42 protein-coding genes are annotated in these 43556 nt (G+C 37.8%); 22 read left to right on the forward strand and 20 right to left on the reverse strand.

The window, feature by feature from the left end; all coding sequences use genetic code 11:
* Positions 1 to 93: 93 nt before the first annotated feature.
* From I6751_RS08000 to I6751_RS08025, 6 genes are all read right to left on the reverse strand, one after another.
* Positions 94 to 798: an L-ribulose-5-phosphate 4-epimerase gene (locus I6751_RS08000; RefSeq protein ID WP_196592080.1), complete on the reverse strand. Its 705-nt coding sequence runs from the start codon at positions 796 to 798 to the stop codon at positions 94 to 96.
* A gap of 63 nt (positions 799 to 861) precedes the next feature.
* Positions 862 to 2211: a sn-glycerol-1-phosphate dehydrogenase gene (locus I6751_RS08005; protein ID WP_196592125.1), complete on the reverse strand. Its 1350-nt coding sequence runs from the start codon at positions 2209 to 2211 to the stop codon at positions 862 to 864.
* Between the two features lie 197 nt (positions 2212 to 2408).
* Positions 2409 to 3830 (reverse strand): PTS galactitol transporter subunit IIC, encoded by a 1422-nt coding sequence (locus I6751_RS08010; RefSeq protein ID WP_196592082.1) that lies wholly within the window; start codon positions 3828 to 3830, stop codon positions 2409 to 2411.
* An 80-nt stretch (positions 3831 to 3910) separates the two neighbouring features.
* Positions 3911 to 4219 (reverse strand): PTS sugar transporter subunit IIB, encoded by a 309-nt coding sequence (locus I6751_RS08015; protein ID WP_196592084.1) that lies wholly within the window; start codon positions 4217 to 4219, stop codon positions 3911 to 3913.
* 97 nt (positions 4220 to 4316) lie between these two features.
* Positions 4317 to 4763: a PTS sugar transporter subunit IIA gene (locus I6751_RS08020; RefSeq protein ID WP_196592085.1), complete on the reverse strand. Its 447-nt coding sequence runs from the start codon at positions 4761 to 4763 to the stop codon at positions 4317 to 4319.
* 35 nt (positions 4764 to 4798) lie between these two features.
* Positions 4799 to 6718, reverse strand: coding sequence for a BglG family transcription antiterminator (locus tag I6751_RS08025; RefSeq protein ID WP_196592087.1), 1920 nt, complete (start codon positions 6716 to 6718; stop codon positions 4799 to 4801).
* Positions 6719 to 7117: 399 nt separating this feature from the next.
* On the opposite strand from I6751_RS08025, the gene I6751_RS08030 reads away from it, so the two are divergent.
* The 3 genes from I6751_RS08030 to I6751_RS08040 are packed head-to-tail and all read left to right on the forward strand — an operon-like array spanning position 7118 to position 9823.
* Positions 7118 to 8125: an ABC transporter substrate-binding protein gene (locus I6751_RS08030; protein WP_196592089.1), complete on the forward strand. Its 1008-nt coding sequence runs from the start codon at positions 7118 to 7120 to the stop codon at positions 8123 to 8125.
* Between the two features lie 22 nt (positions 8126 to 8147).
* Positions 8148 to 9029, forward strand: a complete 882-nt coding sequence (locus I6751_RS08035) for an ABC transporter permease (protein WP_182187556.1) — start codon at positions 8148 to 8150, stop codon at positions 9027 to 9029.
* Positions 9029 to 9823, forward strand: a complete 795-nt coding sequence (locus tag I6751_RS08040) for an ABC transporter ATP-binding protein (RefSeq protein ID WP_196592090.1) — start codon at positions 9029 to 9031, stop codon at positions 9821 to 9823. The genes I6751_RS08035 and I6751_RS08040 overlap by 1 nt, the downstream gene beginning before the upstream one ends.
* A 68-nt stretch (positions 9824 to 9891) precedes the next feature.
* On the opposite strand, the gene I6751_RS08045 is transcribed toward I6751_RS08040, so the two are convergent.
* From I6751_RS08045 to I6751_RS08065, 5 genes are all read right to left on the reverse strand, one after another.
* On the reverse strand, positions 9892 to 11028 hold the full coding sequence (locus I6751_RS08045) for a DNA polymerase IV (protein WP_231037987.1): 1137 nt from the start codon (positions 11026 to 11028) through the stop codon (positions 9892 to 9894).
* Positions 11029 to 11068: 40 nt separating this feature from the next.
* On the reverse strand, positions 11069 to 13462 hold the full coding sequence (locus I6751_RS08050) for a transglutaminase-like domain-containing protein (protein WP_196599070.1): 2394 nt from the start codon (positions 13460 to 13462) through the stop codon (positions 11069 to 11071).
* A complete protein-coding gene (locus tag I6751_RS08055) occupies positions 13459 to 14421 on the reverse strand; it encodes a DUF58 domain-containing protein (RefSeq protein ID WP_330998645.1) in 963 nt (320 codons plus the stop codon). The genes I6751_RS08050 and I6751_RS08055 overlap by 4 nt, the downstream gene beginning before the upstream one ends.
* Before the next feature lie 160 nt (positions 14422 to 14581).
* Positions 14582 to 15526: an AAA family ATPase gene (locus tag I6751_RS08060; RefSeq protein WP_196592094.1), complete on the reverse strand. Its 945-nt coding sequence runs from the start codon at positions 15524 to 15526 to the stop codon at positions 14582 to 14584.
* Positions 15527 to 15773: 247 nt separating this feature from the next.
* Complete coding sequence (locus tag I6751_RS08065; RefSeq protein WP_196592096.1) at positions 15774 to 16940, reverse strand: hypothetical protein; 1167 nt, start codon at positions 16938 to 16940, stop codon at positions 15774 to 15776.
* A 187-nt stretch (positions 16941 to 17127) separates the two neighbouring features.
* On the opposite strand from I6751_RS08065, the gene I6751_RS08070 reads away from it, so the two are divergent.
* Together I6751_RS08070 and I6751_RS08075 are read left to right on the forward strand one after the other, a co-directional pair.
* Complete coding sequence (locus I6751_RS08070; RefSeq protein ID WP_196592098.1) at positions 17128 to 17433, forward strand: hypothetical protein; 306 nt, start codon at positions 17128 to 17130, stop codon at positions 17431 to 17433.
* Positions 17434 to 17471: 38 nt separating this feature from the next.
* Positions 17472 to 17960, forward strand: a complete 489-nt coding sequence (locus tag I6751_RS08075; protein WP_182187537.1) for a hypothetical protein — start codon at positions 17472 to 17474, stop codon at positions 17958 to 17960.
* A 173-nt stretch (positions 17961 to 18133) separates the two neighbouring features.
* On the opposite strand, the gene I6751_RS08080 is transcribed toward I6751_RS08075, so the two are convergent.
* The 6 genes from I6751_RS08080 to I6751_RS08105 all read right to left on the reverse strand — a co-directional run bounded on the left by I6751_RS08080 (position 18134) and on the right by I6751_RS08105 (position 22149).
* Positions 18134 to 18424 (reverse strand): hypothetical protein, encoded by a 291-nt coding sequence (locus I6751_RS08080; protein ID WP_182187536.1) that lies wholly within the window; start codon positions 18422 to 18424, stop codon positions 18134 to 18136.
* A 38-nt stretch (positions 18425 to 18462) separates the two neighbouring features.
* A complete protein-coding gene (locus I6751_RS08085; RefSeq protein ID WP_196592100.1) occupies positions 18463 to 19302 on the reverse strand; it encodes a menaquinone biosynthetic enzyme MqnA/MqnD family protein in 840 nt (279 codons plus the stop codon).
* A 32-nt stretch (positions 19303 to 19334) separates the two neighbouring features.
* The gene (locus I6751_RS08090) at positions 19335 to 19913 is read right to left on the reverse strand and encodes a hypothetical protein (RefSeq protein WP_196592101.1); all 579 of its coding nucleotides are present in this window, start codon (positions 19911 to 19913) and stop codon (positions 19335 to 19337) included.
* A gap of 20 nt (positions 19914 to 19933) precedes the next feature.
* The gene (locus I6751_RS08095; protein ID WP_196592103.1) at positions 19934 to 20209 is read right to left on the reverse strand and encodes a hypothetical protein; all 276 of its coding nucleotides are present in this window, start codon (positions 20207 to 20209) and stop codon (positions 19934 to 19936) included.
* A 12-nt stretch (positions 20210 to 20221) separates the two neighbouring features.
* On the reverse strand, positions 20222 to 20416 hold the full coding sequence (locus I6751_RS08100) for an aminoglycoside phosphotransferase (protein ID WP_229711378.1): 195 nt from the start codon (positions 20414 to 20416) through the stop codon (positions 20222 to 20224).
* 446 nt (positions 20417 to 20862) lie between these two features.
* Entirely contained in the window at positions 20863 to 22149 is a 1287-nt protein-coding gene (locus I6751_RS08105) for a DAK2 domain-containing protein (protein ID WP_196592105.1), read from the reverse strand.
* A gap of 182 nt (positions 22150 to 22331) precedes the next feature.
* Here I6751_RS08105 and I6751_RS08110 point away from each other — a divergent pair, with 182 nt between their 5' ends.
* The 17 genes from I6751_RS08110 (at position 22332) to I6751_RS08190 (ending at position 40348) form a co-directional block, all read left to right on the forward strand.
* On the forward strand, positions 22332 to 22973 hold the full coding sequence (locus tag I6751_RS08110; protein WP_330998644.1) for a precorrin-2 dehydrogenase/sirohydrochlorin ferrochelatase family protein: 642 nt from the start codon (positions 22332 to 22334) through the stop codon (positions 22971 to 22973).
* A complete protein-coding gene (gene hemA / locus I6751_RS08115) occupies positions 22948 to 24264 on the forward strand; it encodes a glutamyl-tRNA reductase (RefSeq protein ID WP_196592107.1) in 1317 nt (438 codons plus the stop codon). The genes I6751_RS08110 and hemA overlap by 26 nt, the downstream gene beginning before the upstream one ends.
* Entirely contained in the window at positions 24227 to 25162 is a 936-nt protein-coding gene (gene hemC / locus I6751_RS08120) for a hydroxymethylbilane synthase (RefSeq protein WP_196592108.1), read from the forward strand. The genes hemA and hemC overlap by 38 nt, the downstream gene beginning before the upstream one ends.
* A gap of 49 nt (positions 25163 to 25211) precedes the next feature.
* Positions 25212 to 26732 carry a uroporphyrinogen-III C-methyltransferase gene (gene cobA / locus I6751_RS08125; RefSeq protein WP_196592109.1) on the forward strand — a complete coding sequence of 507 codons (1521 nt, stop codon included), beginning with the start codon at positions 25212 to 25214 and terminating at the stop codon, positions 26730 to 26732.
* 90 nt (positions 26733 to 26822) lie between these two features.
* Positions 26823 to 27665, forward strand: coding sequence for a transporter substrate-binding domain-containing protein (locus I6751_RS08130; protein WP_196592110.1), 843 nt, complete (start codon positions 26823 to 26825; stop codon positions 27663 to 27665).
* A gap of 146 nt (positions 27666 to 27811) precedes the next feature.
* On the forward strand, positions 27812 to 28612 hold the full coding sequence (locus I6751_RS08135; RefSeq protein ID WP_196592111.1) for an amino acid ABC transporter permease: 801 nt from the start codon (positions 27812 to 27814) through the stop codon (positions 28610 to 28612).
* A 20-nt stretch (positions 28613 to 28632) separates the two neighbouring features.
* Complete coding sequence (locus I6751_RS08140; RefSeq protein ID WP_330998136.1) at positions 28633 to 29364, forward strand: amino acid ABC transporter ATP-binding protein; 732 nt, start codon at positions 28633 to 28635, stop codon at positions 29362 to 29364.
* A 221-nt stretch (positions 29365 to 29585) separates the two neighbouring features.
* Entirely contained in the window at positions 29586 to 30578 is a 993-nt protein-coding gene (hemB, locus tag I6751_RS08145) for a porphobilinogen synthase (RefSeq protein WP_182187524.1), read from the forward strand.
* 35 nt (positions 30579 to 30613) lie between these two features.
* Positions 30614 to 31927, forward strand: a complete 1314-nt coding sequence (gene hemL / locus I6751_RS08150; RefSeq protein WP_196592129.1) for a glutamate-1-semialdehyde 2,1-aminomutase — start codon at positions 30614 to 30616, stop codon at positions 31925 to 31927.
* 298 nt (positions 31928 to 32225) lie between these two features.
* A complete protein-coding gene (locus tag I6751_RS08155) occupies positions 32226 to 32891 on the forward strand; it encodes an N-acetylmannosamine-6-phosphate 2-epimerase (RefSeq protein WP_196592113.1) in 666 nt (221 codons plus the stop codon).
* A gap of 35 nt (positions 32892 to 32926) precedes the next feature.
* Positions 32927 to 34510, forward strand: a complete 1584-nt coding sequence (locus I6751_RS08160) for a PTS transporter subunit EIIC (protein WP_196592114.1) — start codon at positions 32927 to 32929, stop codon at positions 34508 to 34510.
* A 37-nt stretch (positions 34511 to 34547) separates the two neighbouring features.
* Entirely contained in the window at positions 34548 to 35393 is an 846-nt protein-coding gene (locus tag I6751_RS08165; RefSeq protein ID WP_196592116.1) for a MurR/RpiR family transcriptional regulator, read from the forward strand.
* A 17-nt stretch (positions 35394 to 35410) separates the two neighbouring features.
* Positions 35411 to 36151 carry a glucosamine-6-phosphate deaminase gene (gene nagB / locus I6751_RS08170; protein ID WP_196592118.1) on the forward strand — a complete coding sequence of 247 codons (741 nt, stop codon included), beginning with the start codon at positions 35411 to 35413 and terminating at the stop codon, positions 36149 to 36151.
* Between the two features lie 137 nt (positions 36152 to 36288).
* The gene (gene nagE / locus I6751_RS08175) at positions 36289 to 37671 is read left to right on the forward strand and encodes an N-acetylglucosamine-specific PTS transporter subunit IIBC (protein ID WP_182187519.1); all 1383 of its coding nucleotides are present in this window, start codon (positions 36289 to 36291) and stop codon (positions 37669 to 37671) included.
* Positions 37672 to 37697: 26 nt separating this feature from the next.
* On the forward strand, positions 37698 to 38870 hold the full coding sequence (gene nagA, locus I6751_RS08180; RefSeq protein WP_196592120.1) for an N-acetylglucosamine-6-phosphate deacetylase: 1173 nt from the start codon (positions 37698 to 37700) through the stop codon (positions 38868 to 38870).
* A 32-nt stretch (positions 38871 to 38902) separates the two neighbouring features.
* On the forward strand, positions 38903 to 39391 hold the full coding sequence (locus I6751_RS08185; RefSeq protein ID WP_231038034.1) for a PTS sugar transporter subunit IIA: 489 nt from the start codon (positions 38903 to 38905) through the stop codon (positions 39389 to 39391).
* A 33-nt stretch (positions 39392 to 39424) separates the two neighbouring features.
* On the forward strand, positions 39425 to 40348 hold the full coding sequence (locus I6751_RS08190) for a DUF7916 family protein (RefSeq protein ID WP_196592122.1): 924 nt from the start codon (positions 39425 to 39427) through the stop codon (positions 40346 to 40348).
* A 275-nt stretch (positions 40349 to 40623) separates the two neighbouring features.
* Here the strand turns inward: I6751_RS08190 and I6751_RS08195 are convergent, their stop codons facing one another.
* From I6751_RS08195 to I6751_RS08205, 3 genes are all read right to left on the reverse strand, one after another.
* A complete protein-coding gene (locus I6751_RS08195) occupies positions 40624 to 41280 on the reverse strand; it encodes an MgtC/SapB family protein (protein WP_229711377.1) in 657 nt (218 codons plus the stop codon).
* A 152-nt stretch (positions 41281 to 41432) separates the two neighbouring features.
* Positions 41433 to 42278 (reverse strand): hypothetical protein, encoded by an 846-nt coding sequence (locus I6751_RS08200; RefSeq protein ID WP_196592123.1) that lies wholly within the window; start codon positions 42276 to 42278, stop codon positions 41433 to 41435.
* Between the two features lie 20 nt (positions 42279 to 42298).
* Positions 42299 to 43525 carry an MFS transporter gene (locus I6751_RS08205; protein ID WP_196592124.1) on the reverse strand — a complete coding sequence of 409 codons (1227 nt, stop codon included), beginning with the start codon at positions 43523 to 43525 and terminating at the stop codon, positions 42299 to 42301.
* Positions 43526 to 43556 lie beyond the last annotated feature (31 nt).

Genomic DNA, 43556 nt, shown 5'->3' on the forward strand with positions numbered 1-43556 from the left:
TATAAACATTCTGCCCATTCCCACCTTGTTTACAAAAATCATCATATTATCTGTAATCAGGTTGAATCCATAAGGATAAATAAAACTAACTTATTATACATTACTTCTTTGCCCGTAATAGGCATGTGCACCGTGTTTGCGTAAAAAATGCTTATCTAAAAGCTCTTGCTGCATTTTTGTTTGTTTATTATTGAGAGTAACCGAATGATATGCCATAAAAGCTATTTCTTCAAGAATTACAGCCTTTTTTACAGCTGTCTTCGGGTCTTTTCCCCATGCAAAAGGTCCATGGGAATGAACTAATACCCCAGGTACTGCCATCATATCAATATCTCTGTCATGAAATGTTTCTACTATAACTTTTCCTGTTTCTTTTTCATATTTTCCCTCAATTTCAACATGTGTCATTGCCCTGGTGCAGGGAATAGCTCCATGAAAATCATCGGCATGTGTTGTTCCCAGTGCCGGAATATCTTCGCAGGCCTGTGCCCAAGAGGTTGCATAACGCGAATGGGTATGCACTATACCTCCTATATAGGGGCAGGCCTTATAAAGTTCAATATGTGTATCTGTATCAGAAGACGGCGCATAATTTCCTTCCACAACATTGCCATTCATATCAACAACCACCATGTCTTCCACTCGCATTGTCCTATATTCTATACCTGATGGTTTTATTACAATCAAGTTTCTTTTTTTATCAATACCTGATACATTTCCCCATGTGAATGTGACCATTTTATATTTAGGCAATAATTCATTTGCCTCAAAAACTGTTTTCTTCAATTCTTCCAGCATATCATTATTCTCCTATAACATCCGTCTTTCTTATCTTCATGCCATTAATTCAACAGCTAACTTCTACTTCAGGTTCATGACCTGTTCACCCACTATATCCGCAGCTTCTTCTAATTGACCAAAATCATATAATAATTGCAACAATCCATATCTGTTTCGTAACTCCTTAGCATATACAATAGCTATTTTCAGCATATCGATCGTTATTCCGACTTGATCAGGCCGATACGGTTCATCAATCTTTTTCATCCGGTGTACAGTTTCTTCTATTGTCGGCAGTTTACTAATCAGTTCTTGAATCTTGCTGCTATTTTTAATTACAGCCTTTCTTCGTCTTTGTACATTAATATCACTATTTTTATTTACCTTTTCCTCCAATGCTATTACACTTGGACCAGCCGGACCATATATTTCAAGCATCTTATTATTCCATGCGGTTTTATCAAATAACGGTGATGGCAACATTTCCAAATCATCCTTGGACAGCATTTGAGCCGCATATTTATACAGATGCAATGCCACAACTGTCCCTATACCTACTTTAGTTCCATGCAATACCCCATGTTTTCCCTGCTGGAGAAATTTCATTTCCCAATAATGCGACATATGGTGCTCACTCCCAGAAGCCGGACGTGAATTACCACTGTAACTCATACCCACACCAGCCAATATCAAAGCTTCCATCACTGCTCCTATAGCATTACCATTACGTTGTGCAATACCTGAATCGGCAGCTTTTGCGACTTCACTGACAGCATCTTTCATAATCTGCGCAATAAAATTACAATAATATTCACCCGTAACTATATGTGCCAGCTGCCAATCAGTCAAACATATATACTTACCAAAAATATCACCGGCACCAGAAGTTATCATATGAAGCGGTGCATCTTTCAATATGTCCGTATCCCCAATAATAGCTGCCGGGCGGCCAACTTTCTCATAAGTAGTTTTTAGATTATTTATTATAAGCGGTGCCACGTCAGAAGCATATCCATCCATAGAAGGAGCAGTTGCTATTATAAAGTAATTATTTTTTAATTTGTGAGAACAAAATCTGCATAAATCATTAATCGTACCTGAGCCAATACCGACTATCAAATCACAATCATCAGGAATATGCGTCATTATCCGCCCTATTGCCTTTTCGTCAGGTATAAGATCAACATCATCAAATATAAACTTACTATATTCGATATTTGCATTATTTAATGCCTTATATACCGGTGCTCCGGCTATCTTTTCCGTATTCACGTCCGCAACTATACATATATGCTTATAATTATCCGTTTTAATATAGTCCGGCAGCCTGTCAATCACATTTTTTCCAACATCAATATGTCGTATATCACATTCATGTTCACGACCACATGTACAAGAAATTTTTTTGTTTAAATATTTATTCCAATCCATCATTTTCCCCCATGCATAAATCATTTACCAAACATGTTTTTGGGGTTGTCGTATGTCCCTATTTTCATCTATAAATGTGCAACATTTCACCATCTTTATTCCTTTAAAAGAACAAGAAATCGTGCCGTATTGGTATAACTTACACCTTTATGAGTTCAATACTGTCAATACAACAACCCCGATCAAATCAAAACTTATCAAGCTGCCATTTCATCATTTTCAGCGCCTGCATTTTTCATAGCCTGTTTTTGTAAGTAATCATTTATCTTACTATTATTCTTTCTAAATAATAGCCACAAAACAAAATATACGCCTGTTGCTATTCCGATAAACAAAGGATTAGCTGTAAGAAAAGCTAAAAATACTAATCCAATTAACGGTTTACCCAAAATATTAAAACTTGTTATAAGTAAAGCTCCGGCAGGAATAGCAACTCCCACCCCCACTGCCATGTCAGTAAATAATGGTGCTGTATAAGTACATACATAAAGTCCTAACCCAAACCAAATAGTTCCTGATATCAATATTTTAGCAATATTTCCATTATGCACAGCAACAAGTCCCTGAACCATATATGGCAGTGCCAATAAATCCACCACAGGCAGAACACTATTTCCCGGCAGGATCATCGCTACTACAAGCATTATCGGTATAAGAAGCAAACCGGAAATAAGTGTTGCCGGTTCACCATAACCAACAGCATCATTCACAGCAATATACCACTCCCTATTGCCGCTTTTTTTCATAAATACACGTGCTGCTTCCGTAATCGGAGCAAATGCCTGTGCAAACATACTGGCAATTTTAGGGAAAATGGCCATAATTGCACTTGTTGCAATAGCAACTTTTAAAATCTGTCCCCATGCAGCCATAGTAAAAATATCATGTATATTCCCTAGTATTCCAATGAAAGCTCCCAAAAAAAGCCCTAATGTCATTGGTTCACCTAAAAACCCAAATTTTTGCTGTAAATACGCCGGATTTAACTTCACTTTGTTCAATCCCAGCATATTATATATAGGATCTGCCACTACTGCAAAGATTGATGCTTCGACATTGTGCATCGCAATAATAGTACAATTAGGATATTTATAATAAGTGGACCATCTTTTCGCCACTAGTTCAGAAATAAGTAATGAATATAAATTCAAAAGAACCATACATGCTATTCCCAATACAAAATTACCGGTAACACCTATCACCATTGCGCCCCAAACCATATAAGAATAGTTATTCCATAAGTCTGATGGTTGAAAAATATTTGTCCATTTGACAAGGAACAATATCGTCTGAAGTGCTATGCCCAATCCTAAATAAATCATTCCGGCAGTAGTAGAAAAGCCTACCAATGCCGTTGCCTGCCAGCCAACATCAAATACCGGAAGATGTATTCCCGATGAATTAACCATTTGATTTATCACCGGAGTGATAATTGGTGTAAAGGAATTTAATATAAGTGTAAATCCTTGTAAACCTACACCAGCATAAACAGCTGATAAAAATGATTTCTGTGTTGTAACTTTAAATATTCTGGCAATGACAAAAATAATTATTGGCACAATAATGGCAGGACCAAAATTATCAATAATAGTTTTCATCATAATCAATATTGAATCCATAATAAATTACTGCCTCCTTTTTAGTTGCTCATAATAATCTTCAATCTTTAATATATCCTTTGCCGATTCAATTACTGGTATCATTTATCAGCAGATATTTTTTCAATGGTTTTTAATACATTATCTAAAAATTCTTCTTCCCCAATACCTGTAAGACAAGCAAACGCATTAAGTGTAGGGATTCCATAATCACCGGGAACTAGCGGACTTGTATAGGTAATTAAATCAAATCGTCCCGATTTTGCCAAATTCAATGCTTCAGTAGGTCTTGATTCAGTAGTAAAAACATCATAGCCTTTTTCCCTTAATTTTTCCTTCAGCTTTCCTGCCACCATAGATGATGTAACTGTTCCAGAACCGCAAACTGATAAGATGCTTACTTTTTTCATTGTGTTGCCTCCAAATCATAATATATTAATCCTGCAAGATTAAAAACATAATAATAATTTAACCAAATCTGTCAAACGAACTATAATTAATCGTCTCTTAACAAATTACCCTGTCAATTATTGCTGCAATGGTTTCCTTATTTGCAGCAATCTCAATTTGTTTTAAAACGCTGATATTCTGAAATAATGCCATTAATTTAGTCAAAAGATCAACTTGTTCTTTTGGATTTTTAACTGCTAATAGAAAAACTAATTTCACATCTAATTCCTGTATAGGATCTATCATGCTATGAAATTTTACCGGTGTATTTAAACGGGCAACAGCAATAGCCGCATCATTAACATGAACAGGATCCGTATGCGGAATAGCAACACATGTTCCTCCTATGTTCAATCCGGTAGGTAATTTTTCCTCTCGCTTAAGTACAGCTTCCACATAACTTTTTTTTACATAATTTTTCTTTTCCATTAGTGTGCCAAGTTCTTTTATTACAGCCCTATCCGTAAATAAATTTAAATCTATTTTTATCAAGTCCAAGTCCATATTTCATATTTCTCCTTTTGCGTATATTCCAATCATTAAAACATATCACTGAATTCATGTAGAAAAATATCGTACGACTTATTTTTAAGCATTGATTCCACACCTTTTTTATATCTGATATAATCGTTTAATTTTAAAAAAATTGTTTCCCATAATTCGTTATCTCCCCTTTTTATACTTAATAAAAATACTACCTGCACCAAAAAAGTTCCCCACATAATCGGTTTATTTAAAATGAGTACAGATATAAAAGAAATATCACCATCATTGTATATGGGGTGTGGTACAGCTACCATATTACCTATTGCTGTTGAAGATACCCTTTCCCGTTCAAAAACCGACTCTTTAGTTCTATGGCTAATTAAATTCTTTTTTACGGCATTTTCTGTCAAAAATTCCATGCATTCTTCTTTATTTATAAAATCTTTATCAACAAAAAAATCTTCTTTATTTAAAAATTCCTTTAAATAAGATAAACTTATATTTTTATCGTTGAAGACAATCTTGTTTATTTTTTCTATATCTTCATTTTTTAATATGCTGTTTATCATAATAATTTTATTTGAATCCATATGTTGTATAGGCACTGTTGTAAATACATAGTCAACCTTAGCTAAAATTTTTTCATCGATATCATAAGCCGGAAGAACTTTTAAAACTTCTATACGTTTTTGAAACTGCTCCTCAATCTTTGCCTTAAGCAAAACAGCAATACTTAATCCGGCAGCACATGCAATCACAACCTTTTTAATTGAACTGCTCTTTTCCGTCATTCCTTTCCTGCTTAATGCCGCACCAAAATGTAATGCAATATAGCCTATTTCATTTTCATTAACATTTATTTTAGCGATATTTTCCACTACTTTTCCAGCAATCACTCCCATCTGAAAGGCCAATGGATAGTCATTTTTTATTGTTTCCAAAAGTTCATTGCGTATATTCATATGAAATTGTATTCGATTTATGGCAATATTCAGATGTAAAACCAACCCGTCTATAAGATACTCATCATCTGCAAAATTTATTAATAATTCCTTTTTAATCTTTTCAAAAATTGCATATACAATTTTTTTTGCTTCCATATTTTCATGAGAATTAGCAGTGTTGAAAAATTTCCTACTTGTTAAAAGGCACTGCGTAATATAATATACTTCACTATAGGCTATATCTATTCCCAAAACAGCATACATATATTCCAGAATATCTTTTGCCACATTATATTCAAATGTTTTATCTATCCTTTTAACAAGGCTCACAGAACAGCAAATACTTTTGCCATGCTTCGCCCGCGAAACAGCAACCGCAGTATGATGGCACAAACTTATCTTGTCTGTATCAGGAATTTGCAGTTTCTTTTCCCGCAAGACTTTACTTATCACTTCATCTATGGAAATCACATTCAATCCGGTGAATACTTTTTGCCGAAAATTTTCACTTTTATCAATAAAATCGCATATGCAATTACGTATCTGATACTCACTACCAATCAATTTCAATCCATTTTTCTTATAATGAACTATTTTCATATTATATTTTTCAAAAATTTTTTTACATTTATTGAAATACATTTTTAATGTAGAAATACTCACATACAATTCATCTGCCAGACGTGTCTGCGTCACTGTCACATCAAAATAATCATCACTGAGCAACCGACAAATTATATATTCTACCGGTGCTATAGCAACGTCAGCTTTATCATCTTTTTTATTGAAATATTCTCTGATGAACTTATCCGGTGAAATAAATTTCCCGTATTTCAATGTATACCCCTTGCGGGGAGCTGATTCTACTGTCATTTCATATTTTACAATTATCTTTTGCAATCTTTTTATATCTGAGCGAACAGTTCTGGACGAGACACCAATCTGTCTCGAAATAGATTCTCCACTTATACCATCCGGGTAAGTTTTTAATATTTCAAATATTTTTTTTATCCGTTTCTGATTATCCATTCTGTTTCCCCTTCTACCTTTTTCATTTTAACAAACCATTTTTTCCCAACATAGATTAACTTTTTTCCTCATATTATCCAATACTGTTTTTAATACTTTCTTATTTAATAAACTTTCCGTAAAATATTTTAAATTACGGAAAGTTTATATAGTTATCATTCAATATCGACAATTTATTTGATATTATTATTTGTGCCTTAATGGTATCATACAAAAGTCATATTATATTTTGCTTCTTCTATATATAACTTTTATTTAACAAATATCAGAATTATGCAAAAATACTCCATAATATACCGTACACTACAATTTAAAGTAGATTTTTACTTTGTAATCTTGTATAATTAAGAATATTAATTCATATACTACCAATCAAATTTAGGAAGGTGCGGCTATCATATGTTCATAACAAGAAAATGGAAGAATACGGCTTTAACTTTCACAGCCCTTTTGGCAATAGGTCTTATTGCCGGCTGTGGTTCCCAAAAAGCCAACAACGACACCAGTGACAAAAAAACTTTTAAAATAGGCGTTGTACAGCTAGTCGAACACAATGCATTAGATGCTGCCAATAAGGGATTTATTGACGGATTAAAAGAACGTGGCTATGTAGAAGGCCAAAACATTACCGTAGATCAGCAAAATGCCCAGGCTGACCAATCCAATCTCAAAAACATTGCCGAACGATTTGTATCTGATAAAGATGATCTGATCTGTGCTATTGCCACTCCGGCAGCACAAACTGTTGCCAACGCTACTAAAAATATCCCCATTGTTGGAACAGCCATTACAGATTACAAAAGTGCAAAACTCGTTGCTTCCAACGAAAAACCGGGGGGAAACATAACCGGGACCAGCGATATGAGTCCTATTAAAGAACAGATAGATCTACTCATCAAATTATTTCCTAATGCCAAAACAATCGGCACAGTTTATTCCTCAAGTGAAATAAATTCTGAAATACAAGTAAATCTCATGAAAGAATATGCCGAATCAAAGGGTCTCAAAGTTGAAACAGCAACCGTATCAACCGTCAATGATATTCAGCAGGCAGTTCAAAGTCTGACCGGAAAAGTTGATGTTTTCTATGAACCCACCGACAATGTGATAGCCTCGGCAATGCCGACACTCACTTCAATAACTGACCCTGCCAAAATCCCAGTTATCTGTGGCGAACCAAATATGGTTAAACAGGGCGGTCTCATTACGTATGGCATAGATTACTATAAACTAGGGATCCAAACCGGCCACATGGCAGCAGATATATTAGACGGTAAAACGAAACCTGCTGACATGCCCATCGAAACAGCCAAAGATCTTAAAATAACAGTAAATAAAAAAGATGCAGCAACACTAGGTATTACCATTCCTGATGATATTCTCAAAGGTGCTGACATCATAGAATAAAAATGAACTAGGAGAATCTAATTTGGATCTTATTATTCCTACTATATCCCAGGGCCTTTTATGGGCAGTAATGGCCATCGGTGTCTATATCACATTCAGAGTTCTTGATATTGCTGACCTCACAGTAGAAGGTAGTTTCCCATTGGGAGCCGCTACCGCGGCGGCACTTCTGACAGGTGGTCACAATCCTATCACAGCTATAGTTGCCGCCTGCTTCGCTGGTATGATCAGTGGTACAATCACAGGTTTTTTACACACAAAATTAAAAATACCGGCTCTATTAGCCGGCATCTTGACTATGATTGCTCTTTATTCAATAAATTTGCGGATTATGGGTAAAGCTAATATTTCATTATTACAGGTCGATACTATTTTTACAATATTCCCTGTTTCATTTGATGTCCAATCCATAGTATTGATTGTCGGGTTGATTGCCGTATCGATTGTCGGACTGGTTAGTTATTGGTTTTTTGGTACAGAAATAGGCGCCGCTATTCGTGCTACCGGATTCAATCAACATATGATTCGTGCTAATGGAATCAACACCGATATCACAATAATGCTTGGCCTTTTATTGAGCAACGGTCTTGTTGCCATATCCGGTGCACTTGTGGCACAAAACAATGGTTTTGCCGATGTCGGAATGGGAGTGGGTACAATCGTCATTGGTCTGGCTTCCGTCATCATTGGTGAAGTATTATTTGGCACCAAGAGTTTTAAGAACTGTCTTATATCAGTAGTATTAGGTTCCATTGTTTATCGTGTAGTCATTGCTGTCGTTCTGCAAATGGGTATGCCACCCAATGACTTAAAGTTATTTACAGCCGTACTGGTGGCTCTTGCACTTTCTCTGCCGTTATTTCAGGCAAAATTAAATAACAGAAAGCGGAGGATGGCAAAATAATGCTCAAAGTGGAAAATGTATCTAAAACCTTCAACCCTGGGACCATAACTGAAAAAATTGCTCTCAGTGATGTTTCGCTGCATTTGCTGCCCGGTGAATTTGTCACTGTAATCGGTGGAAACGGCGCCGGTAAATCAACACTTATGAATTCCATCGCAGGAACGTTTTTCGTTGATACGGGAAAAATAGTCATTGATAACTATGACATCACAAAATGGCCTGAGCATAAGCGTGCCAAATTCATTGGCCGCGTATTTCAGGATCCGATGATGGGTACGGCTGCCGGCATGATGATCGAAGAAAATCTGGCAATTGCTGCCCGCCGTGGTAAAGCTCCTTCTTTACGCTGGAGTGCCCCAAAAAGCGACCGGGAGCATTTTCGTCAATTGTTATCTACATTAAATCTGGGACTTGAAAACCGTTTAGAAAGCAAGGTAGGCCTTTTATCCGGCGGACAACGCCAAGCACTGACACTACTCATGGCAACAATGGCCAATCCTAAACTCCTTCTACTTGATGAACACACAGCGGCTTTAGATCCCAAAACAGCCGAAAAAGTATTGACTATTACTAATAGTATCATCAATAACCGCCGCCTCACAACATTAATGATCACACACAACATGCGTGATGCCTTGCGATTTGGCAATCGTTTGGTAATGATGTTTAACGGTAGAATCATCATCGACGTAAAAGACGCAACAAAACAAAACCTTACCGTAAAAGATTTATTAGCGATGTTTGAAGAAGCTTCCGGCAGCGAAATTGACAACGATCGCATGCTACTGAGTTAATGATTTAAATAAAATAACAGCACGATTTAAAATGAGACTATATCATCTGTGATGCAGACAATATAGCCTCATTTCTTTTCAATAAGCTGTGCCTTTGTTATCGACTGACTGCCGAATTTCATTTTTATAGCATCAATCGTCTTATATAATTTTATTTGTTTTTCGTCATTAACAAACAATGACATCTCTTCGATATGAACAAGCCCGCTGCCAGTGAGCCCCAGCAAGCGCACTTTACCAACAAAATGCAAATCTTTAAATAACTTTTTGGCCGTATCATACAAAACAGCATCAAAATTTGTTGCTTCCGTCAAGGTAACGCTTCTTGTATAAGTTACGAAATTATTGGTGCGAACTTTTATACTTACAGTTCGCGCTTTCAATGCTTTACTGCGAAGCCGCCAGCCGACTTTACCGGCCAATGCCAGAAACTTTCGTTCAATTACTGCTTTTCCCTCTATATCCTCATCATAAGTTTCCTCGTTACCAATAGATTTTATACTGCGTTCCGATTCTACTTGACGCTCATCGATACCATTTGACAACTGCCATAAGTGTGTTGCTGTTTTTATACCAAAATATTTTTTAAGCACGGCAATGGTGGTTTTTGCTATATCACCAATCTCACGGTATCCCAAAGCATTGAGTTTCTCTGCTGTCTTAGTACCCACACCCCATAACCTGCTAATCGGTAAATGCTCCAACAGTTGCCTTTCCCTGCCATATTCCACAATAACCAAACCATCAGGTTTTTGTAGATCAGATGCCAATTTTGCCAAAAATTTATTAGGTGCTATACCTACAGATGCATGGATACCAGTCTGCTGCAAAATACGTTTTTTTAATCTACAGGCATAATCCGGCAGTGTTTTATAAATTTTTTCCATGCCGGTTATATCAAGAAAAGCCTCATCTATAGACAATGGTTCTACTATCGGTGAAAATTCTGCAAAAATAGTAAAAATTTTTTTTGATACTGCCCTGTACCGTTCATGCCTTACTGGTAAAAATATTCCCTGTGGGCAAAGCTTATGAGCCTGCAGTGCTGGCATTGCTGAATGAACACCATATTTTCTAGCCGCATAAGAAGCCGTACAAACTACGCCACGATTTTTTATTCCGCCGACAATAACAGGTTTACCTGCTAATGCGGGATTATCGACCTGTTCTACTGAAGCAAAAAAAGCATCCATATCAACGTGCATTATATAGCGTCTCAGTCAATTCACCCCCTTGACTCAAAACCTATAATTTATAAATATATGTGAATAATAATTTTTGCAATAAATTTAACTTGATATAAATATTATTACGCATTTTTTGAACTGTTGTCAACATATCCATAACAGCTTTCCTGTTTAATCCAATGTTCTCGCCAAATCGCACGGCAAGGACTATTTCAACAAAATGTCTGATATCTATATCGTGCCAATTTTTTTCATTTTGCTGCAAATAATCAGCATAAACCAGATAGTCCATATGGACCGGTCTCATTAAACCGTTGTAATTTGCCAATCTTTCCATATAACCATATATTTCTTTTGTTCTTGCTGCCTGATTGGCCGCATTGATATCACAGGCAAAACATTGCTGCAAATCATTACGGCATTTACGCTGCCAGACAACGGCTGCTGTGATACCGCTTATAACGACTAGTACCACAATTGTCCATCCTATTGGGGTATGTGTCAAAGCACTATTATGCTGTTCACTTTTTCCATTATCCTGATGCTGCGTCGTCCGCGGTTTATCAATATTCTTATTGGGGTTTTGTTGCTGCTGTTTATCAGACTGCTGCTTTGTTTGGCCTCCCATTTCCTTATCCTGAATTGGTGAAATAAATCCTGGCGTAAATTCCACTGGCCGCCAACCCCAGCCATTTTCATAAATTTCAACCCATGCATGCGCTTGTTTGTCTACTACAGTAAAATCATGAATTGGTTTACCGGCATCACTGCCAATAACCGCTCCATTATTTATCGTTTCTACCGGAATGGCATACCCTACAACATAACGTGCCGGTATTCCCGCCTGCCGTAAAATCAAAGTAGCTGCCGAAGCAAAATATGTGCAATATCCTTCATGAGAATCATCCAGGAAATACTCTACAAAATCTCTACCCTGTGGTACTTTGCCTGGTGCAGTAGTATAGTGATAATTTTTCTGGAAATATTGCTGCAGCTGTGCAATAAGCTCGTCCCGTTCCTGATCAGTCCTAACCTGTCGTATTGGAAAATGTTCTGAAAATTCATCCAGATCACCTTTAGGTACCTGCAAATAATTATTATATACGAATGCACGATAATCTTTTTCTTCATAAGCATAATACAATAAATATTTATTATACTGACCATATTCTTCAATGAATGCATCTATCCCACCATAATTTGCCGGCATATTATACGCTGATGCCTTATACAGTTTCGTACCGGTTTCTTGCGCTGCCCTGTCATATTTAAAGGCCGGACTTGATATATCCATATTATAGGGAAAAAAATACTGTTCCTTTTCTGAAAACATTTTTTCTATCTTAAACTGTCTTGCAGTAAAAAAATCAGCATAGCCGGTATTGCCCGCCATATATTTCATAAGTTCGTTTTGTCCTTTGCGATCTTCTTTCAGAGCCTCAAAAATAATAACACTTTGATCATACCATGCGCCCGGTGAATAGGCTGCAAATAATTTATTATATTGTCTATAAGCTTCTTCTGGTAAATCATTCCAAGAATTATTTTGATATACTGCACCAAAATAATTACGCAGATATAAATGATCCTTCGTCTGCAGCGATGTACTAACCTGCATTATTTTACGACCTGTTTGTGTCAGATTATCCATATCACCCAACTGTCCTTGTCCATTCATTCCGTGCCGAATATCATCCATGGCTGTAGCCCTGTCCGCCGGTGACAAATAATCATTTAAAAGATCTTTTACTCCTTGCGGCAAATATTGCATAAAATGCGATGGCACGTAGGATGACTTCGGTTCCGCCATCTGAATAACCGTGCCCGAAAGGAATACCATAAGTACTATTATTCCTACTCTTATAGCCGCTGACCCCGGCCGTTTCCTATTATCATATGCATACACAGCCATTCCAAAAGCAAATATTCCCATGATACTATGATAATCGGGCAATACACCAAAATAGAGTCCCACTATGCATATTGGCAGCGTCATTAATAATAACAACATCCGCCCTTTGTTTATTTTAAGTAAAAAGCTAAGACCTGTCACTGCCAAAAATATAAATAGCCATATTATCGGCCGTTGACTTATCATATAATTAACTGTTGGCAGTTTAAACAAGATAATATTGAGATGATAGGGCTGCTTTAAAACCTCTATGAACCCATTTCCAATATATAATAGACTGGAATATAAGAGTACCCGATATTGGCAGGCAATATATAACCCCGAACCAATAAATAAAAGACGGCAATATATACTGCCAATTCTTTTATCAATATATATTGATAAATATAATATACTACTCAATATTATTGAAAAAATCACATCACTAATTAAAACGGTAAATTTTGTATATGCTAAAATGCAATTCAATAACGCTAGTACACCTAAATTTATTAAAACAAACCAGCCTGCCGCATCAACACATTTTCTGATAAATTTCATAGCCGCCATACCTCTGATAGACTATTAGTAAGATCATTTTTGTTGATAAATATTCCCTTACCGCAAATTTGGGTACAATCAACGCCGATAAATATTACCGTCATGTGCGAATATAATTTACTACAAGTATTTATTATTGATTCTTCAATAGCATCCGTTACATAAAATATATTACTATACTGCTGTTTTATTGTACTACTGATAGCTTTTAAATTTATTAATTGGGAAAAATCATGTTCAATTTTTATATACTCAATAATCGCCCGGTCAAAATCAGCCATATTATTAATATTACTAAACTTTGCCCTATCATCTGCCAATGCATAAGCAAAGGTAAAACCGCCATATTTATTAAGTAATTGTGCCCCTATTACATAAAAAACTTCATAAACCGCATTGCGGGAATCTTTATCGGCCAGCTCAGTTACATCAAAGAACAAAATACTACCGCTTTCGGATTGTTGATAAAATTCTTTCACATAAATTTCATCATGAGCTATACTCGCCTTCCAATGTATATATCTGCCATTATCTCCTTGTTGATAAAGTTTCATACCATACATTTCGCTGCCATTTCCAATATTAAATAACTTTTTGTCATCGACTGTCACCGCAGCAAAGCTTTTATACAAACGTGGCAATACCAAAATAACATTTGTCCCTGAAGAATTTTTTCGGCAAGAAAACAGTCCCAGCAGATCGTACATTTTAACAAAGCCAATACTCACAGCTACTCTGCCGCAATATTTTAGACGACAAGCATAATGAACCGGTTCAGCCGCAAAAAATGACTGATTAATACTAAGCAGCTGTTCTGCCATAATTTGACCGGTTTCAGTTTTCTCCTGAATTTTTACATACACATCCATAAAAAGGAAAATCATACGCTGCATCACAAACAGCGGTAAATTTATTGTTTCACCATAAGTACCGACAATCACCGTATTTGACAGATCCACTCTCAAAAAAAATCTTCCCAGTAACAGCAGCAGCAACGATATGAATGGCAGGACACAAATCAAAACCAACAGAAAAAAAGCTTCATATTGATCATATAAAGTATAAATTGAAACACCGGAAAAAAACACAAATATATATATCAGCCTATGCCATGTCATTTTATCGCTCCGCAATTTTAGGCAGTGGTAATGCCTTTACTAATGAAGCAAAAATATCATCTGGCGAGTCATGTTCAAAACGAGCCCGATTATTGAGTATCAGCCGATGCTGCAATGTCGGCTTTAAAATTGCTATTACATCATCCGGGCGGGCGTAATTTCTGCCAAAGAGCATTGCCCTGGCTTGAATCATTTTTACTGCCGCAATGCTGCCGCGCGGACTCACTCCAAGTTCGATCTGTTCTGATTGTCGTGTTAATTTAGCCAGTTGGGCAATATATTCATAAATGCTGTCATCAATATAGACCTGATGGGTTTTTTCCTGTAAAGTAACTAAATCTGCGGAATTTATCACACTATTTATAGCCGATAACGATTTATTCTGCGACCCCTTTAATATTTCAATTTCTTCTTTTACATCAGGATAACCGATAGACAGTCTTATTAAAAATCTGTCTGCCTGTGACTCTGGCAATTCCTGTGTACCAATTGATCCTGCCGGATTTTGTGTTGCAATAACGATAAAAGGTTTTGGTACATCCCTGGTTACACCATCTACAGTGATACAGCCCTCTTCCATAACCTCTAATAATGCTGATTGTGTACGTGGTGACGTACGGTTAATCTCATCCGCCAGTAAAATATTGGTCATAGCAGCTCCCGGTACATAATGAAAACTGCCTGTATTCTTATCATACATAGAAAACCCTGTTATATCCGATGGCAGCACATCCGGAGTGAATTGCAGACGTTTCTGCTTCAATCCTAAAGCCTTGGCAAATGCAACCGACATTGTTGTTTTCCCGACGCCAGGAATATCATCTATAAGGACATGCCCTCCTGCTAAAATAGCCATCATGATTTTTTCTAAAACGTCTCTTTTTCCGATAATTACCTTTTCTACTTCATTTAGTATAGAATCTATTACCATAACTGCATCGGCCACTGTTGTCCACCTCTAAAATTAAATATTCTTCACTTAAAATCTGAATTATATTGTACCATCATTAATTTCATTTTTATAGCCTTATTTATTCAATAACCTATTCCCTGCAGCAATACTAATTACCATATTCTTCACATTAGCTAATTATCCAACATCTTTTACTAACAAACGCAAAATACGGCATTACAAAACGCTCCGGCACCGGTAATAACTATTACTATCACCGGTGCCGGAGTTATTCTGATGACTACTTATTATTCAGTCCAGACTGATTTATCAAATTTTCAGGTTTTACCTCCACAGCCGTATTGCGAACTTCTTGTGGTACTGCCAGCTGCATAACATCATCAAGTGGTTTTATTGTTATCGTAAGATGCGCCTGCAAGCTGTTGATAAAATCATCAACGGATGAACTATCCATAATTCCATTTATATCACCTGCACCATTACCCAAGCCAGTATTGTTTTTAGGTTGACGCGTTGACAATGCTGCTGACATCGGTACCATTGCCATTGATGCTGACTGAGCTTTCAACTCTGGTGTCGAACTCAAAACAACCCTTATGACCGCTTTTAATTGTTCAGTAATATCTGAGTCGACACTGACAATACGATGTGTAGTTTTATCAATCAGCATTGTACTAACAATATCCCTGCTATTTCCTAATGAATCTAACATATTTCTCACCATTTTAATAGTACCAGCCCTGTCAGTCATTGGAATCCCTGAAAATACAGCATTACTATCTTTTAAAATTTTATTGCTGTCAAATAATTTTTTATTGTCGAACTTTACTCTTAATATCTGTCCATTATCCGTTTCTTTATCAATATTTATAGCATCTACCGCATTTATTGTATCCCGCATCTGCTGGGCATAATCAAAATCTGTTGCCCCCAACAATTTTTTTAATTCCGGATCAAGCTGTTGCCTTTTCACATACCACTGTTGTTTTTTCTTATTGTCATCCTTGAGCATGTAATAAATTTGTTCCTCATTATTTACCAATTGCATATATTGCGTAATATTAAAAATCGGCTGAGATTGCTTATCTGCAGTTATTGATTGCCCAGTCAACACACTCTTAGCCAATAACGGACTTTTTTGACACTTGATATCATCAGTCACAGCAAAATTCCCCATTGAGGTATTTAATGACAGATGTACAGCATAATCGGCATTAGGCATATTCATATTGCCAAGTGCTTCTTTATAAATACTAATCGCCCTGTCTGAAACAATATCAGCCCGATGATACGCCGTGGGCGCCTTCCAGCGCGTTTCGACTACTATTATTTTGTCTGAAACAATATCAGTCCGATGATACGCCGTGTCCTGAGCCATTACTTTTTCTGTAAACAAACATGCTGCCACTGTAAAAATGCATAAAATCTGTATCATTTTCTTTTTCATCCGTATTCCTCCATTTGTTGCCATATTCTAATCTGCCATACCTCAAATTTTATTGCTATGTAATTATATCCATTTTATACAAAATAATCTATTTCTCAACAACTATAGCTGAACCATCCTTTCTCTGGACTAAATGTCACATTATATGCTATGCTAAGTTATAATATAGTTATTCGAGGGATATATCATGAAACTAAAACTTTCCGGTTACTATCAACTGCCTTTTTTGGCGCAACCAATAATATTTGATTTTGAAGATGTATTTGACAATACCTTCATGAAAAAATACACCCATTATAAAAATTTTGAACGCTTTTTAAACAATGGCAAATTTACTATCAACTGCCAAAAAGATTTTGAAAATTTACCTGAGGATATAATGGATTCTCATGTTGCTAAAAACACCAAATTTTCTTCCTGGCAGGAAATGCTTGACTTCGCCACTGATCGTTACATAAAAAAGAACGTAACTAAACCTTCGGTGCAAGATTAACATTATTAGTCATTTTCATTATTAGGAGATAATCTTTTATGTGGGATAAACTATTTTCAACTATTTCACATGTCACTCTGCATGACGGTAAATTAAGTACATATACTATTAAAGATATTCCCAGTGATATGTACACTCACATTTTACCCCTTCTGCCCGCGGCATTAAAAAGTTCAGGTATAACAACTAATTTCATGAACAAACAATATCGCATTACCTCTACTTATTCTCACGATGGCGGCATTACAAAATTGTATATAAAAATGAAAAACCCCGCATGGGCAGAAGCCCATCTCATGACTTGCGGATACAGCCGCACTAATCACAAAATATTTCAAACTATACTCAATAACCGAATGGGAGAAAAACAGACTGTTATACCACCTGCCCTACCCTATCTTGTCAGTAATGTAGAACCAGGTATAATAATGGATAAAGAGTGCCTGACCTGGCTTTCGCCTTTTGCCCGCTGCATTGCTTGGGCCGCACTCGATCCACAAAATTATATGTTATTTATGAAACAGTAGTATGAATCACATGCCGGCCTTGTAAATATAAAAGTGGCTGCCACCCATAAACATTTTCATTCATAAATATGCTCTTTCGCCATTCTTGTCTCCATTTAAAAGCACAAGGAACTGTATCGGCCGGAGTGGAGTATCTTTATGAAGTCAGTGTCATTCGTGTGACAGCCTTTTTATTATTTATCTTTCTTTATATATGTACCAATTTTATAAATACTTATCCGCCTGCATTCATCATTATGGCACGTACACTTTAATACACTATATGGCCCAATGTTGGCATCCCGGCTTACAACCACATCACCCTCATCGAACGGTGTTCCACACAATGGACACTGCCCAATAAATTCATTTACCAATGGAGTAAAATATTTATAATAATTTGTATGTTTACAACCAGCACAAGGATAAGTATATTTAGGATAAGCTTTATATTTGCATTTATCGCAAATAAGAAATTCACTCACGCTACACTTCATCTCCTTTTAACGCATGACAATCTTTTTCAACTATTTAATGCTGCTATTTCACAAACAGGCAGCTTTGCCAGAAAATTATATTCATAAGCCAATTGGTAAAAAGTCTTCAAAGCCAGCAGTTCTTTTTCACCGATATCATATTTTATAACATCAAAATACATCCATAACTGTTGATATGAAAATGGTTTTTTATTCAGTACCATTTCAATTATTTTACCTCTGGATGCAATTCCATTGTCAAATCCGGTACGGATACTATTATACACCCGGTTTAATTGAGTGGGATATTTTTCGGCAAAGCTGCGTGTTACCGCCCATACTGCGTAAACCATTGGCAAACCGGTCATTTTTTTCCACTCTGCTCCCAAATCGTAGTAGTATATTCCATTCTGGTGATGATAATTAACATATAATGCATCATCTCCTATCAACAAATCGGCAACTTCATCATTTGCAAATAAATTTAACGGATCAATTTTCTGAGTCGAATATACTGGTACACAATTGTATTCTCTACGCAAAATTATCTTTAGCAGACAATGTGATGTTGCCGATTGAGCTGTTAAAAGTATTTTTTCGCCGCTTAATCGTTCAATAGATTTTTTTGCTGCTAAGATGATACTTTGAACCTTACCATCAGAAACAATTCCCAGATTTGGCAGCATTAACAGTTTTTCGCTCATTTCTCCAAAAGCAAATGATGACATCGGACTTATATTCAATTCATTTTTTTGCATTGCCCGATTAAGTGATGAAGGAACAGCAGATACCAATGAAAGTCCCTTATGATAACCACATTTATATAAGCTATATGTCAATGGTAAACAATTTAGAAAATTTATATGCCCTACACGCGGCTGTCGCAATAGCCTTACTCCCTTTATAATAATCTAAATCTCTATTTCTTACGATATTCTTCAGCTTTAGAATGGCTATCATAAGATTTTTTTTCCGGTGGCGGTGTTATGTCAATGATCTTCGTTTCACGCTTCTGTTGTGCTATATCACTGCGGTAAGGATTTTCTTGTTTATTTCTTTTTGTCAATTTTCGCCAAATGTTGATTGCCAACATAATCAACAGCAAAAGTATAGCAATATTGGCAACTGTCCCCAGTATACCGCCCATAAATCCACCCCAGCCGAATAAATGCGACAAAAGTCCGCCTAAGAACATTCCTCCTGCAAAAATACTTGCATTCCTTAGAATACCACCCCACCGTGATGAAGTTGTATTTGTAGTATTTTTATCGATGGTATTTTTTGCTGCCGGATTTTTTTCACTAAGTGACGCTGCATTTTTTGACGGTTCATATGCTTTTTCTGTTCCGGTTGAATTTTTTGGTGCAGTTGTCTTAGGTGCGGTCACAGCCGGTGCCTTAAACGAAGGTGCACGGGCCCCACCTCTGGCTGCAAAAGAAATATTGCTCAATGTAAGCATCATTATCAACAAGATAGCACTGATTTTCTTTATATTCATTATATTATATCCTCCTGATGTCATTCTTTATAAGCTTTTATATCCTCAGGAAAAGCGTATATTTCCGCTAATGTATCCAGTTCTCCTGACAAATAACGATCAATATCGTCAACATCTATATATATTTTACAATCAACGTCCAAATATCCCTGCTCAGCAGCATGGCTGAGGTCGCGTATTGCCATTAATTTTTCCCGTAACTTCAAACATTCATCCCGTGTGGCATGGATATCAAGTTTTATCTGCGGCACACCGTTTTCCCGTAAAACTTCCTGTAAACTCATTCTTTTAGACATAGTGCCCTCCTGTTATATTTTTTTATCGTCAATACTTTTATTGCCTTTATCTAATATTTTTTGCAAATCCCGCATGGCATGCAGGTGTGTTTCATATTCCAAATCATTCGCATCATAATTCATACGCCTTTTTAATGCATCAATTTGATTTTGAATTTTAAATTTTACTTCATCAGTCATGTCTGCACCGCTTTCTGGTTTTCCCATGGTGTTAACTTTAGTCCTAATTATAACAAATAGCTTTTTACCATACAAGCAGGTCTAAAAGCTAAATTACTTAAAATCATCACTATTAAAATCATTTTATATTTCCTTAGTTTAATACATAATCAACTGTGACAACAATGTATAAATATACGTATTGTGTTATCCACAAAGTTATCCACAATTACCGTTAAAATGTGGATAACTCTTAAATCTTTTGTGTTTATTAATCTGTTTATGCACAGGCTAAAATGCGTTTATCCACAAGCTTTTTAATTTATCACTTTTATTTATATTATTATCAGTAATACCCGACCCTTTATTTATAAGTCTTTATCCCTTTATAGAAAAAATCAAGGCACTAAATATAGTGTCTTGATTTTTTTCACCACAATATACCCCTGTGGATAACCTTTGAAATAAAAAATTATTAGGTCATTGCATCTTTATTACTTTTCAGCACGAAATTTTACCAATGCATTTTCCATCTTTCTGACGTTATCTTCCAAAGTAATATCTGCATTATACGCCTTTACTGCAGCCATCTGTTCCATAAAACTGCTACTGTATATTATTTCAACACGCTTTCCCAACAGACATTTTGTTTGACGCATTACAAGATTCATATTAGCATTATTGGGTAAAAGAATATATTTTTCCGCGATATCACTATGTACCGTATTAATAAAATTGCCAACAGCCAGTCCTTTTTCCCTATCCACCATCAAGACCAGGGCTCCGCAATGCTGAAGCTTTATGGCATCGGCATCATTTTCTGCCACTGCCAATACACTCAGCTTACTCAGCGGCCGTCCCAGCACAAGCGGTTTATGGTACTCAGCCATATTATCGACGCGTATATCATAGGAATTGCCCCAGCCGGTTATTTTTTCAACAATTACTCCCGGCCTTTCCACGTGCAAATGAATTCGCACATCGTGCATTTTCTTTTCCACCACAATCATTTTACCGTATTTAGCCAAAGCTTTTTTCATATTCTCGACAGCTGCCTTACAATTATAAATAGTCATTTGCACGCAATATGGATAAACAATGTCATTTATCGGCTCCGGTACAGTGTGTGAAGTTTTCGTTCCTGAAGAAAATATTAACGCCGGTGATACAAAATTTCCGTCCAGTCCGGACTGACATCCTTCTAACAGCACCATTAACGCTTTAGCTCCCGCATCAACACACCCGGCTTTTGCCTCAAACTCTTTCAGCGCCTGTGTACCGGCGTCAATAGCCGCTGCCAGTATTTCAGAGATTGGTCGATTATTGCGTACTGCGCCATGTGCTCCTTTTGCTACTGCTTTTGCCGTTATTATTATTGAACGCTCCGTATCTTCATCAGAAGTCCGCTGCGCATATAAAATTCCGTATTGAAACGCTTTACCCAAAACGGATGAATCCACATCATATTTACCGGCAAGTCCCTTTGCTATACCGCGAAAAATCTGGGCTAAGAGGACACCGGAATTCCCCCGTGCCCCCAAGATTGCACAATTGCTTACCGAACAGGCTATTGCCCCAATTCCGTCATTATTACTGTTTCTTATTGACATAGCTGCTGCAGCCATAGTCCGAAGCATATTGGTTCCGGGACAAACCAAATCGGCAAGCGACGTTCCATCCAGACTATTTATATTTTCATATTCTAATAAGAAGGCACTATATGCACCAGCTATCATTCTCTTAAAGTCACTGCCGGTTATTATTTCTTTATTGCCATCCATAAATATCGCCCCCATTATTATCAATTCAATTTTACCCGATTACCTGATAAATTACAATCTCCTATCATACAATGGCTTTTCCAGTAAATTTATATAACAAATTTAAAAGCTTATAATATTATAGCAATTTTTTATTGATTGTTATATAATTAAAAAATGAATATCATTCGTAAATAGAAGAGGTGTGCTTCTTGTATCCAATAAATTTAATTCTTGACAATAAACCTTGTGTTGTTATCGGTGGAGGAATGGTAGCCTGCCGAAAAATAAAAGGCCTCATCGACGCTAACGCCAAAATCACAGTTATAGCCCCGAAATTAAATGATGAACTTCAAATTCTGCAAGCTGAAAATTTATTTGTCTGGTTGAAAAAATCTTATGAATATGGCGATATCAAAAATTACATTCTGGCTATTTGCGCAACAGATGATGAAGAAATAAATCATCTGGCTGCCAATGAAGCAAAAACAGAACATATCTTGATAAATGTTGTCGACAGATTACCTTTATGTGATTTTGCCATGCCGGCTGTCATTCGTCGCGGCAATCTGCTCATAACATCGTCTACCAACGGAAAAAGCCCGGCAATGGCCAGAGAAATCAAGCGTGAATTGGAAGATTTCATCGACAGGGGATATGCCCCGTTCATCGAAAAATTGGCTGTACTGCGTCAAGAAGCGGCATCGGTAATCCCTACTTTTCGTCAACGCGAGGATTTCTGGCGAAAAGTTCTCAATAGGGATATAATGATTTTAATTCATAAGGGTAAGGTAAAAGAAGCGGAGGATAAAATTCGTAATGCAATTAGCAGTTTTAGGGCTTAATCATAAGACGACACCCGTAAATATCCGTGAAAAATTTTCTATCAGCTCAGAAAGTGTTATTGAGGGACTGCATCATATCGACGATTATGGCAATATATTGGAAGCTGTTGTCTTATCAACCTGTAACCGCAGCGAAATATATGCCGTTCTTGATGATGGAAATGAAGGCCGTGATACATTAAAAAGATTTTTGTTCGATCTTACCGGCAACGAAGACGATATTGACTATTATTTGTACTATTATCCTGATCACGCTTGTATTCAACACTTGTTTCAAGTAGCCTCCAGCCTCGATTCGTTAATAATCGGGGAAGGACAAATTTTAAGTCAGGTAAAAAAGGCTTATACTATAGCCAGAGAAAATGGTGCCACCAGCACCGTTTTAAACACGTTGTTTCATCGTGCAATTTCCACGGGAAAGAGAGTACGCACTGAAACCCATATAGCTTACAATGCTGTATCGGTCAGTTATGCTGCAGTAGAACTTGCCCGCACTGTATTTAAGGGTGATTTGAGCAATTCTTCCGCTCTGATTTATGGTGCCGGTGAAACAGCTGAATTAACGGCAAAAAATCTTTTAGGTAAAGACATCAAAAAAATATACATCGCCAATCGTCACATTGAAAAAGCCCGCTTACTCGCTGACAAATTTGACGGAAAAGCCGTTCCTTTTGACAAAGCCTTCACCAGTACAGAAGATATTGATATAGTAGTCACATCTACTGGTGCTCCGCATTATGTAGTAAAAACATGGGAAACCCAGCAGTTCATGGCCAGAAGAAAGGGAAGGCCACTAATTTTTATTGATATTGCCGTGCCACGCGATGTCGACCCCGATGTAGCTAAAATAAAAGGGGTTCTTTTATATAATATCGATGATTTAAAAGCTGTCGTTGAAGACAATATAAAACGTCGCGGACAAGAAGCAAAGATTGCCTATAAAATCATCGGTGAAGAGGTAGATGAACTCATTGAACGTTTCCGCTATCTTAGTTTTCGTCCGGTAATGGTCCTCCTGACCGATAAGGCTGATCGCATACGCTGCCGTGAAGTAAAACGAGCGATGAATAAGCTTGAAAATATTACACCGGCACAAGAACGCGTTATTGAAAATATGTCAAAAATGATTGTACGAAAACTGCTCCGCGAACCAATGACTAAACTTAACAGCTCTGCCGGAACATCGCAGGAAAAATTCTATATTGACGCTATGAAAAAATTATTTAAACTCGATGTCTTAAAGGAGAAAAACAGTGAAAAGCAAAATAGTTATCGGTACGCGCAACAGTAAATTAGCTTTATGGCAGGCTGAATATGTGGCTAATTGTATCCGACAGAAATATCCGGAAAAAACTGTAGAATTACTACATATCACTACCAAAGGTGATAAAGTTCTGGATGTACCGCTCGCCAAAATAGGTGGCAAGGGATTGTTTACCAAGGAAATTGAAACTTTCATGCTTGATGGAACTATCGACATTGCCGTGCACAGTCTTAAAGATATGCCTACTGCTTTACCCTCAGGCCTTATACTTGCAGCAATAACTAAACGGGCTGATGTCAGCGATGCCTTTGTCAGTACAAAATACAACAGCTTTACCGCTCTGCCGCCGGGAGCAAAAATAGGTACATCAAGTCTGCGCCGCAAAGCACAGTTGCTCAACGCCCGTCCTGATTTACAGATTTGTGATTTGCGCGGCAATGTCAATACCCGCCTCGACAAATTAAACCAGGGCCAATATGACGCGATAATATTGGCCGCAGCCGGCTTAAAACGACTTGGCTTAAGTGATAAAATCACCGCTTTACTATCCCCTGAGCTTTGTCTGCCGGCTGTTGGACAAGGTGCATTGGCAATTGAGGCCAGAAAAAATGATACCGAAATGCTCAGTTTATTGGCATTTTTGCATGATAAGGCAACAGCCACTGCAACAACTGCTGAAAGAGCTTTTTTATCCAGGGTAGAAGGCGGTTGTCAGGTACCGGTCGGTGTGTATGCACAGACAAAGAAAGACCGTATTTCAATCGAGGCGGTCATTGCTTCATTAGACGGTAAACAACTGCTGCGTGACAAAGCTGTCGGTCCCATTACTGAAGCTGCAGATCTTGGCAGACAAATCGCCAATAAACTTCTCGACGCTGGTGGTTTAGCAATAATGCAGCAGATCGGCTTACTAATGGAACAATAATTATCAACAATCAAACTTTAATATTTTATTGTAATAATCAGGAGGAAATATGGCAGGGATTGTTTATCTTATTGGAGCAGGTCCTGGTGATACAGGTTTATTAACAATAAAGGGAGCTGAATGCATAAAAAAAGCTGATGTAATAGTGTATGATTATCTGGCTGATAATAAACTTCTTACCCTGGCTGACAAACACGCCCAGTTTATTTATGTCGGCAAAAAAGCAAGTCAGCACACTATGCAGCAAGAAGAAATAAACCAGCTTTTAGTAAATAAAGCCAGGGAAGGTAAAATAGTTGCCCGCCTTAAAGGCGGTGACCCATTTGTTTTTGGCCGCGGTGGAGAAGAGGCTCTTGCCCTAAAAAATAATAGTTTACCCTTTGAAATAATTCCCGGTGTGACTTCTGCAATCGCAGCAGCTGCTTATGCTGGTATTCCTGTTACCCACCGTAAAATTGCATCATCTTTTGCCGTAGTCACCGGCCACGAAGACCCCACCAGAAAAGAGTCAGGACTTAACTGGTCACATTTGGCAACAGGTGTAGATACCTTAGTGTTTTTAATGGGTGTAGGCAAGCTTCCCTATATAACCGAACAGCTTATGAAAAATGGTCGAGCTGCCAATACTCCTGCAGCCTTGATTCGCTGGGGTACAAAACCACAGCAGGAAGTACTGCTTACAACAGTCGAAAATGCAGCACAGGATACCAAACTTCATGGTTTAAAACCACCGGCAATATTTGTTGTAGGAAATGTGGTGAAACTGCGTGATTCACTTAAATGGTTTGACAATAAAATACTTTTTGGCAAAAACATACTAATTACTCGTTCACGCGAACAAGCTTCTAAACTTACTAATCAATTGGAACAACTTGGAGCAAACTGCCTGGAAGCACCAACAATAAAAATAACGGATCCAGATGATAATTATGCCGGATTGGATAAATCCATTGATAACATTCACACATATGATTGGTTAATATTTACCAGTGTTAACGGTGTCGAAAAATTCTTTGACCGCCTCTACTGCAAACATCATGATACAAGAATATTAAACCACGCCAAAATTGCCGCTATTGGAGGAAATACTGCTGAAAAGCTTCTCACTTATGGCATAAAAGCTGATTGCGTCCCCGAAGAATTTCGTGCTGAAAGTTTATTAACCAAGCTTCAGCCTTATATAAATAAAAACAGCCACATTCTCTTAGCACGAGCTAAAGAAGCACGTGCTATACTGCCGGAAAAATTGCACCAGGCAGGTGCGACTGTGGATGTCATACAATGTTATCGCACGGTTACAGCCGATTTTGATTATAGTGCTATTATTGACAAACTCAAAGCTGGAAAGATCGACTTAATAACTTTTACCAGTTCATCTACTGTTATAAATCTACTAAAATTGATTAATGGTAAGACCGAACTGTTAAATGACGTCCTAACAGCCTGTATTGGTCCTATCACTGCCGCGACCTGCCAGGCACATGGACTAAAATCCAATATTATCGCACAAACATATACAATTGACGGCTTAACAAATGCAATCAAAAACTTTTATCAGCCAGACAATTGAATTGACAAGCAAAGTATGCATTGCTATAATAAAAAAATATTATAAAATTGTAAAATAAGAATGTTATTCAAAAGGGGTGGACAAAGTTTTATGAAATTGACACAAAAACTGGCAGCAATAATTGCCATATGTGTTTTAGCTATTGGAACAGCAGTAATTGCAGGCTGTGGTTCTTCCGCCGACTCCGACAAAAAAGTCTTGCGTGTCGGCATGGAATGTGCTTATGCACCGTTTAACTGGGCACAAAATGATGACACCAATGGTGCCGTTAAAATTGCCGATTCAGATCAATATGCAATGGGTTATGATATTCTCATGGCCAAAAAGATTGCTGACGGTATGGGCTATAAATTAGAAATACATAAAATGGATTGGGACGGACTTATCCCTGCTGTCAATACTGGCAAAATTGATGCAGTAATCGCCGGTATGAGCATTACCGACAAACGCAAGCAAACAGTTGATTTTTCTGATGTCTATTACAATGCTTCTATTGTTGCTCTCGTCAAAAAAGATGGGAAATATGCCAATGCTCAAAGCGTTGCTGATTTAAATGGGGCCATTGCTACTTCTCAACTCAATACTGTCTGGTATGACATGATTGACCAAATTCCTAATGCTGATAAACAACCAGCTATTGATAATGTTCCCGGCATGATTGTCGCTCTTACTTCTGGGAAGGTTAACGTTCTTGTCCTTGATAAACCCACTGCTATGGCCGCAGTATTCGCCAATCCTGATTTAAAAATGCTTGATTTTACTGGTGATGGTACATTCAAAGCTTCTAAGGAAGACGTTGAAATGGGCGTCGCCGTAAAAAAAGGTAACAGTGATTTACTCAAAAAAATCAATGAACAACTGGCGAAAATTAACGATGATGACCGCAATAAAATGATGGAAGATGCTATAAAGGTTCAACCTTTATCTAAATAGTTCCAGCCATGAAATAAATACAGCACAAAGATGTGATGGGGTGGCGAAAGCCACCCCTATATTTTTTGTGGTCTATTCAGACTAAACATAGTATAATATGTTTAGTTTTTGTAAATTTCGTAACATATTCAAGGGAGAGTGGTTTAATGGCAGCGGATATGCCAACAACCTTTTTAGGTTGGGTTATGTTTATCATCAACCAATATGGCACTGCTTTATTACAGGGAGCGGGTGTGACATTATTACTGGCCCTATTTGGTACACTCATTGGTTGTATCATTGGCCTGTTTGTGGGCATTGTCCAAACTATCCCGGTAACTGACAGAACCAATTCGGGTTTTAAGTTTTTAAATAAAATCATTCAATTCATTTTCGCCGCTTACGTGGAAATTTTTCGCGGCACACCAATGATTGTTCAGGCAATGGTTGTTTATTATGGTTCAATGGCGGTATTCAATATTGACATGTCGGCCATGGTAGCCGGTTTCTTAGTTGTTTCCGTTAATACCGGTGCATACATGGCAGAAACAGTCCGTGGCGGCATTATTTCTGTTGACAAAGGGCAGACCGAAGCCGCTATGGCTATAGGCATGAACCATATCCAAACAATGTACACCGTAGTACTGCCACAGGCCTTGCGGAATATTATGCCACAAATTGGCAACAACTTAATCATTAACATAAAAGATACATCAGTATTAAATGTTATCTCAGTGACCGAGCTGTATTTTGTCTCAAAATCCGCAGCTGGTGTTTATTACCGCTATTTCGAAGTATTTTTTGTCACCTGCGTCATTTATTTCATCATGACTTTTACCGCTTCACGGATTCTCCGCTATATTGAGCACCGTATGGCTGGCTCAGCGGACTATCAACTGGTCAATGATCCGATGGCTGATCCTACCGGTATCTTCCCTAATAATTCAAATCAGGGAGGAAAACAATGAATACCACAAAAAATACACCTATCTTATCAGTCAGACATTTAGTAAAATGTTTTGGACAACGAGAAATCTTAAAGGATATTGATTTTAGTATCGACCACGGAAACGTCATCAGCATAATCGGTGCTTCAGGATCCGGTAAATCGACTATGCTGCGCTGTATTAACCTTCTGGAAACACCCACCTCCGGTGAAATAATTTTTGAAGGCAAAAACATACTTGATATCAGCAATAACATACCCTTATATCGGACAAAAGTAGGAATGGTTTTTCAGTCTTTTAATTTATTCAGCAACATGTCTGTACTGCAAAACTGTATGGTCAGTCCGGTAACTGTCCTAAAACATCCTAAAAAGGAAGCTCGACAAACCGCCATGCAATATCTGGAAAAAGTAGGCATGGCGCAATATATAAATGCCCGTCCCGACCAATTATCTGGCGGACAAAAACAACGTGTAGCCATAGCCCGTGCCTTGGCTATTAAACCTCAAATTTTACTTTTCGACGAACCGACATCCGCTTTAGATCCCCAAATGGTCGGTGAGGTATTAAGCGTAATGAGTGACCTGGCTAATGAGGGCCTTACTATGATAATAGTAACACATGAAATGGCATTTGCCCGTGATGTATCAAATCGGGTAATTTATATGGCCGATGGTGTTATAGTTGAAGACGGTACTCCTCAAGATATTTTTGGTAATCCACAAAATAAGAAAACCCAGGAATTTTTGGCACGATTTACTAAAAACATATAAATTAACAGCAAAAATATCCTTTGATTTAGTAAAAATATACTAATCAAAGGATATTTTACTTAATATTCGGGCTCATAATTTACATATTTTTTATCAAAAAATCTCTCCATACATGAAAAAACAGGTCACTGTTGAACAGCAGTTATTTTATGTTATAATATGAATCAGATTCAATTTTTATAAAAAGAGGTGACAAAGAGAGTATATACACTCTCTTAATTATGTACAAAAATACTTTTCCACAAAAACTTCGTCCACGCCGCATGCGTATCTCTCCTGCAATTCGTTCAATAGTCAGAGAAACCATTTTATCAACTAAAGACTTTATTTATCCGATTTTTGTTATCGCCGGCAAAAATATAATGCAGGAAATTCCCAGCATGCCCAATTGTTACCGTATTTCGATTGACAATGCCGTAAAATTAGCCAGGGAAATATGGGCACTCGGCATTCCGGCTGTAGAAATCTTCGGCCTTCCGGAATATAAAGATGAAATTGGTTCTTCTGCCTGGGACATGAAAAGTCCTGTCCAATGTGCAATAACCGCTATAAAACAAGCTCTTCCTGAAATGGTCATTGTCGGTGACGTCTGTCTTTGTCAATATACAACACATGGTCACTGCGGTAAATTGTGTGGTCACTATGTCGATAATGATGCAACTCTTGAACTCTTGCAAAAAGTTGCTGTCAGCCAGGCTAAAGCCGGAGCCGACATCATCGCACCATCCGATATGATGGATGGACGTGTAGCAGCTATCAGACAAGCTCTTGATGATGAAGGTTACATTAATACTTCAATAATGTCCTATGCAGTAAAATACGCTTCTGGTTATTATGGACCATTTAGAGATGCTGCTGATTCAACACCTTCCTTTGGCGACAGACGCGCCTATCAAATGGACCCAGCCAACGCTCGTGAGGCTATCAAGGAAGTTGATCTTGATTTGCAGGAAGGCGCTGATATGATTATTGTCAAACCGGCACTCGCCTATCTCGACATCGTCCGCAGAGTAAGGGAACATATGAACTTACCACTGATTACATATAATGTAAGTGGTGAATATGCTATGGTCAAGGCCGCAGCTCAGAATGGCTGGATTGATGAAAAACGTATCGTTTTGGAAACCCTGACCAGCATGAAACGGGCTGGTGCAGACAGTATTATCACCTATCATGCCATCGATGCTGCTAAATGGCTGCGGGAATTGGAATAAACTCATCAATAACAGCAAGGAAAGTTGGGGAATATATGCTTCATCTGGAAAAATCACAGGCTGCTTTCAACGAAGCCAAAATGCTGATGCCTGGCGGAGTCAATAGTCCTGTGCGTTCATATAAAAATGTCGATTGTGATCCGCCGTTTATTGATCATGCCAAAGGAAGTAAAATTTATGATATAGACGGCAATGAATACATTGATTATGTCGGATCCTGGGGACCTATGGTGGTTGGTCATGCACATCCACAGGTAGTTGAAGCACTAAGACAAGCGGTAGAAAAAGGCACCAGCTACGGTGCTCCGACTCTGCTCGAAAGTGAACTGGCAAAATTGGTCATGTCAGTTTACCCTTCTATAGAAAAGATACGTATGGTAAACTCCGGCACAGAAGCAACAATGAGTGCCTTACGCGTTGCCAGAGGATACACTGGACGCGATAAGATTGTTAAATTTATTGGCTGTTACCATGGGCATGGGGACAGTCTTTTAGTTAAAGCCGGTTCAGGAGCGGCTACCTTTGGTGTTCCAGACAGTCCCGGTGTTACAAAAGGAACGGCACAGGATACTATCACTGTACCATATAACGACTGCGACGCCATAACAAAAGTATTGCAGGAACAGGGGACGAAAATAGCCGCGGTTATCGTTGAACCGGTTGCCGGCAATATGGGTCTGGTTCCTCCGAAACAAGGTTATTTACGACATTTACGTAATTTGACACAACAATATGGCATTGTTTTAATTTTTGATGAAGTAATGTGCGGATTTCGGGCCTCATTAGGCGGAGCGCAGGCTGCATACGGTATTACTCCTGATATGACTTGTCTTGGTAAAATAATCGGTGGCGGTCTTCCCGTTGCAGCATATGGCGGAAAAAAAGAAATCATGGATATGATTGCACCAATCGGCCCAGTATATCAAGCTGGAACATTGAGCGGCAATCCTTTAGCGATGACTGCCGGGATTGCCACACTTTCTCTGCTTACTGCTGACCCTGAACCAGGGCAGCCTGACTATAGCCGTACATTGACCTTAAAAACAAAAAAACTGCTGCTTGGAATACAAGCCGCTGCTAAAGACGCAGGCATCAAAATACAACTGCATCAGGCAGGTTCTATGTTTGGGATATTCTTCAATGAGAAGGATGTCTATGACTATGAAACATCCGCGGCATCAGATCAGGAAGCTTTTAAAGTTTATTTTCAATCAATGCTCGAACAAGGCATTTATATTGCCCCATCACAATTTGAAACACTTTTTATGAGTGGTGCCCATACTGATGCCGACATTGAAAAAACAATACTCGCAGCTAAGAATGCTTTTAGTTGTGTAGCTGAATTATAGATTTATAAATACGGGGTTTTTGCACATATTCATTTTCATTCATAAATACGCAATATCTCACTTGTTTCCCCGCCTTCAGAAGAGTGGGAAAACACATAGCAGTGAAGGGTTGCATCTTTATGAGGTCAATGCTGTTCATGCAATGGCCTCGTATTATTTTTTTGTCTATTATTTTAGAAATTTTATTTCATTTATGTTTTTAAAAAATAACAATTTTAAAAATAAATGAAATTTTATTGCTTATTTTTTTAATTCATGTTATTATAATTTTAAAATAATTCGCAAAAAGGAGTTAAAAATGTTAAATGAATTAAAAGGTAAATTAATTGTCTCCTGTCAAGCTCTGCCAGATGAACCCCTGCATAGCTCTTTTATAATGGGACGCATGGCCAATGCCGCAAAGATGGGCGGAGCCGCAGCTATACGTGCACAAAGCACGGCAGATATCATCGAAATAAAAAAGGTCACCGGTCTGCCTGTCATTGGCCTTATCAAAAAGAAATACGCTGATTCGGAAATATACATAACTCCGACTTTATTAGAGGTAAATGATCTCTTATCATCAGGCTGTGAAATTATTGCCCTGGATATGACTAATCGTATCCGTCCCGGCCATATCGATATCCAAATATTACTGGATCATATTCATGCAGCCGGCAAACTTATTTTAGCCGACATTTCCACCTATGATGAAGGTATGGCAGCACAAGCTTTAGGTGTTGATGCTATCTCAACTACAATGTCTGGTTATACACAGTATTCCAGACAATTATCCGGTCCTGATATCGGATTAATAGAGGAATTATCTGCTAATGCTTCTATTCCCGTGTTTGCTGAAGGTAAAATCAATACCCCGGATGATATAAAAAAAGTGATGGCTGCCGGTGCTTTTGCCCCAATCGTCGGATCCGCAATCACCAGGCCTCAGCTTATAACAGCAAAATTTGCTGCCGCATTGTGTTAATAATTATAAAATGTAATTAAAAAAGGAAGGATAAAATGAGTATTTTTGACAATACCACATCCAAAGGGACTTTTTTTGAAAAGGCTCAACGCTTTGGTAAATCGTTTATGCTGCCAATAGCTGTCCTACCGGCTGCCGGTTTACTACTAGGAATAGGCGGTGCCTTTTCAAATCCAAATACTATAAGGGCTTATCCTTTTTTAAATATTACCTGGCTACAAAATATTTTTACAATTATGGCCGATGCCGGCAGTATAGTGTTTGCTAATCTGGCCATTTTATTTGCAGTCGGTATAGCTGTCGGTCTGGCGCGCTCTGATCGGGGTACGGCCGGATTAGCTTCTCTATTAGCATTTCTGGTCATGAATTCTACTATTCATTCCCTGTTAAAAATCACTGACACCTTAGCAAAAAATAATCTGGCACAAGCAGGCCAAGGGATGAGTTTAGGAATACAAACATTAGAAACTGGTGTTTTTGGCGGTATTGTTGTTGGTATTATGACCTACTACCTGCATAATAAATATAATAAAATTGAACTGCCACAGTTTTTGGGATTCTTTGGTGGATCACGTTTTATCCCCATCATATCTTCATTTGCTGCAATATTCCTTGGGGCAATAATGTTTGTAATCTGGCCACATTTTCAAAAGATTATTTTTGGCATAGGTTCCATTGTCGGCAGTACAGGTTATATTGGCACATTAATTTACGGTTTTATACTGCGCATGCTTGGACCATTTGGTCTTCACCATATCTTTTATCTGCCTTTCTGGACAACGGCCTTGGGAGGCAGTGCCATAATAAATGGTCAGCTCGTCGAAGGGACTCAACGAATATTTTTTGCCCAATTAGGTGATCCTTCAACTACTCATTATTATATTGGCATATCTCGTTTCATGTCTGGCAGATTCATAACCATGATGTTTGGTTTAATCGGAGCTTGTCTTGCAATGTACCAAACAGCCCGTCCGGAAAAGAAAAAAATTGTCGGTGGATTATTATTATCAGCTGCCCTAACATCATTCCTGACAGGCATTACCGAACCCATAGAATTTTCATTTCTATTTGTTGCTCCTGCTTTATACGTTCTTCATGCCTTTTTTGACGGCTGCGCTTTTATGATTGCTCATATGCTGCAGATAACCGTGGGCCAGACTTTTTCCGGTGGATTCATTGATTTTATTTTATTTGGAGTGCTTCAAGGTGTTTCTAAAACAAATTGGATTTATATTCCTATGGTAGGTATTCCTTGGTTTTTCCTTTATTATTTTTCCTTCAAATTTTGTATTTTAAAATTCAATTTGAAAACACCCGGCCGGGAAGACGAGACGGATGAAATTTCTATTTTAACCCAAAATAACACACCCGCTTCAGCAAACCAAAATCGTGTCGACTGTATTATTAACGGACTTGGCGGCAAAACCAATATCATCGAACTTGACTGTTGCGCCACACGTCTGCGAATTACAGTAAAAGATGGTAATCTAGTAAGAGAAAGTTTATTAAAAAAAAGCGGGGCCCGTGGTGTCTTAAAAAGTGGCAATGCTGTGCAGGTTATTTACGGGCCACAGGTTACAGTTATAAAAAATGAATTAGAGGAAACATTAAATTTATGATTTTATCATATCTACAATTTTTAGGAGTGAATATCCTATGAAATTATTAGAGCAATTAGAAAATCCAAATTTTAAATTATCCAAATCCGACAAAAAATTTATGGATTATATAAAAAAAAATATAGCCAATATTTCCCATACCGCTATTGCCAAATTAGCGGATGAATCAGGAATCGGTGAAGCTACTATTACACGATTCGTCAAAAAAATGGGGTTTTCCAGCCTCCAGGAATTTAAATTAACCTTAGCCGGTGAACTAAAAGAAAAATGTAATCAATATATTATAAACAATCATATAAATCGTAATGAATCTGCTTTAACCACAGGACGAAAATTAATTGATATATCTATTGGGACTTTAGAGAAAACATTAAATTCAATGCCTGATACATTAATTGAAAAATGTTCAGCTGTTATAAGGCAGGCAAAACATTTATATTTCATTGGTTTAGGCAACTCCGGTTTTACCGCACTCGATTCCGCCTACAAATTTTATCGTATCGGTTTCCAAAGCAGTGGTTTTGATAACAGCCATACCATGATAATAACAGCATCTCTTGCCCAGAAAGGTGATGTATTGGTTGCTATCTCACATGCCGGCTATTCTCCTGAAATAATCCAGACCATCAGGCTGGCTAAAAAGAACGCCGTTACGGTAATTCTAATAACTTCAAACAAAGAAAAACAAACCAAATATTTAGCCGACTTTATTATCACTTACGAGGCTAAAGAATCATTACTGGAAACTGGCTCAATTGTTGTAAAAATGGCTCAATTTTTCGTCATGGATTTGCTTTACACTCAAGTAGTGAAAGAAATGGATGAAAAGGCAGTCACTAATAAACAAAAGACTACTAAAGCTATCCAGCTGCTGCACAATTGAAGGGAGAAAATCTTAATATGCGTATTATTGTTACAAAATCCTATGATGCTATGAGCATGACCGCTGCTAAAATTATTGCAGGGCAAATCTATCTCAAACCAAACAGTACCTTAGGACTTGCTACTGGCAGCACACCGCTTTTAATGTATAAAAAACTTATCGATATACACAAATCTATAGGGCTCGATTTTTCCGCTGTTACTTCATTTAATTTAGATGAATACATTGGTATCAACCCGGAAAATCCGGAAAGTTATCATTATTTCATGTACAATAATTTTTTCAAATATATTAATATCATGCCGAAAAATATTTATATTCCCGATGGTATGGCTGCAGATATTAATAAAGAATGCCATGACTATGATCAATTAATAAAAAATAACGGCGGTATAGATCTACAAGTGTTGGGGATTGGTAAAAATGCCCACATTGGTTTTAATGAACCCGATATAAAATTTGAAACGACAACTCACAAGGTAAAACTTGATGATGAAACTATTGAAGCAAACTCCCGTTTTTTTGCCGATGCAAAGCAGGTACCGCGTTATGCCATAAGTATGGGTATAAAAACAATCATGTTCGCTAAGAAAATAATTTTACTGGCAAACGGTAAAAATAAGGCTGAAGCAGTATTCAAGGCTGTCACTGGTAAAATAAGCCCGGCAGCTCCTGCTTCTATTCTGCAACTGCATCAAGATGTTATAGTTATCGTCGACAAAGAAGCAGGAGCAATGCTGCCACATGTAGAAAATTAAACAGCATATGTTGCTAAAATCTTGTACTGCTGCAGCAGCAATTATCTACTTTAAATTATCTTTAGAATGTTTTCTTATTCTATAGCCGTAGACAGTATAAGTACAAAAATAATTTATTTTTATGGAGGGTTACAACAATGAATAATTGGTTCGAAAAATTACAAAGTATTGGTAAAGCACTGATGCTGCCAATAGCTGTACTACCCGCTGCAGCATTATTACTGCGTTTCGGTGCACCGGATTTACTCAACATTCCGTTTATTACTAAAGCCGGTGGTGCCGTCTTTGACAATCTGGCTTTAATATTTGCCATTGGTATTGCCGTTGGTCTGGCTCGTGACAACAATGGAGCTGCCGGACTTGCCGGTGCAATCGGTTATCTCATCTTGACCGCCGGTCTAAAAACTATTAATCCTGATTTGAACATGAGTGTTCTTGCCGGGATTATCAGCGGAATTGAAGCCGGTTATCTCTACAATCATTTTCATAACACAAAACTCCCGGAATTTTTAGGATTTTTCGGTGGCAGACGTTTTGTTCCTATTATAACTGCAGTAGTATCAATCATTTTAGCCGGAATCTTTGGTGTAATATGGGGACCATGCCAAGCTGTCATCTTAGCAGTTGGTGAATGGATTATCGGTGCTGGTGTTGTCGGTACTTTTGTATATGGTGTACTCAACCGCCTGCTCATTCCTTTTGGTCTTCATCATATTTTAAACAGTTTTATCTGGTTCGTATTCGGCAGTTACACCACACCAAGCGGTGTAGTTGCTACCGGTGATTTAAACAGATTCTTTGCCGGAGATCCACACGCCGGCATGTTCATGGCCGGTTTTTATATAATGATGATGTTTGGTATGCCTGCAGTAGCCCTGGCAATGTATCGCTGTGCCAAACCAGAAAATCGTGCCAAAATCGGCGGTGCTCTTTTCTCAGTTGCCTTTACTTCATTCTTAACCGGTATTACTGAACCAATAGAATTTATGTTTATGTTTTTGGCTCCGGCACTTTATTTTGTACATGCTATTCTCACTGGTTTAGCTTTATCGGTAGCCTATGGTTTCGGCATATTGCACGGATTTGGATTTTCAGCTGGTTTCATTGATTATGTTTTAAATTGGGGTCTCGCTACCAAACCTATTTTAATAATACCTATAGGTTTAGTATTTGCTGTAATTTATTATGTTATATTCAGTTGGTCCATACGTCACTTTGATATTCCTACCATTGGCCGTTATGATGAAGAAATAGCTTTACCGGAAGATACCGACATGAGCGAGTATACTATTTCAATAACTGAAAAATTAGGCGGCATTGTCAATCTTAATGATGTCAGTTCCTGTATTACCCGTCTCAGACTTACCGTAAAAGATCCTGATAAAGTCGATGATGCGGCACTAAAAGCTTTAGGCGTAAAGGGTGTTATAAAAAAAGGCTCTTCCGTTCAGGTAGTCGTTGGCACACATGCTGAATTTATCGCTGATGAAATGAATCGATTAATGAAAAATCACAATTAAAGTTTACTATATACACAGGAGGAAAAATGAAAGCAATTATAAATGGCAGAATTATCGTTCCTGATATTAATGGTAATTTTAAAACATTAAATAATCATATGCTCATTTTTGATAACTATATACAAGATATACTGCCAATGGACGATTCATATATTGCTACTGATATCATTGATGCCAAAGGCTGTTATGTAGCACCGGGTTTCATCAATATCCATATTCATGGCTGCGGTGGCGCCGATACAATGGATGATAATCTGCAATCCCTAAGCACTATCAGGATTTATCAAGCAAAAACCGGCGTCACTTCCTTCCTGCCCACAACCATGACTTATGATTTACCTCGTATTTACCGGGCATTGGAACGAATCCGTGCTGCCCGACAGACACAAGAAGGTGCTGCTATATTAGGCTGCCATATGGAAGGACCTTTTATCAATGCCGCCCGCAAAGGTGCGCAATCGTCACAAAACATTATTAATGCTGATTTTTCTCTGATAGAAAAATACAAAGATATTATTCGTCTCATTACACTGGCTCCTGAAACATTGTCCGGTAATTACAACTTTGTCGAACAATGTCAAAAAAATAATATAACCGTATCTATTGGTCATAGCTCAGCCAAATATTCTGTAGCTCAAGATGCCATCAAAAACCACCATATAACCCACATAACTCATTTATTCAATGGTATGCCGCCGTTTCACCATCGCCATCCTGGAATTGTAGGCGCAGCCCTAGATAATGACGTTTTTTGTGAATTAATAACGGACAATGTTCATGTTCATCCTGTAGTCCAGCGAATGGTATATCGGTTAAAAAACCGCGGATATATTATATTGATAACCGATTCTATGCGTGCCTGCCTACTTGGCAACGGAATATCCGAACTTGGCGGCCAGAAAGTTTATGTCAACGGCCAGACAGCAACATTATCGGATGGTACTATAGCCGGCAGCGTCTTGACCATGGATCGTGCTATTGCCAATTTTATGAATGCCAGCGGTGCAAAATTACCGGAAATAATTGAAATGGTTACAAAAAATCCGGCAAAAGAACTTGGTATCTATCAGCAAATCGGCTCAATAGAAAAAGGCAAACGAGCTGATATAACGATTTTTGATGATACCATAAAAATTAAAACCGTATTAGTCAATGGGCGTTGTGTATATACACATCATAAAAATAATTCATCTGACTAAATAAAATATTCACTGTATATTATCAGCAATTATTGAAAGCGAGAAATTTTATGTTTAATTTATTTGGGAAAAAAGAACTCCATATTGACGCTCCTGTTCAAGGAAAAATATTCGATATAGACAAAGTGCCCGATGAAGTTTTTTCTTCTAAAATGATGGGCGACGGCTTTGCTGTCGAACCGGAAAACGATACTATAACCGCACCATGCGATGGTGTTATAGCCGTGCTGGCAAAAACCAAGCACGCCATAGCTATACAATCAAAAGAAGGCGTACAAATTCTAATTCACATTGGTCTTGATACCGTTGAGCTCAATGGCAGGGGATTTACCGCATATGTAGAACAGGGCGCTGGAGTAAAAAGAGGTGACAAACTAATTACATTCGATCGCGATTACATCAAAAATCAAGGCAAACCTTTGACTACCATGTTAGTCCTCACCAATATGGACGAAAAAATAAAGAAAATCGAAAAAAATCTATCTGTTTCCAAAACTGTATTACGATTAGACATCAAATAAATATTAAATTTACCGTAAATGAGATGATCTTCCATGATAAAACGTCTATTAAACTGTACTGCCAGTGATATCGCGGCAATGGACAAGCTTTCTCTATTGGAAGCCATCGCCCGTAGTGAAGGCCGTGTTATGGCCTGTGAAACCATTGGTGCCGTTGCACCTTATCTTGAAACCGTTACCAATGCGGAATTTGCCGCTGGCATGGGGGCTGATATTCTTGTCTTAAACATGTTTGATGTTAACAATCCGGATATTCAGGCATTGCCAAATGTTGATAAACAAGATACTATTCGTGAACTAAAGCGTTTGACGGGAAAAATCATTGCTGTTAACCTAGAACCGGCTGAATATAGTTCGTCTATTCTTCAGAATGAAGGCTGGCCTCTGACTGATGGACGCATTGCCACTGCCCAAAATGCCCGCACTTTAAGCACCATGGGCGCAGACATGATTATATTGACCGGCAATCCGGGAAATGGCATTAAAAATGAAGCTATTTTTCAATCGCTAAAATCTATTTCTCAGGAATCAGGCAGTAAAATTATTTTGGCGGCTGGAAAAATGCATGCAGCCGGTGTACTTACCGAATCGGGTGAATCTATAACCACAACACGAGATATTGATGCATTCATCTCCGCCGGTGCCGATATAATATTATTACCGGCACCGGGAACTGTCCCGGGACTTACTTTGGACTATGTTCACAGTTTAATTAAACATATTCATAAATCACGTGCCTTAGCTATGACAACAATCGGCACTTCACAAGAAGGTGCCGACCGGGATACCATCCGCCGTATTGCTCTTTTATGTAAAATGGCCGGTACCGATATACATCATATTGGAGACTCTGGTTATGCAGGCATGGCCCTGCCTGAAAATATCATGGCTTATTCAATAACCATAAGAGGTGTCCGCCATACTTATCGCAACATGACTCAATCAATAAATCGCTGACCCGGTATCGCTCCTGTATAAAAATGACGGTGATGTAAAATGAAAAGGATTATCGCTGAATTTGTTCTCTTATCTTCAACGATAATCCTTTTATCAAAAATTCCTACTATATCGATGTATCTTTTTTGTATTATTACCAAATATCACTACAAATTATAATAAATACGCTTTCCCCTTGGTCTAAAAAATATTTATCAATTCCATATTCCGCATCAGTCATTCTTTATGATAAAAACTACAATGCGTTTTAATCAAAAAGATGAAATCGTTCTTATTCAGTTTACCTCTACATCCACAACATTATTTATCTGAGATAGCTTATTTACTATATCAGCACGTTTAAGCTTATTTTCATTATATACTATAAATTCCATTTTTATCATACCACTGGCTACAGCTGTAATCTGAATGTTTTTAATTATAATATGGTTCAGCTGTAAGCATCTGTGAATGCTCAAAACCTGCCCTGGCCTGTCTTCGGTAATTATAGAGACTATCAAATTATCATAATGTGTTATCAATTCCATATGAGATAATGAAACCAATACCAAAAACACAATGGCCGACGTAACCGCTGCTCCCAGATAATATCCGGCACCAACAGCCAGCCCCACCCCCGAAACAACCCAAATACAGGCCGCCGTGGTAAGTCCTATGATATTTACGCCTTCCTTTATTATTGCACCGGCACCTAAAAATCCAATACCGCTGACAACTTGCGCCGCTAGTCTGGCCGGATCTGCATTCGTTCGTCCTTCTACACTGCCATATAAGACCTGAGATAAAAGCATAATAAGACATGAACCAACACAAACCAGAATATTCGTTCTCAGTCCTGCCGACTTATGTTTATACTGCCTTTCATATCCGATTATTCCACCCAATACTGCCGATAAGACAAGGCGCAGGCAAGCTTCCCATTCCGATGGCACAATTTCCACTTCCCAAAACTTTTTATTAGCAGATAAAATCCACTTTCCCAGAAAATCGATTATCATAAATATAATCAATTTCTGACAAGCATAAACTATCATTTACCAGTCATAAGCAAATATAAAATGTTATTTATATTATATACGATTTTCTACATTTGCGGCAAAAAATATTTAGCAGCGGCTTGATATCCCTTTTCAGCTATAATTGTGCCAACTTTTTCATAAGTAAAACGTGAACCCAGATACACTCTTAAATAATTCTTCATTCTCATATCATCTTTTACCAGCATTCCCGCCAGCGACTCGGTTTGTCTTTGCATTTGTCCGCTCCAATACCAGTCACTGTCTGATAAAAAAGCGATTGTATGTTCCGGTCTTATACTGTCTGCCGTGTATTTTAACCCCGTTTGTCCAATTGCAAGATAATGATTCACCACAGCAAATTTTTTTATCCCCTGCAATGATACATCATCAATTCCGTGAATGGCCGCAACCGAAAGAATAAGTTTTTTATCGCAGCCCTGCCTCTTCATTTCCTTCAACACTAAAGAATGATGATCAGCTGCCTTAGCAATAAAATCATCTTCACTTTTCTCCAACACATAATTATCATCAAATTTGTAAATAAATCGTTTCATTGTGTCATGCAACACTATTGTTGTATACAATAAATCATAATCTATACATATACCTCGTTTTTCGTATACCCTGGCAAGTGCATCTGCATACTCCAAATCCTGCAATACATGCACCGCCAATCCGCCAAAATGAGCTTGATGCGCCCCTGAACCCGGAGCAACAGAAAAATCCCACCTTGCTAAAAAATTATATTTATAGGAACTTTTCGGTTTAGTCATTGTCAAAAACAGCTGTATATATTCTCTCCAGTTTTTATCCACTATCTTTTCAATATAATTTTCCTGTATTATTTTATAAGCTTTTTTCCCTTGAAATTCAGCCAAATCAGCTGGACTTTTATAATCTATATGCAACATAATTACACTTCCTGATTATATCATGTGTGCTGGACTATACCACCAGTCATTTCCCTGCCAATCCATACAATGATTGCTCCCAGTATATATGAACCGATATAAATATTCATTGCCATCCCCAGCCCCATGGAGTTGGCTACTATTCCTGCGATAATAGGTGTAACAAAAGCACCTACTTCAGCACCCATAATGCCAAAGCCACTGGCCGCAGATGTTAAATTAGGCGGTACACAATCGGTCATCCATGATAATATTGTTGGATACAGTCCTGTTATGAAAAATCCCGATATAGCTGCCCAGCACAGTGTCTGCGTAACAGTAACAGAATTAAGCACACCATACCATGTAATTCCGGCGGCAGCATAAAACAAGGAAATCCCGGTACGTCTGCCGAATTTATCAGAAATTACACCTGATAATAATGAACCTAACGTACCGGCTATCAGCATGACGGCCAATAAAGAACCTGACGCTATAAATGAATAACCCTTGACTTCTTTAAAATATAATGGTGTAAATGTATTAATAGACCAATATCCAAAATTAGCAATAAATTGCAGGGAAAAAATTATCCATGCATTTCTAATTTTCAAAATATCTTTAAATACGCCCTGTTCTTTTCCACCAGCGTCTAACGTTTCCTGATATGCCGGCATATCTTCCTTTTTTATCTGAGGTACATATTTCCAAAACCAAGCTGCAACAAGCAACGTAGGAATAATCATAAATATCCACGGACTACGCCAGCCATATTCAGCCCCCATAAAAGTGGCAAAAAATATACCGACCATGCTGCCTAGTGTCCACCCTGTTTCATAAACGGCAACTGCCCTGCCACGATTTTTTTTAGGAAATACAGCTGATACATACCCCACAGCTGTTGAATAAAATGACCCTTCGAACAATCCTGTTACACCTCGTGTTATTGCTAAACTTACCGGATTTTTTACAAAAGCTGTAAAAACAGTAACGATCCCAAATCCGATTACGCTTGGTATAATGACCTTCTTTGCCCCGAATTTATCAGCTAAATATCCACCCGGAACAGGTGTAATAGTGTATCCAATAAAAAATGCCGTCGTTAAAAAGCCTATTCCCAAATACCCCAAATTCATTTCATCTTTAATCAATGGCAGCAATGGCGATAATAATGATCTATCCGCAAAATTAAGAAACCAGCCCAGCCAGCATCCCAATAAAACCAGCTTAGCACGCTTATTATTTTGTCTACACTCTCCTAATAACATAGTATACACTTCTCCTTATATAATATATTTA

Source organism: Pectinatus frisingensis, assembly GCF_015732285.1.
In the GTDB taxonomy this organism is placed as follows: Bacteria; Bacillota; Negativicutes; order Selenomonadales; family Selenomonadaceae; genus Pectinatus; species Pectinatus frisingensis.

Bases quoted from the DNA above. Each gene is read 5' to 3' on its own strand.
- I6751_RS08205 (WP_196592124.1), bottom strand. From the start codon at position 43,525: ATGTTATTAGGAGAGTGTAGACAAAATAATAAGCGTGCTAAGCTGGTT.
- nagA (WP_196592120.1), top strand. From the start codon at position 37,698: ATGAAAGCAATTATAAATGGCAGAATTATCGTTCCTGATATTAATGGT.
- hemB (WP_182187524.1), top strand. From the start codon at position 29,586: ATGTACAAAAATACTTTTCCACAAAAACTTCGTCCACGCCGCATGCGT.
- I6751_RS08040 (WP_196592090.1), top strand. From the start codon at position 9,029: ATGCTCAAAGTGGAAAATGTATCTAAAACCTTCAACCCTGGGACCATA.
- I6751_RS08015 (WP_196592084.1), bottom strand. From the start codon at position 4,219: ATGAAAAAAGTAAGCATCTTATCAGTTTGCGGTTCTGGAACAGTTACA.
- I6751_RS08135 (WP_196592111.1), top strand. From the start codon at position 27,812: ATGGCAGCGGATATGCCAACAACCTTTTTAGGTTGGGTTATGTTTATC.
- I6751_RS08090 (WP_196592101.1), bottom strand. From the start codon at position 19,913: ATGAATATAAAGAAAATCAGTGCTATCTTGTTGATAATGATGCTTACA.
- hemL (WP_196592129.1), top strand. From the start codon at position 30,614: ATGCTTCATCTGGAAAAATCACAGGCTGCTTTCAACGAAGCCAAAATG.
- nagE (WP_182187519.1), top strand. From the start codon at position 36,289: ATGAATAATTGGTTCGAAAAATTACAAAGTATTGGTAAAGCACTGATG.
- I6751_RS08105 (WP_196592105.1), bottom strand. From the start codon at position 22,149: ATGGATGGCAATAAAGAAATAATAACCGGCAGTGACTTTAAGAGAATG.
- I6751_RS08050 (WP_196599070.1), bottom strand. From the start codon at position 13,462: ATGAAATTTATCAGAAAATGTGTTGATGCGGCAGGCTGGTTTGTTTTA.
- I6751_RS08070 (WP_196592098.1), top strand. From the start codon at position 17,128: ATGAAACTAAAACTTTCCGGTTACTATCAACTGCCTTTTTTGGCGCAA.
- I6751_RS08020 (WP_196592085.1), bottom strand. From the start codon at position 4,763: ATGGACTTGGACTTGATAAAAATAGATTTAAATTTATTTACGGATAGG.
- I6751_RS08030 (WP_196592089.1), top strand. From the start codon at position 7,118: ATGTTCATAACAAGAAAATGGAAGAATACGGCTTTAACTTTCACAGCC.
- I6751_RS08025 (WP_196592087.1), bottom strand. From the start codon at position 6,718: ATGGATAATCAGAAACGGATAAAAAAAATATTTGAAATATTAAAAACT.
- I6751_RS08065 (WP_196592096.1), bottom strand. From the start codon at position 16,940: ATGAAAAAGAAAATGATACAGATTTTATGCATTTTTACAGTGGCAGCA.
- I6751_RS08100 (WP_229711378.1), bottom strand. From the start codon at position 20,416: ATGGGAAAACCAGAAAGCGGTGCAGACATGACTGATGAAGTAAAATTT.
- I6751_RS08190 (WP_196592122.1), top strand. From the start codon at position 39,425: ATGATAAAACGTCTATTAAACTGTACTGCCAGTGATATCGCGGCAATG.
- I6751_RS08010 (WP_196592082.1), bottom strand. From the start codon at position 3,830: ATGGATTCAATATTGATTATGATGAAAACTATTATTGATAATTTTGGT.
- I6751_RS08160 (WP_196592114.1), top strand. From the start codon at position 32,927: ATGAGTATTTTTGACAATACCACATCCAAAGGGACTTTTTTTGAAAAG.
- I6751_RS08165 (WP_196592116.1), top strand. From the start codon at position 34,548: ATGAAATTATTAGAGCAATTAGAAAATCCAAATTTTAAATTATCCAAA.
- cobA (WP_196592109.1), top strand. From the start codon at position 25,212: ATGGCAGGGATTGTTTATCTTATTGGAGCAGGTCCTGGTGATACAGGT.
- I6751_RS08200 (WP_196592123.1), bottom strand. From the start codon at position 42,278: ATGTTGCATATAGATTATAAAAGTCCAGCTGATTTGGCTGAATTTCAA.
- I6751_RS08155 (WP_196592113.1), top strand. From the start codon at position 32,226: ATGTTAAATGAATTAAAAGGTAAATTAATTGTCTCCTGTCAAGCTCTG.
- I6751_RS08000 (WP_196592080.1), bottom strand. From the start codon at position 798: ATGCTGGAAGAATTGAAGAAAACAGTTTTTGAGGCAAATGAATTATTG.
- I6751_RS08075 (WP_182187537.1), top strand. From the start codon at position 17,472: ATGTGGGATAAACTATTTTCAACTATTTCACATGTCACTCTGCATGAC.
- I6751_RS08095 (WP_196592103.1), bottom strand. From the start codon at position 20,209: ATGTCTAAAAGAATGAGTTTACAGGAAGTTTTACGGGAAAACGGTGTG.
- hemA (WP_196592107.1), top strand. From the start codon at position 22,948: ATGCAATTAGCAGTTTTAGGGCTTAATCATAAGACGACACCCGTAAAT.
- I6751_RS08005 (WP_196592125.1), bottom strand. From the start codon at position 2,211: ATGGATTGGAATAAATATTTAAACAAAAAAATTTCTTGTACATGTGGT.
- I6751_RS08130 (WP_196592110.1), top strand. From the start codon at position 26,823: ATGAAATTGACACAAAAACTGGCAGCAATAATTGCCATATGTGTTTTA.
- I6751_RS08045 (WP_231037987.1), bottom strand. From the start codon at position 11,028: ATGCACGTTGATATGGATGCTTTTTTTGCTTCAGTAGAACAGGTCGAT.
- nagB (WP_196592118.1), top strand. From the start codon at position 35,411: ATGCGTATTATTGTTACAAAATCCTATGATGCTATGAGCATGACCGCT.